The organism is Halopenitus salinus (assembly GCF_055397165.1).
This window is the reverse complement of record NZ_AP043853.1, coordinates 950,001-1,006,937: the sequence shown is the minus strand read 5'-3', so window position 1 is coordinate 1,006,937 and position 56,937 is coordinate 950,001. Positions and strand designations below refer to the sequence as shown.

Sequence of the window (56,937 nt, the reverse complement as noted above, 5' to 3'; positions counted from 1 at the left end):
CGACGTGGTGGACCGTGCGGACGCGTCCGGGACGGTTCGCTCCCACCTCGATGAGATCTACGCGAAGCTGTACGCCGCGGCCGAGGAGAACCTCGACGGCGAGATCCGCGAGGCCGACGATCGTGCGGAGATCCTCGGCACGCTCGGCCGCCACGGCGGCTACGTCGAGACGCCGTGGTGTGGCGAGGAGGCCTGCGAGACGGAGATCAAAGAGCAGATCGCCGCCGAGATCGTGATGGTCCCCTTCGAGGAGGACGACGACCTCCTCGGCGAGGACCACGAGGAGACCTGCGGCGTCTGCGGCGACCCCGCCGAGCGGACCGCGTACTTCGCGAAGTCGTACTGAACCCGCCGGTTCCTCCATGCGGCCGGGTTCCCACGTCGATCGTCACCGATCTCGTTTGTAAACGAACGTCTTCTGACAGGGAACATTTTGAAATATATTGGTCGAATATTCTATGTGTGGTGGTGTTTTGGTCGACGAATCGGATCATAACTTCTGGTTTTTATCGCATGGCATTCAGTCACAGCCCCTTAACAATAATGACCTTATATTCCCTAATGGGTGAGTAAGGCACCCTAACTGTATCAGGGTTAGCCCTTTATTCGTCTGACCGTTTTAGGTTCGTATGACCAAGCCACACAGTGCCACCCGCGAGTTCGTGGACGGCTCGCCGGGTTCGACCGAGGGGGCCGCCGAGGGGTTGGCGGCGCTCGACGACGACCGATCGAACTGCGGGGTTGGCGCCGTCGTCGACCTCGATGGCGAACCGAGCCACGACACCGTCGCCGACGCCGTCCGGCTCCTCGAGAACCTCGAGCACCGCGGGACGACCGGCGCCGAGGAGAACACCGGCGACGGGGCCGGGATCATGGTCCAGCGCCCCGACCCGTTCTTCCACGCGGTCACCGACGCCGACCTGCCCGAGGAGTACGCCGTCGGATCGCTTTTCCTTCCGACCGACGAGCGCGCACGTGATCGACTCCTCGACGTCGTCGAGGAGACCCTCGCCGAGTACGACCTCGAGGTGCTCGAACGGCGGGCCGTTCCCACGGACAACGCCGATCTGGGCGCGACCGCCCTCGAGTCGGAGCCGGACCACTGGCAGGTGTTTCTCGCCCCGAGCGCGGACGCAGACCTCGCGGCCCGGTTCGTCGACGCCGAGGCGGACGCCGACGCCGACCGCGCCCCCGACCTGCTCGGGTTCGACCGCGCGCTCTACGTGGCTCGCAAGGCCATCGAGTCTGCCGTCTCGGGCGCCGAGGGCGCCGGACGGTTCTACGTCGTCTCCCTCGATCGCCGTCGCGTCGTCTACAAGGGCCTGTTGAAGGGCCAACAGCTCGCCGACTACTTCCCGGACCTGGCGGACGACCGGTTCGCCTCGCGGGCGGCGCTCGTTCACGCGCGCTTCTCGACGAACACCCTCGGCGCGTGGCACCTCGCACACCCCTACCGCAACATCGTCCACAACGGCGAGTTCAACACCATTCAGGGCAACATCAACTGGATGCGCGCCCGGGAGACGGACGTCTCCCACCCCGGGTTCGGCGGCGACCTCGAGACGGTCAAACCCGTCATCGACGACCCGAACCAGTCGGATACGGCCTCGGTCGACAACGCCCTCGAACTGCTCGTCCAGACCGGACGCGAGCTTCCCCACGCGCTCCGGATGTTGATCCCCGAGGCGTTCCGCGGCGACCACCTGATGGAGGAGGACCGGGCGGACTGGTACGACTACCACGCCTCCCTCGTCGAACCGTGGGACGGCCCCGCGCTCGTGCTCGGGTTCGACGGCGACCGCGTCGCCGGCGTCCTCGACCGAAACGGGCTGCGACCGTGCCGCTACGAGGTCACGAACGACGACCGGCTGATCGTCGGCAGCGAGGTCGGCGCGCTGCCCACCGACCCCGCCGACGTCGAGCGGCGCGGTCGACTCCAGCCCGGCGAGATCTTCGTCGCCGACCTGGAGTCCGGCCGGGTCGTCCCCGACGAGGAGGTCTTCGCCGAGCTGACCGACGAGCGCTACGGCGAGTGGGTAGAGGAGGAACAGGTCGACCTCGACGCGCTCGTCGACGCCGACGACGGCACGAGCGACGGGATCGACGCCGACGCGCTCGATCTCGCCGATTCCGACTCCGATCCCGACGTCGACGAGGGGTCGATCCTGCGCGCCCACCAGGCCGCCTTCGGCTACACGACGGACTCGATGAACCACCTCGTCGAGCCGATGGCCGAGACCGGCAAGGACCCGGTCGGATCGATGGGCGACGACACGCCCTTGACCGTGCTCTCGGACGTCGACCGGCCGCTTTTCACCTACTTCAAACAGCTGTTCGCACAGGTGTCGAACCCGCCCATCGACTACATCCGCGAGGAGCTCGTCACCTCGCTCGAGACCCGGCTCGGCTTCCAGCGAAACCTCCTCGCGGAGACCTCGGACCACGCCCGGCAGGTCGTCGCCGACTCGCCGATCCTCACCGACGCGGAGACGGCCGCGATCAAGGGTCTCGGGGACGGGCGCGCGGACGATGCGGACGCGGGCGGCGCGGGCGATGGCGCGGCCGTCGACGGTGACGACGCCGACCGGTTCGACTCGCGCGTGCTCGATGCCACCTTCGCTCCCGACACGGATCTGGAGGACGCCGTTTCGCGCCTTCGGAAGGACGCCGCGGACGCGATCGAGAACGGCGCGGACGTGATCGTGCTCTCCGACCGCGCCGTCGGCCCCGAGCGGATCGCGATCCCGAGCCTGCTCGCGACCGGCGCGGTCCACCACCACCTCGTCCGAAACGGGCTCCGCAACCACGCCGGCCTCGTCGTCGAGTCCGGCGAACCCCACGAGGTCCACCACATCGCGACGCTCGTCGGCTACGGCGCGGGCGCGGTCAATCCCTACCTCGCGTACGCCTCCATCGCCGACGTCGTCGCCGGACCCGACGGCGCCGACGAGGCCGAGGCGATCGCCGCCTACCGCGGCGCCCTGGAGGACGGCCTGCTCAAGACGATGGCGAAGATGGGTATCTCCACGATGGAGAGCTACCAGGGCGCCCAGATCTTCGAGGCCGTCGGCCTCGATTCCGACCTCGTCGCCGAGTACTTCGAGGGAACGGAGATCCGCACGGAGGGAATCGGCCTCGACGTGATCGAGGGCGACCTCCGCACGCGCCACGCGATGGGCTTCGGCGCGGACCCGCAACTCGAGACGATCGGCGAGTACGAACACCGCTCGTCGGGCGTCAAACACGGCTGGAACCCCCAGACCGTCGGCACGCTCCAGCAGGCGGTCCGCGCGGGCGACTACGAGCAGTACAAGGAGTTCGCGGAGCTGGTCAACGACCAGACGGAGGTCATCCAGACGCTCCGCGGGCTCCTCGAGTTCGACTCCGATCGCGACCCCGTTCCGGTGGAGGAGGTCGAGCCGGCCTCGGAGATCGTCGAGCGCTTCTCGACGGCGGCGATGTCGCTCGGCAGCATCTCGCCGGAGGCTCACGAGAACAACTCGATCGCGATGAACCGGATCGGCGCGAAGTCGAACACCGGCGAGGGCGGCGAGCCGCCGGAGCGGTTCGGCACCGAACGCGAGTGCAACGTCAAGCAGGTCGCCTCCGGTCGCTTCGGCGTCACCGCCGAATACCTCACCTCCGCCGACGAGCTCCAGATCAAGATGGCACAGGGGTCGAAGCCGGGCGAGGGCGGCCACCTCCCCGGCAAGAAGGTCAACGAGATGATCGCCCACGTCCGCTGTTCGACGCCCGGCGTCGGGCTCATCTCGCCGCCGCCCCAACACGACATCTACTCGATCGAGGACCTCAAACAGCTCATCTACGACCTGAAGTCGGCCAACCCGGACGCCGACGTCAACGTCAAGCTCGTCTCGGAAGCCGGCATCGGTACCATCGCCGCCGGCGTCGCGAAGGCGAACGCGGACGTCGTCCACGTCTCCGGCCACTCCGGCGGCACGGGCGCCTCGCCGAAGACCTCGATCAAGAACGCGGGGCTTCCCTGGGAGCTCGGCCTCGCGGAGACGAACCAGATGCTTCGTGCCACCGGCCTCCGCGACCGGATCCGCGTCTCCACGGACGGCGGGATGCAGACGGGACGCGACGTCGCCGTGGCCGCCCTGCTGGGGGCCGAGGAGTACGTCTTCGGGACGGCCTCGCTCGTCACCTCCGGCTGCGTGATGGCCAGACAGTGCCACGAGAACACCTGTCCGGTCGGCGTCGCCACCCAGCGTGAGGACCTCCGCAAGCGGTTCCCCGGCGAGCCGGACCACGTCGTGAACTACATGACGTTCATCGCGGAGGAGCTTCGCGAGATCATGGCCGAGCTCGGCTTCCGGACGGTCGAGGAGATGATCGGCCGCCCCGGCCTGCTCCGCCAGCGCGAGACCGACCACGAGAAGGCCAAACACCTCGACCTCTCCTCGGTCATCGCCGAGCCCGCCGGCTCCGTGCGCACCAAGGTTCGCGAGCAGTCCCACGGCATCGACGACCGGCTCGACTGGGATCTCATCGACGCCGCCGAGGCGGCGATCGACGACGGCACGCCGGTCGCCATCTCCGAGGACGTCACGAACGTCGACCGGACGGTCGGCGCGACGCTCTCGAACCGGATCGTGGCCGAACACGGCGGCGACGGGCTCGAGGACGACACGATCGCCGTCGACTTCGACGGCTACGCGGGCCAGAGCTTCGGGGCGTTCCTCGCCGCCGGCGTCACCTTCCGGCTGACCGGCGCCGCGAACGACTACGTGGGCAAGGGCCTCTCAGGCGGCCGGATCGTGGTCACCACGCCCGAGGACGCCGGCTACTCGGCCACCGACAACGTCGTCACCGGAAACGTCTGTCTCTACGGCGCCACCGCGGGCGAGATGTACGTAAACGGCGTCGCCGGCGAGCGGTTCGGCGTCCGCAACTCCGGCGTGAAGGCGGTCGTCGAGGGCGTCGGCGACCACGGCTGTGAGTACATGACGGGCGGCGTGGTTGCCGTCCTCGGCGACACCGGGCGGAACTTCGCGGCCGGGATGTCCGGCGGAGTCGCCTACGTCTACGATCCGGACGACCGCTTCGAGGAGCGCGTCAACGACGGCATGGTCTCGCTCTCGGGGGACCTCTCCGAGCGCGACGAGGCGATGCTTCGCCGGCTCGTCGAGAACCACGCGGCCTACACCGAAAGCGAGCGCGCACGCGAGCTGCTCGACGACTGGGAGGCGGCCCTCGCGGACTTCGTGCGGGTCTTCCCCGACGCCTACGCCGAGGTCATAGAGGAGGGTCGCGGCGCCGACGTCCGCGACTCGCGCCCGCCGGCCGCCGTCGCCGACGCGGCGGCTCGCACGGACGCGAACGTCGCCTCGAGCGACGACTGAGGGCTTTCACACGCCGACCGAGGACCCTACACTCCGAACGGGTCGTTCTCGCGCCAGTCCCACCCGGGCAGCCGCGTCTGAAAGCCCGCGGCCAGGGCCGCATCCAGGTCGTCGGCACCCGCGGCGTCCCCGTCGCTTCCGTGTGTGTGGACGTCGGCGAAGTGGAAGGTCGCCTGCGCGAGCAGCGCGAGGGGCTGTCCGCCCGCGATCGTCGCCGCCAGCTCGCGCCCCAGGACCTCGTCGACGACGAACCCCGGATAGTCGCCCTCCACGTCGAGCGCCCTGAGGAGCCCGACGTATCCCGCCACGTTCACGGCGACTTCGCCGTCCGCGAAGACGGCGTCCACCGCCTCGTGGTACCCCTCCATCGAGACCGGATCCACGTCCGTTCCGAACAACTCGCCGAGGGCGTCCCGCGTCTCGTTGATCAGCGGAACGACGACCTCGCCGCGCGCTCTCACCCACTCGCGTTCGGCCGCGACCGTCTCCGGGGTGACGTCCATGTCGATCCGCTCGCGTCCCAGCGGCTTGCCGGTTGTGGCCGCTCGAACACGAGAACGTGTTCGTAACTCCCGACCTCGCTCGACCGATCTCGGACGGCTATCGTCGACCGTTTGCGAAGGGTTTTATAACGAGAAGGTCATACATCGACGCAAGCGGGTTTTCGACGTCTCTTCCCGCGGATCAGCGCTACGGACAGTACTAGCCACTATGCCTCCTTCGTTCACGTCGTCGGCGTTCCGTCCGCCGGATCGCGACCTCGGATACGTTCGATCCGGCGATCGCCGGCCACGGTCGTGGACCGAACGAGGTCCGCTCTACACATGAGTCAAGTCGACACGCAACTCGAGAACATCAGATCGCAGATAGAACGTGAGATCCCGAACGACGTCTCGGTCACCGACGTCAAATACGAGGGTCCGGAACTCGTCGTCTACACCCGCGACCCCAAGCGGTTCGCGGGCGACGGCGACCTCATTCGCCGGCTCGCATCGAAGCTTCGAAAGCGGATAACGGTCAGGCCCGACCCGAGCACGCTCTCCTCGCCCGAGACCGCCCGCTCGCAGATCCGAAAGGTGATCCCCGATGAGGCCGGGATCACCGACCTCGACTTCCACGAGGACACGGGCGAGGTCGTCATCGAGGCCGAAAAGCCCGGCATGGTCATCGGACGACGCGGCTCGACCCTTCGGGAGATCACCCAGGAGATCGGCTGGACGCCGGAGGTCGTCAGGACGCCGCCCATCGAGTCCTCGACGGTCTCGAACGTGCGGAACTTCCTCAAACAGGAACGCGAGGAGCGCCGCGACATCCTCGAGCGCGTCGGCCGCCAGATCCACCGCGAGGAGATGTCCGACGACGAGTGGGTCCGGATCACCACCCTCGGGTGTTGTCGCGAGGTCGGGCGTGCGGCCTTCATCCTCTCGACGCCGGAGACGCGGATCCTCATCGACTGCGGCGACAAGCCCGGTGCGGAGGGCGAGGTGCCCTACCTCCAGATCCCCGAGGCGCTCGGCGCGGGCGCGACGAACATCGACGCCGTCGTGTTGACCCACGCCCACCTCGACCACTCGGCGCTCATCCCGATCCTGTTCAAGTACGGCTACGACGGCCCCATCTACACGACGGAGCCGACCCGGGACCTGATGGGCCTGCTGCAGCTCGACTACCTCGACGTCGCGGCCAAGGAGGGTCGCACGCCCCCCTACGAGTCCTCGCAGGTTCGCGAGGCGATCAAACACACGATCCCGATCGAGTACGGCGACGTCACCGACATCGCGCCCGACGTGAAGGTCACCTTCCACAACGCCGGCCACATCCTGGGCTCCGGTGTGGTCCACTTCCACATCGGCGACGGGCTCTACAACGTCGCCTTCTCGGGGGACATCCACTACGACGACACCCGCCTGTTCAACGGCGCGGTGAACGACTTCCCGCGCGTGGAGACGCTCGTGATGGAGTCGACCTACGGCGGCAGAAACGACTACCAGACGGACCAGGAGGACTCCGAGCGCAAGCTGAAGAAGGTCATAAACGAGTCGTACGACCGGGGCGGAAACATCGTCATCCCGGCGTTCGCGGTCGGCCGCTCCCAGGAGATCATGCTCGTGTTGGAGGAGGCGATGCGCAACGACGAGATCCCGGAGATGCCGGTCCACCTCGACGGGATGATCTGGGAGGCGACGGCGATCCACACCACCTACCCCGAGTACCTCCGCGACGAACTCCGCGATCGGATCTTCCACGAGGACGAGAACCCGTTCCTCGCCGACCAGTTCAACCACATCGACGGCGGCGAGGACGAACGCCAGGAGGTCGCCGACGGCGAACAGTGCATCGTCCTCTCGACGTCGGGGATGATCGAGGGCGGTCCGATCATGTCCTGGCTGCGCCACCTCGGTCCGGATCCGGACTCCACGCTGCTTTTCGTCGGCTACCAGGCGCAAGGGACCCTGGGCCGGCGCATCCAGAACGGCTGGGACGAGATCCCCGTCTCGGACTGGGGCAACGACGGCGGTCGAAACGGCACGCTCTCGTTGAACATGGAGGTCGAGACCGTGGACGGCTTCTCCGGACACGCCGACAGGCAGGGCCTCGAGAACTTCGTGAAGACGATGAACCCCCGCCCCGAGAAGGTGCTCTGTGTCCACGGCGACGAGCGATCGGTACAGGACCTCTCGTCGGCGCTGTATCACGAGTACAACATGCGGACGTTCGCGCCGAAGAACCTCGAGACGTTCCGGTTCAAGTGAACGGCGTTCCCTCCGGAGGGATCGCCCGCCGATCGTGTGATGAAGTCGCACGGACGTCTGACACAGATTTATACGTCTTCCACGACCCAATCCACACATGAGTAACCGCGTCGAGGAACTCGAACGACAGGTCGGCGAGCTCCAGGCGGCCGTCAACGGCCTGACCGAGGAGCTCGTGGAGATGAAAGAACGCGTTCGCGAGCTGGAGGAGGGCGACCGATCGGCGCCCGGAGACGCGGCGGCCGAGGCCGCGGCCGGCACCGACCAGCCGAGCGCGGGCCCGACGCCCGAGGAACCGGTGAGCGAGCGGACGACGAAGAGCGACGACCACGTCGACGTGGTCGAACAGGCCGCCGAGGAGACGGACGCGGGCTCGCCGCAGACGAACGGCGCGTCCGCCGAGGGGTCGGACGGTGCGGGCGAGGAATCACGGGAGACCGCAGACGACGGGGACACGGAGGAAAGCGACATCATCGTCGCGTAGGCTCGCGTCCCCACTCGCGAGCACACCATGCACATCAAGGAAGTCGTTCTGGACGATTTCAAGAGCTTCGGGCGGAAGACGCGGATCCCCTTCTACCGGGACTTCACGGTCATCACGGGCCCGAACGGGTCGGGCAAGTCCAACATCATCGACGGGATCCTCTTCGCGCTCGGGCTCGCCCGGACGCGCGGCATCCGCGCGGAGAAGCTCACCGACCTGATCTACAACCCCGGACACGACGACGACGCCGAGTCGTCCGGCCCCGACGAGGCGGCCGTCACCGTCGTCCTCGACAACTCCGAGGGCACCCTCGATCGCGGCCAGGTCGTCTCGGCGGCCGGCTCCGAGAACGTCGGCGACGTCGAGGAGATCACGGTCAAACGCCGCGTCAAGCGCACCGAGGACAACTACTACTCGTATTACTACCTCAACGGCCGCTCGGTCAACCTCTCCGACATCCAGGACCTGCTCGCGCAGGCGGGCGTCGCGCCGGAGGGGTACAACGTCGTGATGCAGGGCGACGTCACCGAGATCATCAACATGACGCCGTATCAACGCCGCGGCATCATCGACGAGATCGCGGGCGTCGCCGAGTTCGACGAGAAGAAGGAGGCGGCCTTCGAGGAGCTGGAGGCCGTCGAGGACCGCATCGACGAGGCCGACCTCCGGATCGAGGAGAAGCGCGATCGCCTCGATCAGCTCGCCGACGAACGCGAGACCGCACTCGAGTACCAGTCACACCGCGAGGAGCGCGACGAGTATCGCGGCTACCTCAAGGCGGCCGAACTCGAGGAGAAACGCGAGGCGCACGCGTCGGTCACGGCGGAGATCGAGGACACGGAATCGGAACTCGAGGAGCTCCAGGGCGAACTCGACGCCAGACAGGGCCGGGTGACCCGCCTGGAGGCGGAGCTGTCCGAGCTCAACGACGAGATCGAACGGAAGGGCGAGGACGAACAGATCGCGATCAAATCGGAGATCGAGGAGATCAAAGGCGACATCTCGCGGATCGAGGGGAAGATCGAGAACGCGGAGGCGCGCCGCGAGGAGGCGGAGGCGGACAGACGCGACGCGTTCGTCCAGATCGACCGCAAACAGGAGACGATCGACGACCTCGCGGAGGACGAGAAGGCGATCAAGGTCGAGAAGGCCTCGGTCAAATCCGAGATCGCGGAACGGCGATCGGATCTCGCCGACGTCCGCGAGGAGATCGAGGGGATAGACACCCAGTACGACGAGCTCAAGGCGGACCTCGCCGACGAAAAGGAATCGCTCGAGTCGCTAAAGGAGGAGCGAAACGAGCTCCAACGCGAGAAGGATCGGCTGCTCGATCGGGCCAGACGCCGCTCGAACGAGGTGAGCGAGGCGCAGTCGGACCTCGAAGCGGCCCACGAACGGGTGCCCGACCTGAAGGCCCGGATCTCCGAGCTTCAGGGCGAGCTGGACAAAGCCGAGCGGAACCGCGAGTCGATCGAGGAGACGATCGCGGAGCTGTTCTCCGAGAAGGCGGAGCTCAAAGAGCGGCTCGAGGAGGTCGAAGAGAGCCTTCGAGAAAAACAAAGCGAGTACGCGAAACTCGAGGCCGACGCGCGCGACCGCGGCGACTCCTCGTGGCCACGGGCGGTCACCACCGTCAGAAACGCCGGGATCGACGGGGTCCACGGCCCGGTCGGCGAGCTGGCGTCCGTCGAGCCGACCTACGCCGAGGCGTGTGAGACCGCCGCCGGCGGCCGGCTGGCCAACGTCGTCGTCGACGACGACGGGGTCGGCGAGACGTGTATCGAGCACCTCAAGAGCCGTAACGCGGGGCGGGCGACGTTCCTTCCCATCACCGAACTCGACGACCGTGGGCTCCCGCGGCTGCCGACGATGCCCGGCGTCGTCGACTTCGCGCGGAACCTCGTGGAGTACGACGAGCGCTACGAGCCGGTCTTCTCGTACGTCCTCGGGTCGACGCTCGTCGTCGAGGACATGCGGACCGCCCGCGACCTGATGGGCGACTACCGCATGGTGACGCTCGAGGGCGACCTCGTCGAGAAGTCCGGCGCGATGACCGGCGGCTCCGGCGGCGGCTCGCGGTTCTCCTTTAGCACCTCGAGCGGCGGAAAGCTCGAGCGTCTCGGCGAGGAGATCTCGGAGCTCGAGGACGAACGTCGCGATCTCGAGTCGTCGATCGACGAGCTGGACGCGGAGATCGACGACGCCAGAGAGCGCAAGGCCGACGCCGAAGAGCGCGTCCGATCGGTCGAAGCCGACATCGAGCGCGGGGAGACGGACCTCGAGGACCAACGCGATCGGATCGACGAGCTCGAGGACGAACTCGAGGAGCTCCGCGAGGAGCGCGAGACCGTCGACGAGCGAATGGCCGAGCTCGATTCGGAACTCGAGGGGCTCGACGACGAGCAGGCCGAGATCGAGGCACGGATCGAGGAGATCGAATCGGAACTCGAGGACTCCCGGATCCCCGAGCTCACGAGTCGGGCGGACGACATCCGCGAGGAGATCGACGAACTCGAGTCCCGCATGGACGACCTCGACGGCCGGCTCAACGAGATCCAACTCGAGAAGGGATACGCCGAGGAGGCCGTCGAGGAGCTCCACGACCGCATCGAGGAGGCCCAAAACAAGAAGGCGGAGGCCGAGGAGACGATCGCGGACCACGAGGACGTCATCGCCGAGAAACGCGAGCTGCTCGAGGAGAAACACGAGGCGATCGAGGAGCTGGAGGCCGAACTCGTCGACCTCAAGGAGGACCGGACGGACCTGAAGGAGACCCTCTCTGCGGCCGTCGACGAGCGTGACGAAAAGCGTCGACAGGTGGACGACGTCGAGTCGACGCTCGACGATCTCCGCGACCGGGCCGACCGGCTGGAGTGGGAGATCGACGAACTCGAGTCACAGGTCGGCGAGTACGACCCGGAGGACGTGCCCGACCACGAGACGGTCGAAAACCGGATCGACGAGCTGGAGGCGAAGATGGCGGCGCTCGAGCCGGTCAACATGCGCGCGATTGACGAGTACGACGAGGTCGAGGAGGCCCTCGACCGCCTCCAGGAGCGTCGGGACGTGCTCGTCGAGGAGCGCGACGGGATCGAGGCGCGGATCGACGAGTACGAGTCGAGGAAGAAGCGCAGCTTCATGGACGCCTTCGAGTCGATCAACGAGCACTTCGAGGACATCTTCGAGCGGCTCTCGGCGGGGACCGGCGAGCTCGTCCTGGAGAACCCCGAGGACCCCTTCGAGGAGGGGCTCACGATGAAGGCCCAGCCGGCCGACAAGCCGGTCCAGCGGCTCGACGCGATGTCCGGTGGCGAGAAGTCGCTCACGGCGCTGGCGTTCATCTTCGCGATCCAGCGGCACAACCCCGCGCCGTTCTACGCGCTCGACGAGGTCGACGCCTTCCTCGATGCCGTAAACGCCGAGCGGGTCGGCGAGATGGTCCACGAGCTGGCCGGCGAGGCGCAGTTCGTGGTCGTCTCCCACCGCTCCGCCCTCCTCGAGCGCTCCGAGCGGGCGATCGGCGTGACGATGCAGGAGGACAACGTCTCCGCCGTCACCGGGATGCAGTTCGGCGGGGACGGCGAGGACGCGGACGGGGAGGTGCTCGCGGATGACTGACCGCGGGAGCGATGTTTCCCCCGAAGACGGTGGCGACGATCCGGGCGCCCTCGATGACCTCGACGTCGAGCCCCCGAGCGAACCGGACGACGAGGACGCGGTCGAACCGGTCGAACTCCTCGTCCAGCTCGCCGAGGAGGGGGAGATCGAGCCGTGGGACATCGACATCGTCCGGGTCACGGACGCGTTCCTCGAGGAGCTCGACGCCAGGGACCTGCGGACGACGGGGAGGGCGCTGTTCTACGCGAGCGTCCTCCTCCGGATGAAAAGCGACGCGATGTTGTCGGACGACGACGATGACGAGCCCGACGAGCCGGAACTCGAGCCGTGGGAGGCCGCCATGCAGGGCGGCGACGCCGCGGTCGCGCCGGGCGAGGACGGTGAGGGTTCCGGTGCGTCCGGGTTCGATCCGGTCGACCAGCTCGAAGCGGAGATGGACCGCCGCCTGGAGCGGAAGAACACCCGGGGGTCCCCCGAAACGCTCGACGAGCTCGTTCGTGAGCTTCGCGAGGCCGAACGCGGCTCGTGGTGGAAGCGCTCGCGCGAGTACGACACCTCCGGCTCGCCGCGTGGATACGACCGGGGCACCCAGACCGTCGACTACCGCGACGCCGACGAGTTCCGCCGCGACGGGGAGCCGACCGAGGGCGACGTCACCGGCGGCACGCACGACGAGGACATCGAGTCGGTCATCGACGACGTCCGATCGGCCCTGCGAACTCGCTATGAGAAGGGCCGAAACGAGGTGCTGTTCGCCGAGATCGAAACGGCGGGCGGACGTCCGTTCATGACGTTCCTCGCGCTGCTTTTCATGGCACACCGCGGCGGCGTCCGTCTCCAGCAGGACGAGCTCTTCGGCGATCTGTGGGTCCGCGATCCGAACGCGCCGGCGGTCGAGTCGGAAGCCATCGCGGACTAGATCCCCTCGGAAGGTCTTCCCCTTGCCTCGGGACCCCGGAGCGTCTGGCACCTCCGTGTTCCAGACGGGTCTCGTGTTTTCGGATGCGTATTCCCGTCTTCTCGGACGTGCGTCCCCGTCCTCTCAGATGAGCAGTCCCGACTGGAGGAGCGCGATCACGAGCGTCAGATACGGGACCGAGACGATCGTCGTCACGAGCACGCTCGTCGAGATGAGTTCCGGCGCCGTGATCCCCTCCGTGTCCGATCCGGCGAACTCCACGACCAGGATGAGCGGGGTGATCGCCGCCGGCATCGCCGTCTCGAGGACGAACACGCGAGCGACCGTCTGGTTCTCGAAGCCCAGGACGGTGACGATGGCGAGCCCCAAAAGCGGCGCGAGGGCCAGCCGCATCGCGGCCGGGACGGCCGTACTCGCCAACGCGCCCCCGTAGTCGGTCCGCGAGAGCTCGATCCCGAGGATGAGGAGCATGACGGGGATCGAGGAGTCGCCGACGAGCCCGACCGCCTCCATCGTGGCCGATCCTGCGGGCGGGACCACGTCGGCCGCACGAGCCAGGAGCGCGGCGACGACGGCGTAGACGAGCGGGACGAAAAACACCTTCTTCACGCCGGAGAGTCCCGACGATCCGCCGGATCGCGACGCCAAGTACACGCCGACCGTGTACATGAGCACCGACTGGACCGAAAGGAAGAGCACGGCCGTCTGTCTGCCGACGTCCCCGAAGGCGAAGTCCGACACCGGGATCCCGAGGTTCCCGCTGTTCGAGAAGATCGCAACGAGCAACAGCGCGCTCAACAGGGGCTCCTCGGTGCCGAGCGCGCGACCGATCACCTCCCCCACGGCGACCATCGAGAGCGTGAACAGGACGACGCCGCCGGCGATGCGGGCGAGCGTGCCGGCCGAAAGCGCCGTGAGCGCGAGGCTGTGGAAGACGAGCGCCGGCGCGAGCACGTAGACGACCGCCGTGTTGAGCGATCCCGGGTCGACGTCCTTCGTTCGTCCGAGCACGAACCCGACGCCGGCGATCGCGACGATCGGGAGCACCGCCGAGGTGAAGATCCCGACGAGCTCGTTCATCGGCCATCCGCGCTCCCGCCGTCGATGTCTCTCCCGTTTTGAACCTTCGCTCGTCCTCGTCGGTTCGACTCGCTCTCCCTCGCGGTTCGATCCTGGCGTGTCATCGTCTCGGGTTCCCGTCCATGTCGTCGATCTCTCGAGATTCTGCCCTCATCGTCGCTTCGATCATTCCTCTCTGTCCCGCGCCTCGACATACCGGTTCCGGATCCGGTCGAAGTATCCTCGACCCGTGTCGGTCCGCAGCCGCGGCTCGGCGGTGGCGAAGAACTCGTCGAGGGCGTCGTACTCCGCGAAGGCGTCCGGATCGCCCGGACCGGACGCGGTGGGATCATAGCGTCCGGTCGACTCGTAATGGAGCGCCTGTAGACACATGTCGAGCAGGTCGAGCTCCTTGACGAGCGTCGCCTCCGGCGACTCGCGCCGCTCGTACTCCTCCCACTCCTCGAGTACGGGACCGGGCAGTTCGCCCGCGATATCGGCCATCGCTCGCCGTTCCGCGGCCTCCTGGTCCGCCTCGTCAGGGAGGTCGCCCGCCGCCTCGGGATCGGCGCGGGTCGGGACGTCGCCCGTTCGCGCCTCCGCGACGTCGTGGACGACCGCGAGCCGGAGGGCGGCGTCGAGATCGATGCCGGGCAACTCCGACTCGAACGTCTCTCCGATCGCGACGACGAGGTAGGCGACTCCCCACGAGTGGGCCGCGACCGACTCCGGCTCCTCGACGCCGCGAAGCTGCCAGCCGGTCCGGCGCTCGTCCTTCAGCGCCAGCGCCTCCAGCAGCGAATCGATGACGGATCCGGGGATCGAGGCCCCGCCGGTCGGGTCGCTCACGCGGGATCGCGGAGCCGCCATCGGTCCCGGCCCGCGGTCTCGATCACGTCGCGGCGTTCCATCTCCGTGAGCACCTCGTCCATGCGGTTCGGCTGGGCGATCTCCATCTCCATGCGGCTCACGTCGTGGTGGCGCGCGAAGAGCCGGCGGACGTCCTCGCGTGAGAACGTCTCCGCGTCAGCCCGCTCCATGACCCCCGACAGCAGGTCGATCATGTCCTCGATGAAGTTCCACGGGTAGACGACCCACGCCCACTCCTCAAGGCGCTCGCCGACGAAGTCAGGCTCGAACTCGGAGGTCTCGAGCAGCTGGAGGGTCGCCGTCCGAACCTCCCGGGGATTCCGATCGGTGACGTACTCCTCCGCCCGCCGGATCGATCCACCGGTGTCGGCGATGTCGTCGATGACGAGGACGTCCTTCCCCTCGACGCTGCCCTCCGGCATGGGGTATCGGACCTGCGGCTCGTCGGCCTTCCTTCCGGTTCCGACGTAGTGTTCCATCTTGAGGCTCGTGAGGTCGTCGAGCCCGAGGAAATCACAGATACACCGCCCGGCGAACCAGCCCCCCCGCGCCAGCGCGACGACGACGTCCGGCTCGAAGTCGGCGCGCTTCACCCGGTTCGAGACGGTCCGGCACAGCCCGTAGATGTACTCCCAGTTGGTGATGGTACAGTTGAAATCGTCCGGGAGATCGCTCATTTCGCCCGGAGATGGCGCCCGCGCCACCATAAGGATTTTCCGATGGATCCGCCGCGTTCGTGCGTGTTCGCTCCGCGAACGGTGCCGAAACACGATCACGGGAAGCGAGCACCCCCGAGATCGAAAGGGGAGGAAACGAGCGGATCGCTTTTCGTCTCCCCACACGAACCGACCGCGCGTGACCGACGCTGATCCCCTCGCCGGACCGCCGGAGTCGCCCATCGACGCCTTCGACCACGACCGACACATGCGTCGGGCCCTCGAGCTGGCGCGGGAGGCGGCCGACCGCGGCGACGAGCCGTTCGGCTCCGTGCTGGTTCGCGACGACGAGGTCGTCGCCGAGGCGTCCAATCGGGTACACACCGACGACGATCTCCGCCGGCATCCGGAACTCGACTTGGCCTCCCTCGCCGTTCGACGGGACGACCCGGACGAGCGTGCACGCACGGTCATGTACACGAGCACGGAGCCGTGTCCGATGTGTGCGGGCGGGCTTCGACGGGCGGGGCTCGCGCGGATCGTCTACGCGGTCGGAAGCGACGAGGTCGCCGCCTTCACCGGCCGACCGGTCCCCGACGTCCGATCAGCCGAGATCCTCGGGGATCAAACCGAGGTGATCGGTCCGCTCGCGAACGGGGCCGGCCGAGCCGTTCACGAGGAGTACGGGTGGGACGATCGGCGGACACGGGAGTGATCGACGGACACCGAACAGATCGGAGCACACTCGCGAGTGGCCGTCGGGGGTCGTACGACGGGACGTCTCGAAAACGGAGCTACTCGATGTGGCCTTCGCGGCGGAGCTGGTCGGCCGCCGACTCGTCGTAGCGCCACTCGACGTTCGCCTTCTCGTCCTGGAAGCTCCAGGGCTCCGCCAGCACGACGTCGTCCCGGTTGATCCAGTTTCGGTACTTCATTCGACCCGGGATCCGCCCCATCCGTTCGACGCCGTCCGCACACCGAAGCGTCACGCGGCTGTGTCCCAGCATCTCGGTCACGACCGCGAACACCTGATCGTCGTTGGGCATTCGGAGGTTCCGACGCCCGCTTTCCTCAGTCACACGCTGTATAGGCCGTCCCGACTGATAAGGTGTCGGATCCGGACGTCACGATCGCCGGAACTCATCGAGGGAATCGTGGGAGTGATCGGTAAAGCGATCGCGAAGTAACGATCTCGGAGTGTCGATCACGGAGAACGACCGTCGAGTGAACCGCGACGAGAAACGAGCATAGCGGGAAGTGGATTTGAACCACCGATCTCCGGGTTATGAGCCCGGCGGAATCTCCTGGCTATCCCATCCCGCTATCGGATCGAACACCGGTCCAACGGTTAAGGGTTGTGATTCGGCTGCCGTATGCGGGTTCACGCCGTGAAACGGCCGTCGGGGCGCTTATAAGCGGATGGGCCGGAAGCGGGCCGGACGACCCGGAGATGCGCGGATCGAACGGGCGGAGAACCGATCGTCACCGGTCCGTCGTCACCCGCCAGGTGAACAGGCTCTCCGCGACGTAGTTGACGAGCACCGACGTCCCGATCGCGATGGGCATCGTCACCACCGGCCAGACGTCGATCCCGGCCAGGTGGATCGCGACGTCGAGGTCCGTGAGCGTCCAGACGACCACGAACTGGACGGCGAGCCCGCCCGACCGGACGACGTTCGAGCGGACGAGCCGCCGGAGCTTGGCGCGGCGTCCCGCGGCGCCGTGGGCCTCGAACGTCCAGGCGTCGTTGATCAGAAACATCACGATGATCGCACACTCCGTGCCGACGACCTTCGCCCACTGCGGCTCGAGGACGGCCCCCAGCGTGAGGGCGGTGCTGATCGGCAGGTCGACGAGCGCGCCGAGCGCGCCCACGGAGAGGAACCTGCCGAACCGCGCGCCGCGTGCCAGCTCGCCGAGCGCGTCCCGGAGCGTCCTCATGGGGTCTCGTCCCTCATTCGATCAGGGTCTCCCAGTCCACACGTTCCAGTTTCACGCGCTCCCGTTTCACGCCCGCCTCGTCGACGGTCACGTCGGATCACGTCCGGGGCTCTCGTGTAGCCGTTCCGGAAGCGACGGTCCCGGATCGGAGGCGATCATCCGGTGGAGACGGCTTCCGGCGGCGATCCGCTCGCGATGTCTCGCCGTCAGGAGCCCCCGGAACATGCCGAGCGTGTCGCGGACCGGATCGACGGTCGATCCCGGCCTGTCCTCCCAGCGGATCGGCACCTCGAGCACGCGTGCGCCGTGTGCGCCGGCGAGCGCGACGAGTTCGATGTCCCAGGCGAACCCCGACTCGTAGACGTCGCCGCGCAGCCGACGCCAGGCGTCCGCGGTGATGGCCTTCGCGCCGCACTGGTAGTCGTAAAGCGGCGTCTCGAGCAGGCGCCGGGCCAGCCACGCGAACGCGTCGCCGAGCGCGCGCCGGAACACGGTCTGGTGGGATCCGACCGCGGAGTCCGGATGCCGCCGCGAGCCGACGGCCAGGTCCGCGGTTCCGTCCCGGACGGGCTCGATCACCCGCACGGCGGAGTCGACGGGCGTCGCCCCGTCGGCGTCGAGGAACGCGAGGACGTCCGTCGAGAGCGCCTCGAACCCGGCGGTGATGGCGGCCCCCTTCCCGCGTCGGCGCTCAGAGACGGAGACGACCGTCGCCGCCTCCGCTCCGTCGGTCGCATCGCGGAGCCGGTTTGTGACGCCGTGTTCGGGATCGTCGAGCTCGACCCGGATCGTCTCGGGGGAGAGGCCGCCGTCGATCGCCGCCACGTACGCCGACAGCCGGTCGACGTCCGGTCGAAAGGCGGGTATCACGACCCCGAGACTGCCGTCCATACCCATCGATACCGGGTCACCGATAGAAAAGCCGTGCGGCTCGCGGTCGCGTCGGTGGCTCGGCCCGAGCGGTTCGGGATCCGGGCGTGCGCCCCCGCGCTCTCGACCCGAAGACGTTTCAGCGTTCGCGCCGCTTCCGGTCCACATGGAGTACCTCCTCGTCGTCCGGTGGCTCCTCGCGTTCGCCGTCCTGGGGGGGATCGCGTATCCGCTCACGGCGCGGATCTTCCGGGGCTTTCCGGCCGGCGGGATCGGATTTTCGCCGGTCGTCGCGCTTGCCGTTTCGACGACGGTCGCGCTCTGGGTCGGCCGAGTGGCATACGGCGACTGGACCGCGTGGCTCGGCGTCGGCGCCCTCCTCCTCGTCTCGGCCGCCGCGCTTCCCGTCGGCGTCGACCGGAAGGCGCTCGTCGATCGTCGGATCGACGTCGGCGACCTTCGCGGGGTCGTCGACCTCGAGTGGATCACGGAGCGGACGACGGACCCGTCCGCGGCGACGTCATCGGCGGTCGTCTTCCTCGCGGCGTTCCTGTTCGTGGTCGCGATACGGGCCGCCGACCCGGCCGTCGTGCCCGTCGGCGGCGAGAAGTTCCTCGACTACGGGCTCCTCCGGTCGATCCTTCGCGCGGAGACGCTTCCGCCGACGGACGTCTGGTTCGCGGGCGAGCCGCTCACCTACTACTACGGCGGCCATCTCGCGGTCGCGCTCGTCGCCACCCTCACGGGCACGCCGCCCGCGTACGCGTACAACCTCGGTTTGGCGGGTGCCTACGCCTGTCTCGTCGCTGGCGCCTTCGATCTCGCCCGCGCGATCGCGGCGGATCGCGGACTCGCCGAACGCGGCGCCGCCCGTGCCGGCGCCCTCGCGGCCGTCCTCGTCGGGCTCGCGAGCAACCTCGTTCCGGCCATCGGGATCGCCTTGCGGACCCTTCCCGATCCGGCCGCTCGAACGCTCGCCGGCCTCGTCACGACCGGGGGGCCGGAGGCGGCAGAAACCCTGCTCGCCGATACAGCGCGGTTCCACTACTGGACGGCGAGCCGGGTGATCGACGGGACGATAAACGAGTTCCCGCTCTTCGCGTTCCTCAACGGCGACCTCCACGCACACATGCTCGGGGCGCCCTTCCTCCTGTTCGGGACGGCGGTCGCCTACGCCTACTGGCGAACGCCCCAGTCGTCGATCGCGCGGCGACGCGGCCTCCTCGTCGGCGTCGTGGTCCCGTTCCTCGGGACCCTCGCCGTGATCCACACCTGGGACCTCCCGACGCTGCTCGGGGTCTGCTGGCTCGCGCTCGCGTTCGCGCCGGCCTCGCCGGTGACGCTTCTTCCGGGAGGCGATCGTCTCCGCTCCGTGCTCCGCTCGCGTCTCGATTCGGGGCCGCTTCGCACCGAGATCGAACGTACGAGCGGCGCGCTCGCGGTCACGGTCGTCCTCGGCGCCCTCGGGTTCGTCCTCGCGGCGCCGTTTCTCCTGTCCGCCGGCGGCCAGCAGACGCCCGCCCTCGTGGATCCGGCCGATCGCTCCGCGCTCGGCGCGCTCGTTCGCGTCCACGGCGTCTTCCTCGCGGGGTTCCTCCTCTACCTGCTGGGGCGGTTCCCCTCCGGTCGGCTCCCCCTCGTCGGCGGGGTTCTCGCGCTCGCGGTGGCCGGCGTCCTCGTCGGAGTCCCCGCGGTCGCGCTCGTGGGACCGATCCTGGTGCTCGGCTGGGTCGCCTCGCGGACCGGTCGGGACGTGGGCTTCGAGACGACCCTGGTGCTCGCGGGTGCAGGGCTCGTCGGACTCGTCGAGTTCGTCCACCTCTCCGAGCTGGCCGGTCCGGGGAGGCTCAACACCGTCTTCAAGATCTACTTCAACGTGTGGGTCCTCTGGGGAGTCGCGCTCGGGGTGGTCCTCGCCCTCGCGTACGCGAGAGGATTCTCGGTGCCGGCCACCCGGTCGAAATCGGTCGCGCTCCTCGGCGGGGTCCGCGCCCGTCTGCCCGACCAACGCGCGGCGTCGCGCGTCGTCGTGGTGGTGCTCGTCGTGTCCGTCCTCCCGTACGCCGCGTTCGCGCTCGGCGGGCACTTCGCGGCCAACGACGCCGGTACCCTCGATGCGACCGCCCACCTCGAGGAGAACCGATCGGCCGAGGCGGCCGGGATCCGGTGGCTTGACGCGCACGCGACCCGCGAGGACGTCCTGCTCGCCGCGCCGGGGGCGACCCGGTCCCCGGAGGGGCTCGCGGAGCATCCCGGCGAACCGGGGCCCTACACCTGGGAGGCGAACCCGGCCTCCTCGTTCACCGGCATCCCGACGGTCGCGGGATGGGACCACCAGGTCGGCTATCGCGGGACCGAGGCCTACTACGGCCGCGTCGCGGACGTCGACCGCGCCTACGCCGGATCCGACGCCGAGCGCGTGGCCGTCCTCCGCGAGTACGACGTCCGGTACGTCTGGGTCGGACCGGGCGAGCGTGCCCGCTACGGCGAGGACGTTTCGATCGGCGATCTCCGGGGCGTCGAGATCGCCTTCGAGACCGACGGCGTCCGAATCTATCGCGTCGATCACGACCGACTGGCGGCGTGACCGCGGGGGCGACCGATTCCGTTCGGCTCGCGAGGGTCCGACCTGTCTGTCGCTCGTGCGAGTTCGAGCCGCCGATCGGCTCGCGGGAGTTCGAACGGTTCAACTCGGGGGGGGCCGATGGGCCGGTATGGGAACGCCGCTCGAGAGCAGGGAGGACCAGGTCGCCGAGGTTCTCGATCGACTGTCGGAGGAGTATCCGGACTCGAGCATCTCGTTGCGCTACTCGAACCGCCTCGAGCTGCTCATCGCCGTGATCCTCTCCGCACAGTGTACGGACGAGCGGGTCAACGCCGTCTGTGCGGACCTCTTCGAGAAGTACGAGGACGCCGCCGACTACGCCGAGGCCGACCAGGAGGAGCTGGCCGAGGACATCTCCTCCATCACCTACTACAACAACAAGGCCAGCTACATCCGGTCCGCGTGCCGGGACATCATCGAGGAGCACGACGGTGAGGTCCCCGACACGATGTCGGAGCTCACGGAGCTGGCCGGCGTCGGGCGCAAGACCGCGAACGTGGTGTTACAACACGGCCACGACGTCGTCGAGGGGATCGTCGTCGACACGCACGTCCAGCGGATCTCCCGGCGGCTCGGGATCACGGAGGAGGAGACGCCGGAGCGGATCGAGGAGGACCTGATGGAGATCGTTCCTCGCGGCCGGTGGCAGGCGTTCACCCACCTGTTCATCGATCACGGACGCGCCCGGTGTACCGCGCGAAACCCCGACTGCTCGGACTGCGTGCTGGAGGACGTCTGTCCGTCCTCGAAGCTCGACTCCGAGGTGGACCTCGCGAGCGGCGAGGTGTGGTCGTGATCGCGGACGTAGCGTCCCTCCATCCTTAGAGGAGATGGAGGGTCACGAGCCGGTAGAGCCCGGTGAGCCACGCGCAGATCCAGAGGATCGTGTACCCGAAGACGCCGACGCGAAGCCGCGTCCGCCAGTGTCCCATGTTCTCGTGGAGGTCGTCGAGGTCGACGTCCCGGTCGGGATCCGCATACAGGTCCGCGTCGCGTTTCGCCTCGTAGATCCTGTAGATCCCCGTCAACGCGAAGGTCAACAGCGCGTACGCCTGAATCCCGAAGAACGCGTGGATCACGGCGGCGCCCGTGAGCTGATCGAACAGCCGCGGGATCATCCAGGTCACCATCGGCACCGTGGTCAACACGAGTCCGGTCACGACGAACCGCAGGTGGTAGACGAGGAGGTCCCAGGTGACGACGTCCGCGTCGATCATCACCCACGCCCCGTAGAGGAAAAACGGGAGGCTCGCGGTCACACAGACCGCGACCGCGATCGCCACGTACGCGGACTCGACCATGGTCGGACGTTCGCCGCGCACACCGCTAAAGGGTCCCGATCGCCCGTTCCGTTCCCACGATCCGGGAACGCCGGCGGTTTCGGGCCCGATCGGATGTCGACGGGACGAAAGTCTAACACCCGCGGCGGTACTACTCCCGACAATGACCGATTCCGCCGGCACGTCCGAGGACGGTCGGTCCCCCGCTTCCGCCTCCGCTGACGGTCGATCCGCGTCCGACGATCGATCCGGGGATCGAGAACCTTCGACGGCGTCCGGGGCGTCATCCGAGCCCTCCGGGGAGTCGTCCCGAACGTCCACCGAACCAGGGCCGTCCGACTCCGAGGACGGAGACGACCCCGATCTCGAGGCTCTGAGACGGGAGGTCGACGAGAAGTACGACTTCGATGAGTTCGGTCCCGCCGACATGGCACGGATGAACGCCGAGGAGTGGGACGCCGCCTTCGATCCCGATACGTGGATCACCGGCGAGCGCCTCCTCGAGCGCCTGGAGGCCGAGATCAAGGATCGGATCGCGAAACGCGAGATCTTCGGAACGGTGGAGCGCGTGACGGACGCGGGCGCGGACGAGGACGGTGACGGAGAGGGGGACGAGGATGGCGACGACGAGCGGATCGTCGTCTACTCCGACGAGGGGTACGCGGTCGTTCGTTCCAACGGCGACGTTCGCGGACAGGGAACGGTCCTCCGCGACGTGGAGCCGCTCGTCGCGCTCTGCTCGATGGAGTCCTTCGAGGTCGCGGAGCCACCGTCGAACTGGTCGCTTCCGAATCCCGAGGACGTCTCCGGCGGGTCGAGCGAGCTCGGCAACCAGATGATGCAGGTCGTCGCGGGCGTCCAGCTCGTCGCCGCCGTCCTGCTCTTCGGCGCGTGGCTGCTCTCGGATCTGGACACGCTCGTTGCGCCCGCGATGGGACTCGTCTTCCTGTTCGGGGCGCTGTTTCTGTTCTCGACGGTCGCGAACGCCCGGCTCTCCGACCGGTTTCGGTCGGCGGAGTACCGCGACCGGCTCCGGGCGCTCGAGGAGGCGAAACGACGCCCGGGCCTCCCCGAGATCGTCTCCGAAAACGAGCAGTCCGGGTCGTCGAATGCGGATCGATCGGACGCCGAGTGAGGGCCGGCCGGCCGACGAGCGCGAAACGTTCGGACGTCGAATATCGGTCGTTCGGCTGCCGAGTTCGACCCCGCCGATCGGGGCCGATGAACCGTCTCGCTCGCGATCTCGTGGGGACTCGATCGCTCCCGTCGATCGACTATAGTCGGTGGGTTTAAGCGCGCGCCGATCTGACTTCGATCCGTATGAAACGGCGGGAGTTTATGCGCACGGCCGGCGGCTCGGCGGCCGCGGCCACGGCCGCAACCGCGGCGACCGGCTCGGCCGCCGCCCAGGAGGACGGCGGGGGAGGGGGCGCCGAGGTACGGCCCGTGTGGCCCTCGGCGGTCGAGAGCGGGAACCTCGGTACCTACCTCGACGCTCGCGGCCAGGACGAGGTGACGATCTCGGTGGGGGCCGGCGACGGCTTGGCGTTCGGCCCGACGAAGGTGTGGGTCGACCCCGGAACGACCGTGATCTGGGAGTGGACGGGCAACGGCGGCGACCACAACGTACACGCCGTCGAGGGTCCCGCGTCGTTCGAGAGCCAGATCACGGGCGAGGGTGGATTCACCTTCGAGTACGAGACGTCCGAGGAGGACGCCGGCATCACCCACTACCAGTGTGACCCCCACGCTCAGGTCGGCATGCACGCCGGCCTGGCCGTCGGCGAGGACATCGAAACCGAGGAGGTCGGCGGCGCCAACACCGGGTGGCCCGAGAGCGTCCACGACATCGGCGTTCCGCTGCACGCCCACTGGGTCGGACTCGTTTCCGGCGTCGCGATCACGTTGACCCTCGCGTTCACGTTCTACGTGCTCAAATACGGCGAGTCCGCACACTCCGGACATGGAGGGGGCCGATGAGCTCGAACGGGTCCTCCTACGGCGACATCCACCGGTACGAGCCGGCACGCGAGAGCACCGCCGCCGCGATCGCGATCGTCCTCTTGACGATCATCGAAGTCGTCTTCGTGTTCCTGTTCGTCTACGGTCTCATGTTCGGATGGGCGACCACCGAGTTCGGCAACATGTTCCTCGGCGGGCTGCTCGCGTTGGTCTTCATCGACCTCGCGTTCGTCCTCGCGTTGTACCGCAAGGAGTTCCTCCCCGACGTGATGGTCGTCAAGAAGCGACGTCGCAAGTGGGAGGACCTCTACGTCCGCGAGGAGGACGTCGAGGGCGAGTCGCTCGCGGACCCGGAGGACGCATGGGAGACGGTCAAACGCGCGGTCTACCCCTACTACAAGCGGTAACGAACGACCAATGAGCCTCGAAAAAAAGGACGAATTCGACCACGACGCCTGGCTCGAACGCAAGGACCTCACGGTCATCGAGTCGACGTTCCTGACGGCGCTTATCTGGATGGACAAGCGGCTTCGGATCGTCGATTATCTGGAGCTGCTCGAGACGCTTTATTACCGCGTCAACCTCCAGATGCCGAAGAGCCACACCGAACAGTACGATCTGGACAACAAGTTCTGGTACTGGTATCCCCTGTACTCGCTTGGGTCCCTCTCGATAATCGCCTACCTCGTCGCCGCGGTCTCCGGCGCGTTGTTGGGGTTCTACTACTCGCCGTCGACGGCGGGTGCGGCCGCGACCGGCGACCCGACCGCCGCGTGGCTGTCGATCGACGCGATCATGAAGGACCTGCAGTTCGGGCTCATGCTCCGGTCGATCCACCGCTGGGCCGCCCAGTTCATGGTCGCCGCGGTCTTCCTCCACATGCTCCGGGTCTACTTCACCGGCGCCTACAAGGAGCCGCGCGAGGTCAACTGGGTCCTCGGCGTCGTCCTCATCATGTTGACCCTGCTGTTCGGGTATACCGGCTACCTGCTCCCCTGGAAGCAGCTGTCCTTCTGGGCCGGCCAGATCGGCGTCGAGATGGCGCTTGCGACGCCCATCATCGGCGAGTGGGCCGCACAGCTACTGTTCGGCGGGTTCACCCTCGGACAGGCAACGCTCGTTCGGATGTACATCCTGCACGTCTTCCTGTTGCCGTTCATCGTGACCGCGCTCATCGCGCTTCACGTCGGCATCGTCTGGGTGCAGGGCATCGCGGAACCGCACTGAACCAATGACCGAAGACACCTCATCGACCGACCGAGACGACCGCGACGACCGCGACGACCGCGACGATCGCGGACCGGCGATGGCTGACGGCGGCGCCACGGAGGGCGGCGAGCCTCGAACGGACGGCGGTCCGCCGGCGACCGTCCCGCCGGACGACGAAACGCCGACCTGGAGCGAGCGCAAGGAGCGCAGCCAGGGACTCTCGCGGCTCACCTACGAGTACTTCGAGCGCTCGCGCCGCGAGGACCAGGACCTCAGACAGGAGTCGACCTACGTCGAACGCGACGTGCTCGGCTTTCCGGCCTGGCCCCACGAGACGATCCGGAACCTGGCGATCACGAGCTTCTTCGTCGGGATCATCATCCTCGTCTCCGCGACGATGCCGGCCCACTTCGGGGAGCCCGCCAACCCGAGTTCGACGCCGTCGATCATCCTGCCCGACTGGTACCTCTACTGGTCGTTCGGGCTGTTGAAGCTCAACCCGATCAACCCCGAGCTGTCGGTGCTGGGCGGCCGCAAGGTGATGTCCCACGAGTTCTTCGGCATCGTCGCCCACGGGATCATCATCGGCGTCGTCGCGCTCGTTCCCTTCCTCAACAAGGGGAACGCTCGCCGCCCCGTCGAGCAGCCGTTCTGGTCGGCCGTCGGCGTCACCGGCGCCGTGTTGTCGGTGACGCTCGCCGCGCTCGCGATCCAGAACTTCTTCCCCGTCGAGCTCGAGCTCCTGTTCACGCTCTGTTTCGTCCTGCCGGCGCTCTCGGGCGTGATCACCTACGCGGTGCTCAAGACGATGCGGGAGGGGTACATGTACGACCTCAACAAGCGGTACTACCGGCTTCGACCGCCGAAGTGACGGCCTCCGGGTTCGAACCCCGATCCGTCGCCTCGCCTTGCCTCGATCCGTCCGTCGACTCGAGATCCGATCCGCCTCGACCCGATCCGCCTCGATTCACCCCGTTTCCCGTATCCGAACCACATGGTCACCGATCGTTCCGCCGACGACGATCCACGAGACGACGAGGAGCCCGTCCGCGGGACGGACGCGACGGGCGATCCGGTCCCGAAATCCGAACGCTCCGAGCCCGATCTCGAACCCACCGGCCCCAACGTGGGACCGGGCGGGAGGGAGATCGTCGTCCCGCTGCGGCTCTACAAGACGATCACCGTCTTTTCGACGCTCATCGCGGTCGTCACCTTCGTGTTCGGCTTCGTGTTGATCGACGCGGCGACGCTGCAGGTGAGCCTCCTGCGTTCGGCGATCGCCGGGGTGCTCGGTGCCGTCGGCCTCTCCCTCTCCGAGGGCGTTCTCACCGCCGTGCTCGCGCTCTCGGGCGTGTGCTCCATCCTCCTCGGCTCCGCCATCTACGTGCTCGGCACGCGGTTTCGCGCCCAGGGAATGGGAAAGCCTCAAGAGGACTCCGACGAAGATTAGATCGATGGCCGACGAGTTCATGAAGGGTCTGTCCCTGTCGATGGTCGGAGCCCTCGGGTGGTTCATCTTCGCCGGGTGGTACCGCACACCGGAGTACTACGCCATCCAGCAGCTGACCGTCCAGGCGCCCGAACCGAACAACGTCTATCAGGCGATCGGGATCTTCGCCAGCGACGCGTTCCTGTGGCTCATGATCCTCGGGCCGGTGACCTACTGGATCCTGATCCCGATCTTCCGGGAGCTCCGCCGCAGCATGACCGAAGAAGCCTCGAGCTGAACGCGTTCTCCGGTCCGAATCGCCCGAAACGTAGCACGTTCGTTCTTCCCTTTCCCCTTTCCGTCCGTTCTCCGCTACGGCCAACAGCCACAGCCGCGTGCTCGCGGCCCATCGCTCGTCTCGGTTCCATCTCTCCGGCTCGGTTTCGTCCCGCGACGCGTTCGTCGATCGGTCCGTGATGGGGACGTCGCGCCCGCAGTCCGTCCCGGGAGGGTCGCGGGGGCGTCCGCCTCTCGGTGCGTGGCGTCGACGTCGACGGACGGGCTCGCTGGCGACACCGGCCACGGCGGTTCGCCGGTGTGTTCGACCTCGATCCGAGGACACAGAGAATGTGAGGACGGGACGTGAGGACGGACGGGACGTGAGAACGGACGGGACACGATACGGAATCGTCGCCACGGACTCGGCCCCACGAAAAGAAGATCGAAACGGGGCGCCCGCGAACGCCCGCCCCGGTGGCCCCTACGCGAACAGGCCCGACCAGAACGTCGCGTTGAGCGCGTGCAGCACGTAGTAGATCGCGTAGATCAACACGAGCGAGGAGGCCGCGATCGTGCTCTTCGGCTTTTCGATCTCCATCTCGTTTCGCGCCTCGACGTTTCGCGCCTCGTGCTCGAAGAGGTCCGCCACGAGGATGGTCACGGCGATCACGGAGATGATCGCGCCGCCGGTGGGGTTGATGAGCGTGAACAGGAAGCTGACGAGCACCAGTCCGAAGTTGGTGAACACGTGCGGGAGATACTGGTCCACGCTGTCCGAGTCCGCGGCTTGCTCGACGTGTTTCGTGTGCGCGCGGTGGCGCGTCGCGACGTTCGCCACCGCCAGCGTCAGGATGGCGAACGGGATCGCCGGGCCGACGACCGACAGCCAGCCGAGCGGGACGAGGAACTGCAGTGGGTCCATATTGGTACCTGGGACTACGACTCTTTAGAGTTTTTCCAATCCCGCCTCGGAGTCCGCGGGAGCGGGTACCACGATCCGGACTTGGTCGTCGACGACGATCGAGACGGGCTCGTCGGTTTCGACCCTGCGACGCTCCTCGTCGTCGATCACGAGCGAGACCGGCTCCTCGTCGCGTTCCACGGAGAGCGTCACCGGACTCCGGAGCACCCACGTGTCGGTTCGCGTCGAGAACGGCGCGATCGGAACGACGACCAGCCCGGTGCCGGGCGACGACACCGGCCCGCCGGCGCGCCGTGCGTAGCCCGTGCTCCCGATCGGCGTCGCCACCGTGACGGCGTCCGCCCGGAACGTCCCGTGGTCCTCGCCGTCACTTCGAACCCCGTATTCGGAGATCCGCGCCGGCTCGCTCGTCACGAGGGTGACGTCGAACAGCGCGCTGTCGACGGGCTCTCCGTCCACGGACACCGCGAGGAGCGGGTGTTCGACGGTCGAGAGTCCGGCGTGCCCCTCACCGTCGGCGATCCGATCGAGGGCGTCCGCGATCCCCTCGATGTCGACCGCGTATCGCGATCCTCCGTCCGGGAATCCGACCGACTGCGGGTCGTGTTGGCCGTCGGACGGGTCCTCGTCGAGTTCGACGGCGACGATCGGCGCTTCGGGCGCCTTGCGGGCCGCCTCCACGAGCCCGCGTTCGCCGACCGCGAGCACGACGTCCGCTCGCTCCGGGTCGACGCGCTCTATCGCGATCGCCGCGGGCGCGTCCCCACGAGACGCGCCCGCCTCGGAGGCGATCGCCTCGAGATCGACGGCCGCGACGGCGCGGTCCCCGCCGACGATCGCCACCCGCGTTCGCGATCCTGCCATGGGCGTTCTGGTGCGGGCTGGCTCAAAAACCTCCCGACACGACGAGGAAGCGTACCGCGATCGTCGGGCGACCGCGGACCTGCGCGGTAGTGATCGAACGGTCGGGTGAGCGTTCGCACGGTCGGCGGGGTGATCGCACAGTCGAGCGATGGTGATCGCCTTTATGCTCCGCGACGACGCGTGACACAACGACGATGCGCTACTACGAGGACATCGACGTCGGCTCGAAACAGGACCTCGGCAGCTACACGGTCCCGAAAGCCGAGATGACGGACTTTGCGGAACGGTACGATCCACAGCCGATCCACCTCGACGAGGAGCTGGCTGCGGAGACGATCCACGGCGGACTGATCGCAAGCGGCTGGTACACGGCGAGCGTCTGTATGCGACTCCTCGTCGACGGCTTCCTCGAGGACAGCTCCGCGGTCGGCGCCTTCGGCGTCGACGAGCTTCGGTGGCGGACGCCGGTCCGCGCCGGCGATACGATCGACGCCGAACACCGGATCCTCGATGCGACGGAGTCGACGACCCGTGACGACCGCGGATACATCGAGGGCGAGTTGACGGCGCACAACCAGGACGGCGAGGAGGTCATCGAGTGGCGCGCGACGAGCATCTTCCTGCGACGTCCGTGAGTGTCCTGCGTCGCCTGAAGCACCGTTCGAGGAAACCCTACCTACCCGTGAGGAGTCGATTCAAGGCCGTCGCCCGGTGGGTCCCGTGGGCCTCTCCGATGAGACGGAACTCGCCGTCGTACTCGGGCGTCCTTACACGTCCGCAGGCGGCCACTGAGAGAGACGTGGCCGGTCGTTCTCCCACGCTATCACCTCGAGAATCGACGCCACGAGCGAGAGCCGTTGCTCGAGCACGTTCACCGGATGGTTGTCGTGGAACACGGCCGGTTTTCGGGCGACCGTCTCGTCACGATGGTCGAGTTGGAAATGACACTTCCCGAGGTCGGGATGCGTTTCGTCCTGGTGCCACCCGAACGAGTAACACCCTTCCCCGTCGATCCACTGTATCTCGTAGTGATCGTACCCGGTGTCATTCGGGAAGTCGAATTTGACGCGGAGTTCGACCGTCCCCGAGGGATGTGGATCGCCCAGTAGGTGTTCGGGAGCGATCGTCGCACGGACTTCGTGTCGGCGGATGGCACTCGGGGCGTACCGGACGTCGCGGCATCCGCCCTGGTTGCCCAGCCACCTCCGAATCTCGCCGTGAGCCGTGTGCTGGTCGAGCAAACACCGGTGGGCGAGAAAGAGGAACAGCGACGCCATCGATCACTGTGCCATTCCGGTCGGCCGGGGACCGGATTCGACATCGGTGACGCTTTCGAGATCGTCGTACAGGGAGAGCGCGTGGTCGACGAGCCGGATCGTCTCCCGGGAGCGCTCCCACCGGCGGATGACTGTATTTCGCTCGCGAACCTCGTCGCTCGAGAGATCCACGTCCGTCACCGAGTCCTCCAGTTCACTCGGGGAGTCCACGTCGTAGGTGTCTTGCCACGCTTCGATCTGTTCTCGGATCTCCGCGACCTCGCTCCGTAGTTCGTCCTTGGTGTGCTCGGCCGTGAGTTCTTCCACGCGGTCGAGATAGCGACGTCGATAGTCGGGACCGTACCGGTACCGCGTCTCGCTCCCGCTGTCGTCCTCGATGCGTTTGATCCGTCCGTACTCGACGAGTCGCTCGAGTTCGTCCTTCGTGGTGTCCCACGACGCGACGTCGGCTTCGTTTTTGATCCAATTGACCGACCGGGACCGAGTAAGCGAGAGCGCGATCTTTCGGACGCGTTCTCTAGTCCCGATCCCCTCTGTCCACGAGTCCATGATGTGTCCCGTGGTGAAATACGAGATGGGTTCTATTATAATTTGGGCTAGACCAGAATATAATGGATCATTTATATGTAGCCGGGCCTTGTTTCCGGGCATCCAAGGCGGTCCGCGGACGTTTCGTCCGGGGACGTTCCCGGCTCACAGAGGAACAAGGAGGAAGCCCACGGCTGAAGCCGTGGGAGGTATCCGACGTCGTCAGTACGTGTAGGCGTAGACGTGGTTCAAAAGGAGGTAGGTCACCACCCCGAGCACGAGCGAGAGGAGCCATGACCCTGCCGCGATCCGACCGACTCGAGCGTGTGGCGTCTCGGTCCGCAGCTCCCGTTCGGTGTGGGTGAGCCCGAGGACGATCGCGTAGATGACGATGGGGACCGCCAGTATCGAGAGGATGATGTGGATCGCCAGCATCGCGAGGTAGACGATCGTGACGAGTTCGGGCCCGTCGAAGCGCTTCGTTCCGCCGCCGGCCACGCGGGGGACGTAGATCCCGAGGAAGGAGACGATCAACACGAACGAGGCGACCATCGCCCTGCGGTGTCCCTCGACGTCCCCGTTTCGGATCCGGTACCAGCCGACCGACAGCGTCACGATCGTGATCGAGTTGACGACGGCGATCGCGTGGGTGAGGAGGTCGATCGTCGACCGCGAGAGGTCCGGGAACAGCGACTCGACGGCGGGGACGAGAAAGACCCCGAGAACCACGGCGTACCCGACGACCGAACACAGCGCGGTGAGGGCCTTCGGGTGCTCCTTCGCTCGACGCCGGAGGCTGAGCGGGACTGCCATGTCGATCGATCGACGCGGCGCGGTAATGCGTCTTTGGGTCGCGGATCGGGATTCGATCGGTCCCTCGGACACCTCGGACGATCCCGGTCGCTTTGACACCTCAGATTATCCCGGTCGCCGTGGCCACCTCGATCGCGGCCTCCTCCGTGACGCCGCCCGAGAGGATCGTGTACCGGTCCCGGATCTCGTGGGCGGTGGTCACCGCCTCGATGAACTCCGCGTCAGTCACCCCCAGTTCCTCCGCGGTCGTCGGGGCGTCGATGCTCGCGAGCGCGTCGCGGATCGAGCGCCACTCGCCCTCCTCGCCGCCGTGGAGGTACTCCGTGAGTATCGACGCCACGCCGGCCTGGTGGCCGTGGAGCGCCTTCCCGGGCGCGACGCGGTCGAGCTGGTGGGAGATGAGGTGTTCGGCGCCCGAGGCCGGACGCGAGGAGCCGGCGATGGACATGGCGACGCCCGAGGAGACGAGCGCCTTCGCGACGATCCACGACGACTCCTCGAGGCCCGGCTTGATCGAGTCGGCGTTGGCGACGAGCAGCTCCGCCGTCATCTCCGAGAGCGCGCCGGCGTACTCGGAGTACTCGACGTTGCGGAGCCGCCGTGCGAGCCGCCAGTCCTTGACGGCGGTGTAGTTCGAGATGATGTCCGCACAGCCCGCGGTCGTGAGCTCCCAGGGCGCGTCCGCGAGCAGCTCCGTGTCCGCGATCACCGCGAGCGGCGGGTCGGCGGCCACGGAGTGGCGAGTGTCGCCCTCGGGGATCGACGAGCGTCCGGAGACGATACCGTCGTGGGAGGCCGCCGTCGGCACCGAGACGAAGCCGATGCCGAGGTGCTCCGCGGCCATCTTGGCCGTGTCGATCGGCTTGCCGCCGCCGAGGGCGAGCAGGAACGTCGGGTCGACCTCCTCCGCCACCTCGATCACGTTCTCGACCGCCTCGAAGGAGGCCTCCTCGACCACGGTCGTCGCCGGGTCGTCGAACTGCGCGCGAACGCGGTCGCCGGCCAACTCGTTCGGCGTGGGGCTCGTCACCACGAGCGGCCGCCCGGGGAGATACAGGTCGTCGACGGCGGCCCCCAGATCCTCGAGGACTCCGTGGCCGAGCAGCACGCTCCGGGGCAGCTTGATCCACGTCGACTTCTCGAACATGGACGGACCTCACCGGCGAGACAAAAAGGTGTTACCGCTTCGATGCGGCGTGTCTCCGACGGTTCATCCGACGACGCCGGCGAAAAACGACCCCGCGTCATAGAGGAAGTAGACGCCGAACCCGGCCAAGACGGCCGCGGAGCCGACCGCGACGATCGGCGCCAGCCGCTCGATCCGGCGCTCGGCGAACACGATCGACGCCGGAAAGCCCGTGATCCACGCGCCGATCCCCGCGAAGAAGCCGACGACGAGCGCGGGCGATCCGGTCGCAACGACGAACGTGCCGGACAGGTCCCCGCCGACGACCGGGACCCACGAGAGGACGTCGAGGGTTCCCGGCCGGAGCAGTCCGACGCCGACGGTGAGCCAAAAGAGGACCTGGTAGGGGTTGCTCAACGCGAGCACGAACGCCTTCCGGAACCCCTTGCCGCCCGTCCGCTCCGCGATCGCTCCCTCGCCGGCGTCGTTGCCGTCGGTCTCGCCCCCGCTCTCGGAGGAGTTGCTTCCGGGGCGACTGCCGCCGGGTCGAAACGACGCGCGCACGCCGTTCGCGGCCCCGTAGGCGAAATACAGCATCAAGACCCCGCCCACGCCCACCATCGTCGCCCGCAACGTCGGCAGCGACTCGACGACCGAGACGACGCCGAGGTACGCGAGGACGAAGAAGACCGCGTCGGCGCTGGCGGCCCCGAGGCCAGCCTTGAAGCCCGCGTTCCAGCCACGCCAGGCGGCTTCCTCCGCGATGATCGCGTTCATCGGTCCCGGCGGCGCGGCCAGCGCCAGCCCGAAGACCACGCCGGCGAGGAGGGTGATCGGCCCGTTCACGCTCCGTGTGAGCACGGCTGCCGTGAAAAACTCGACGATGGCGGCGTCCCGATGATCATGGATCCGCCGTGGGAACCCCTCGGTGATCGATCCGGCGTCCGCGTCGGGAACCGTGTCGACGGACCGCGAACCGTCACCCCTTATTGGTCCGCCCGCGTTCCTCCGACGATGACCGTCCCCTGCGTCGCCGTCGAGCGGGAGCGTGGCGAGGAGGTCCGCCGCCGGCTGGCCGAGGCGGGGGCGCTCGCCGGCGAGTACGAGATCGCCGTCGAGGACGGTCGGATCTACCTGCCGGTCACTGCCCGCGAGGACGTTCCGCCGTCGCTTCGTGGTTCCGTCGTCGATCGCGACCCCGATCGGCGCGAGACCCCGACCACGCCCGCGGACCTCCTGGACTTCGAGCCCTCGATCGAGCGGCTCGGCGAGGTCGTGATCCTCGACGAGGACGATCCGGAGCGCGCCGCCGGGATCGCACGCGCCGTGATGGACTCCGACGTTCCCTGCGAGACGGTCGTGAACCGGGCCTCCCCGATCGAGGGCGAGCTTCGCGTCCGTCGCTGGGACGTCCTCGCCGGCGACGGCACCGAGACGGTCCACCGCGAGTACGGCCACGAGTTCGCGCTCGACATCGCCGAGGTGTACTTCTCGCCGCGGCTCGCGACCGAGCGCCACCGCGTGGCGGAACAGGTCGAGGCGGACGAACGCGCCTTCGACATGTTCGCGGGCGTCGGCCCCTACGCGGTCCCGATGGCCGCACGCGGCGCCGAAGTGGTCGCCTGCGATCTGAACGAACGCGCGATCGCGTACCTCCGCGAGAACGCGGAGCGAAACGGCGTCGAGGACCGTATCACCCCGATCCACGGCGACGTTCGCGAGATCGCGGCCGACTGGACCGGCTGGGCCGACCGGATCGTGATGAACCTGCCTCACTCCGCTGACGAGTTCCTCGAGACTGCGGTCGCGCTCGCCGGCGACGACTGTCTGATCCACTACTACGACATCCAACACGAGGACGACCCCTTCGGCCCCGGCCGCGCGGCGATCAACGAGGCCGCCGGCGACGACTACGACGTGACCGTCGAGACCGAACACGTCGTTCGATCCTACGCGCCCCACGAGTACAACGTTTGTCTGGACGTTCGGCTGACGCGTCGGTGAGGTGTAACTGGGTGACGAGGGAGCGGTCCCACCGCCCGTGTGACGTGGTGGCCCGCGGCGTCGTATCGGGGTTTCGGAAGGCTTATTTTACTCATCCGGGTAGACGAAACCGGACGCGCCGGAGTAGCTCAGCTGGCAGAGCGATTCCTTCGTAAGGAATAGGTCGAGGGTTCAAATCCCTCCTCCGGCTTTCCTGCCGAACGTAGTGAGGCTGACAGCCGAGAGAGGAATTTGGATCAGGGAGGAGCTTTGCTCCGACCGTGGTCCACGATCTCTTCCCTGGATCCTCTCGGAACGTCGGCCGTGATCGACGCGAGAAGCGGAAATCACCCCTCGAACTGGCGTGAATCCTCCTGCCGCACGTCGACGAAGTGATGGCGGGTCGCGTCCCCGATGTCGCCGGCGAACGTGCTTCCCCCGTCGTCGCCGTAGACCTCCTCGGCTGCACGGAGGTCGTGATCCCCGAGGCGATCCACCACGCCGTCCGGGACCGTCGCGTCGGTGTCGGCCGGCTCGTCGCCGACGTCAACGATCACGAGCCGGTCGGCGAAACTCCGCGCCGGAAACGCGTCGGCGATCGCCTCGTGTTCTCGAAGCTCGCTCGATAGCTGGCGAAGTTCGGCCTTTCGCTCGCTCATTGGGCGTCCTATGTCTTCGGTTCCCAAATGGGCGCGTGCGAACGTATTCGCCGCCGAACGTCGCCTCGCGGGTACCCGATCGATGGGGACGTTTCACGTCCCGGTCGATGCACGGTTCCACCCTCCCGATCCCCACCCCGAATCGCTTCGTCCCAAACCCCATTTGTTCACGGCGGGAACTCCCGCGGGATGGCGACGGACATCGATCTGCGAGACGACGGGGAATCGGACCGCCGTGAGAGCCTCTTCGATGCGATCGACGGGGCCGATCCCGGCGACACGCTCGCGATCACGGCCGACGGGGACGTCGACGTCCACCTGGTCCGCTATCAGATCGAGCGTGACCGCAGGCTGGCCTGGGAGCACGCGGATCCCGATACGGAGCCTCGCGAACTCGACGTGACCGTCGGGGAGCCGCTCGCGGATGACGCGCTCGCGACGATCGACGTCCGCGATCTGACGCCCCAGCGGCGACACGAGGTCCTCCTCGATCTCTTCGAGGAGTTGCCCGCGGGCGAGGAATTCGTGCTGGTCAACGACCACGACCCGAAGCCGCTGTACCACGAGCTTCGATCGATGCATGGCGACGTGATCGACTGGGAGTACGCGAGCCGTGACGCGGGTGAGTGGCGCGTCGAGATACGCAGGAACGCCGACTCCAAGGGCGTCGGCTCTGAGGACGTCGGCTCCGAGGAGGCCAACAGAGGGGCCGCCACCGACGACGTCATCACCCGGTACGACGTCCGCGAGATCCCCAAACAGGAACGCCATCCCACGATCCACCACCGCTACGGCATGATCCCCGAGGGAGGAATCATGGAGATCGTCGCTGCCCACGAACCGCGTCCCCTCCATCGGGAGTTCGAACGGCAGTACGGCGACTCGTTCTCTTGGGAGGTCGTGGAGTCCGAACCCGGACGCTGTCGCGTCCAGATCACGAAGTCCCCCGGTGTCGGTGGCCACGACGTCGACGGCCGAACCGGCGATGACCGCCACGGCGGCGACCGTGACGAACATCGCGGCGACGACGATGGAGACGATCGCGACGGCGACGCGACCCAGACGACGACCTCACCAACCGACGAGGAGGCGCTCGACGTGATCAAAGAGTTCGACGTCAGGGATCTCCCCCCGGCGCAACGCCACGAGCAGATCTTCGACGCCTACGACGAGTTGGAGACGGGAACGGGGTTCGTGCTGGTCAACGACCACGACCCCAAGCCGCTGTACCACCAGTTCGAGGCCGAAGCCGGCCCGGCGTTCCGGTGGGAGTACCGCAAGCGTGACGCCGGCGAGTTCAGGGTGCTGATCGCGAAGGCCGCGACGGACGAGCCCGACGACGCCGCGAGCAGCGAGCCGGAAGCGCCGTTTTGACGCATCGTCCGACCGTATACTTGCGTCTTCAGGCGCAGGAGGAGATCAAAGACGACGGCGCCACCCCGACCGGACCGGATTCGGTCGGATCGGAACTCCGTCGTGTGCAGGCGCTCACACCTCGTGGAGGTCGACGTATCGGTGGAGAAGGAGCCACACGCCGACCGCGAGCGCGGCGCCGAGCGCGTTCACGGCCATGTCCACGACCGCGAACGTGCGGTCGGGCAGGGGTCGCTGGACCACTTCGATCGCGATCCCGTAGCCCCACGTCGCGAGGAACGTGGTGACGTTTTGGGTCGCGATCGACGCCGATCGGCCGTAGAGCGCGTACCCGATCGAGCCGCCGAGGCCCGTGTACGCCATGAGGTGAAGCCACGTCGAGTACGGGAGCATGCCGAACGGCCCCATCTCGATCGCACCGGATCCAGGCGGGGCGAACACGGAGTAGTACCCGATCACGCTCGCGACGATCACGACGCCGGCGAGGCGGAGTCGGTCCGGAAGCAAGGGGATCCGCAGTCGACTCACGGGACGTCCACCATACAGGGGGTCGTTCGGTCGAGGCACAAAACGGTTCGTGATCGACGGGCGAGTGGGTGAGCGAGGGAGACCCCACCGCCTCAAGTGTTCTTGACGACGGAAGGCCGGCTCGAGCGATCCTCCAGCGGTGGCGATACGCCTCCACCCACGAAACGTTTGCGGGGATCAACGACGCGGAGGGCCCACCGTAGCCCGGATCTTTGGCGACACGCTTTTTTCATTGCTTGTCGAACGCTGTTGGCAACGATCACTCCGCATCGGAGCTGGGAGGACAGCCCCTACGTTGCCCAGCTGCGGGGCTCACTCGAGTAGGATTCCGATCGAATCCGCATCGATCGTGCGACCGTGTCCATCGCGGGCTCACGTCCCGTTCACCGCGATCATTCCCTTGACCACCTCGGGATCCGCGGCCCGCTCGAACGCACGTCCGGTGTCCACGAGGGGCAGCTCGAAGTCGACGAGCGATTCGACCTCGACCGCTCCCGACGCCAGCAGCTCGATGGCCTCCGCATACGTGTTTCGGAAGCGGAACGAGCCGCTGATGTCCAGCTCGTTGTCGATGAGACCGAAGACGTCCGTCGGTAGTTCCGGATCCTGCGGGAGGCCGACGAAGACCACCTGGCCGCCCTTGCGGACGCTCTCGACCGTCCGGTCGATCACCGCCTCCGCGCCCGAACACTCCAGGACGACGTCGACGCCACCGTCGGTGAGCTCGTCGACGGCATCGACCAGCGATCGCTCGTCCGTTCGGATCGCGTGTGCTGCTCCCCGTTCGGTCGCCAGTTCGAGCTTTCGCTCGACGATGTCGGCGACGATCACGTCCTCGGCCCCCGCGGCGTACGCGGCGTCCATGCACAACAGCCCGATCGGGCCGCATCCGGTCACGAGGACGGTGTCACCCGAGCCGACGTTTCCCCGACGGTTCGCGTGGATCGCCACGCTCAGCGGCTCGCAGAGCGCCCCGGCACGCGTCGAGACGGACTCCGGGAGCGAATACGTCCGTTGGGCGGGCCACGCGACGTACTCGACCAGCGCGCCGTCGTCGGGCGGCGAGGCCATGAACCGCACGTCCTCACAGAGGTTGTACTCGTCGATATCACAGTATCGACACGATCCGCATGGAACGCCCGGTTCCAGGGCCACTCGATCGCCGACCGACGATCCGGTGACGTCCGCGCCCGTCTCGACGATCGTGCCGGCGGATTCGTGCCCCATGATCGTGGGCACGTCCAGCTCGTTGTCCCCGTTGTGGCCATGTTCGTAGTAGTGCATGTCGGACCCACAGATTCCGACGTGTTCGATTCGGACCACCACCGCATCGGCCGCCGGCGTCGGTCCGTCCCGCGTTTCGATCCGTACCGTCCGTTCGTCCTCGAGTACCGCGGCTTGCATCGTTCATCCATCGGGAACCGCTCCCATAATGAATCCGATCATGGGATTTGGTGACGGGGATCCACTCAGTCGGGTGTTCGGGTCACCGAGTACAGTCGTCGTTCGGTTCCTGCCCCCACCGTGTCGAGTGCATTCCGGTCAGTATTGCTCGACGTCGATGACCGTCTTCGTCTCCTCGTGCGTGAGGTCGCCACGAACCCCGGTGATGACTCCGAGGTGCTCTGTGATCGACTCGATCGGGTCTGTCGGCCCGAGAGATCATCCACGTGCTCGAGGGGTGAGCTGTCTCACGCGTCGGCATCAAGGTGACGCCGTTGGTCATCCAGGAATTGGACGACCGTCTCGACGTCCTGCTCCGGGGTAGTCCCTTGTTCGAAGACCCCCTTAAACGCATCCGCGAACCCCTCCGAGGTGAGTCGTTCAAGCACGGTATCGATACGACCCACGAGTTTTTCGAGATCGCCGCGATGGAGGTGGGTCGCGATTCGATCGAAATCCACTCCTGCGGCGAGCGCCACCAAATCCCGGGAATCCGCCTTGCGGCCGCTGTGGAGTTTCACGGCAAACAACAGTTCTCGCTCCGGGATCCTGGCCGTTATCGGTCGAACGGTTCGCAGCTCCTCCGCGACGGAGTGCTGTACCAGATAGCGATACGACCACTCGGCCGCCGTCTGTCGACAACCCAACACGTCGACCATGGCATCAAATCGAACCGGGTTGCCGATGTCCTTCTCAAACCGGACGGTACGGCCCTCGTAGAGATCGTTTCGTTCGACGTCGGCAATTTTCTCGTAGCCCCGGTCAGCGAGGAGTTCAGCGTAGTCGTCGATCGCTTGCGCCGGAATGACGACGTCGACGTCCGTGGTGAAGCGCTGATTGAACGCCGCTATCGCCCATCCGCCGACCAGGACGTACGGCAATTCGGCGTCATTGACTGTCTCCAGGGTGTCCAGCAGCTCGTCTTCGCGTTCGCCGAGGCTCATGCATCGAGACGCGGATCCTCGTGGGACGCGTCGATATCGCGGTCGTACTCATCGCCGATCATCTCCAACGCCGGCTCGTAGTTCACCCGATACTCCATCATGTGCTCGATCGTCTCGTCCAACGGCACGGCCGGATTGCCGTCGACCCACTCGCGAGTGAGGTCCCCCGATTTGGGAATTAAGACGTACGAGACCGGCGCGTCGTGGTCGGGGACGTCTCGTCGTTCCTCGATGGTACTCGGTATCCCGAACTCGTCGAAAAACGCCGTCCACCGTTCGACGTCCTGATCGGCGACCTGGATGAAGATCGGGTAGTCGTCGTGGCCGCGGGCGATCTGATAGCCGCCGTGGGTCCAGACGTAGACGCCGTCGATTTTCGTGTACGCAAAGGGCATCCCGGCGAAGTGCGGAATGACGTAGCCGTCGTCGATCGAGGGGGGAACGGCGCGAGAGATGGCCGCGACGAGATCGTAGTAGCGATCCCTGACAGCGTACTTCTCGATGTAGACGCCGTCCTCACGCCGGATGAAGCCTGCGTCCTCCAACCGCTCGATCCAGTCGTAGACCCACGAGTAGGAGCCGTCGATCTTCTGGGCGATTCGACGGATCGAGTCGCCCGGCCGGGCCGCAACCATGATCTTCGCCGCGGTCTCGTCGACGTACTCCATCATCGCTAGTTATCGGTATCACATCTAACTGTAATAGTCTTGTCCCCCGTATTTCCTATTGAGTTATCTCTATACAGATATACAATTCTTGGCTCCGGTAGTCCGATCCGGCGCAGCATTCGAGCAGAGAGAGATTAACCAACAGAGGATACGAATGATCGCTATTCGTTGGTTAAGTTTTTCTGCGCCCGCGGAGGGGTGGAGGCACACTCCCGTCTCCACCGACCCATGACCCACCGATATCTAACGACAGTTCTCGACGAGGCAGAGCGAGTCGCAGAGCACCATGACCAAGTTGCCCAATCTTCAGACAATCTGAATCACGAGTATCTCCGGTACGCCGTCCTTCGGCTGCTCGAAGGCAAGGCTGACGAGACATCGGTGAAGGTACCGCAGGTCGACAGCGTGACCGTCGGCTACGGGGAGGACAACGCGATGTACGAGAGCTGGGACGACGACGACGTCGAGTGGTGGGAGACGGTTCCGCCGCAGGCGGAATGTACTCGCTTCCGTGAGTCATCGTCGACGTGATGGCAGCACTCGGGGCGTGGCGTGTCTGGACTGGGAGTGCTGCCGCCTGTGGCTCCTCCGATCATCGCGAACGGCGGGAAGTCCACTACCTGTGGCTGGAGGGACATCCGGTCGAAACTCTACTTGCGGATCGTCTCTAGGGTCCCGAGGCTGCGGTTGCTCCAGACGGCGGCCGCGCCGGCGACGTACGCGATCGGATGGTCGTCACGGAGCACTCGACCCAGCACGACGATCTCGAGCCGCGATCCACCCACCGCTCCGTACGAGGTGCGCTTGAGCGTGGTTCGACGTTCCGATCCGTGTGGGATTCGTCGGAGACGAATGGCTCCCAAGGCCGAAACCCATCGCAATGATGGTTCAGATGTGGTCGCCACCGTAATCGAGTTCGATCTCGAAGTCGTGAAGGACTAGGGGACGACTTTAGCGGTGGTTGTTGAGGACTTCACTCGGTACGAGGTGTGTTCTCGTCGAAGAATCTTGGCCACTCGCAGTTGAGTTAAGTCACAAAACGGTTCATGAACGCCGGGTGAGTGAAGGGGACTCCACCGCGTCGACTGTTCGGGGCGCCGAGTACAGTCGCCGTCTTGGTTCTTCCCCATCACCCCACTGTGTCGAGTGTTTCTGTCGGGAGCGATCCGGTCTCTGGAACGAACAGTCCCTCCCACCCACCCCACCATGTCGAGTGTTCTCAGCGATTTCGGGCTCGGATCGAACGAGCGACCGTTCGGGGGAGCGTCACGTTCTCAAAGTCGTCCACAGCGTCGATGACGAGATCGAGATCGACGCTGAACTGGTACTCGTAGTATTGCCCGCCGGAGCGTCCCTCGTTTCGACCGTGTCGGTCGAGAATGCCGAGCATCGCTAGGTCGGCGAGGTGATCATGCATTCGACGTCGAACGAGAGGATCGACGTCGGAATGTCTCGCGATCGCCCGATATCGCGGGAAAATTTCGCGTACTCTGGTTGGAGTCTCTTCCTCCAATGCGAGCTGAAGCGTCGCTACCAGCGCAAGATGACCGTGTTTCGTCAGCTCACGCATGCCCTGTTCGATCTGACTCTGCTCCAGTTTGTTACGAGCTTCATACACGTCGGATTCGGCGATCCGAGATTGATCGCCAGCCCGAGCGATCTCTCCGGCCTTATACAGGAGGTCCAGTGCTTGCCGAGCACTCCCCGTGTCCTGTGCGGCCGTCGCGGCACACAGCGATATTACGCCGGAGCCCGTCGCGTCATCGTAGAGCGCCTCCTCAGCACGTCGATGGAGTATCTCCTCCAGCTCGACGGCGTTGTATGGCGAAAAGTGGATCTCCTCCTCGCAGAGCGTATCCTTGACTTTCGGAGAGAGGGATTCTCGAAATCCGAAATCGTTGCTGATCCCGATGACTCCCGGCTTCACGTCGGTTAGATAGCCGTTCGATCGTGCTCTCGGGATCTCATAGAGAATCTCGTCATCGGTTCCGATGTGATCGATCTCGTCCAAGACGAGCAGAACGGTTCCGCCCACCGTATCGAGTTCCTCATACAGCAGGTCGAACACGCGTTGTTGTGGATAGCCGGTCGTACTGATCTGGTCGTCGACGGAGCGGAGCGTGTTCACGAGATTGACCGCCACTTGATACGACGACGATAGGTTTGTACAGTTCAGCCAGAATACGGAGAGATCGACATCGTCGTACCGCATCGTGTCCTGTTGCAATTCATCGAGTAGATACCGAGACACGGCAGTTTTCCCGACACCAGTTTTTCCGTAGAGAAACACGTTTCGTGGTTGTGCACCGTTGACCACCGGCTGCAACGCGGTCTTGTAGGCGTCCAAAACCGCTTCTCGTCCGGCGATCGAATCCGGTTGGTAGTCCTCCCGGAGCATATCCTCGTCACGAAATATCTCCGTGTCCCGCGTGAACGTCGCCATCTGATGCTTTCCCGTACTCTGGACCGGCTAATAAAACCACCGCGTCGAATGCGTCGGGTGAAATGAATATCGCAAGACGAAATCAGCGTTTCACACGACATCATACAGGGTGTGGGACCAGCGTTCGAAGGCCCTATCGGGATGTTCACCCCCCTTCGGTTCCGAAACACTCGACACGGTGGGGTGGGTGTGATAGTGCGTTCGCTCCGATGATCGCGACGATCGTCAAACCGGATCGAATATCTCGAGAGAACACTCGACACGGTGGGGTGGGTGTGATAGTGCGTTCGCTCCGATGATCGCGACGATCGTCAAACCGGATCGAATATCTCGAGAGAACACTCGACACGGTGGGGTGGGGGAGGTGGGGAATCATAATTGTTCTATCCGATTGGGAGTCTCTAGGACTACAGAGAGATTTCCATCCGCAAAGTGTTCGTTAAGGTCATTTGTACGGGTCTTCGCTCTAGCTGTCCGAACGCTGTTCCGCTGCTGTCGCTCTGGGCTGTCCACCTGCCGCTCCGTCTTACGCTAAACCGTGGGCTGTCTACACGCCGATCTGTTGGGCGGGCCCTCCTGAACGTCGATCGGCATAGCTCGGTCCTACATCCCTGTTCGAGCGATCGCGATCCGTACAGATCGAACCACATCTGTCCGAACGGTATCCCGAAATGGTCGCACTCTGGGCTGTCCACCTGTCGATCCGTATGGGACGGCCTTGGGTGTCCGAACGCCGATCTGTTTGCGATCGTGGCTACCTAACCGTCGATCGGCCAATGGGAGCCTGCTGAATGTCGATCGGCTTCGGTGCCCTAAACTCTAGGCTCTAGACACTCGATCACCCATTCGGGGGCGCGTTCGCGAGTGGACGTGTCCGAACACGCTGTCCATCCGCTCTGGGTCACGAACTGGGTGGGTATGTCTCGATCGCTTCGACCTCGAGAGTCGCCCATCGCTTCGTTCACGAGCACGCCGGTCTACACGTATCGACGTCGACGTCCGACCGATTCCGAGTCGATCCTCGGTCTCCTTCTCGTACGGCTCACCACGAGCATTTCGCGTCGAGCCTCTGGGCGCCTCGTCACAGTCGTGACGTCGCCTCGGACGTGACGTCGCCTCGGCGTCTCGTGTCGATCGCTCACGCTCCATCTCGAAGTCGTCGACGTCGCTCTCCCTCTCTCGGCTGCACGCCCATCTCGATCCAACTACACACCGGTGCAGTCTGTCGGTTTTGCCGATAGACAATCCGCACGAAACACCAGTTCGATCATCAACACGGTGGGGCCGACCCCCGTGTGCTCGCTCGCTTGACGAGGGATCAGTAGCCATGCGCTCGTGACTGCCCACACGGGCTCTCGACGCCGCGATCCGCCTCCACATCGGCGACGGCTGTGGGTTTCACGATGACGACGTGCAAATACGCGATCGTTCTCACCGTCTCGAGTCGTCGAATACCGGCCTCGGAGCATTCCCTGTTCGATGATCGGGTCCTATGCGCCCGTGCTCGCTCTCCGATCGTCGTCGACGAAGCCCCACACCAAAACGACCGATCCCCCACAAACGGCCGTACAGCAGTAATTGCGGATGAATCTCCCTCTGTAGTAATCTGTCACCCACGGTCACCTTGCGATCGAGTTCGTGGGGCCGTCGTCGGGAGAATGGTGCTCGACTCTTTCGATATGGTCGCTTGTCGGTGTCGTTCGACATCCGTTCACGACCGATGGGTCGAACGACACTCGCCGTCCCGGACGTTCGGACCGGGTGACGTGTGAATCGTGGCCGAGACCGTCGTCGGTACTCCTCGGTGGTTCAAAACTCGAGGACGTCGTCAGCAGCCGGTTCGGACGCCTCGAGGAGCGTATCGCGGGCGTATTCGAACGTGTAGACGTCGGTGAGCCCGGCGGTGTCGAGCCGGTAGTCGCGTGGCGGCATGTTCTCGCTGTAGGTTCGCTCCACGCGTGGCTCGTCGTCGGCCGGATCGTGAAGCGCCTTCAGGAGCCGGTGGGCGTCGCTGCGCGCCTTCACCAGCCACCACGACGTCGTGGGGTCGCACGCCGCCATCTTGTCGAAGTCCGCGGGGATCGCCTCGGCCCGATCGTTGTTGATTCGCTCGGCCTCCAGCGTCGCGACGATCTCCGCTTCCTCGTCGAGCACCGCGACGTCGAGGCGACCGTCATCGATCCCGTGATACCGGGCGACGCGCGCCCCGGGTGCCTCCGGGCCGACGAACTCCTGTTCGAACAGCCGGGCGCCGACCTCGACCATCGCGACGTGGAGGCTCGACTCGGAGAGGTCGCCCGTTCCGTCGCCGTAGGCGATGCCCTCCCGATGGCCGATCCCGATCGCGTCTCTGCCCGCCGGCGTGACCGTGTAGAGCTTGTGTGGGCGGCGACAGTCGACCCGCAACAGGTCGTCGTCGAGCAGCTCCTGGACCTCGTCCGTCTCGATGCCCACGTACGCCTCGAGCAACGTCATGGAGTCCCAGACGATGTCGTACTCGAGTATCGGGTCGAACCGCTGTTGGTGGGCCATGTACACCGCCGTGAGCAGCCGGAGTTGCGCGTCGCTGTAGGCGCTTGCGGCCCGCTCCCCGCTCGTCAACTGGAGGTCGAGCGAACAGACCGGGATGTCGTCGCGGTCGACGTCCGCGATCGCGTTGTGACACTCGATCGCGCGTCGCATCCCCTCGGGCGTCGACGCGTATCGCGTCTCACACGTCGAACACACGAGCGGATACGGCGGCTCGTCGATGTAGGAGAGTTCGTCCGGGAATCGCTCGGTGTGTGGAATGGTCGCCGTGGCGGCCGCGAGGGCGGCGACCGATCCCGTCATCGGCCCATCGAGCGAGGTCGGATCCGCGCTCCCACTGGCCGGCTGGCCGACCGGAACGCCGTGGTGGTCTCTCGCCCGCTCCTTCGCGTTCTGGAACGCTCTGGTGTATCCACCTTCGGGTGCGGCGCTCGAGTCCGTTCCGTCCGGATAGCCCGGCGGGAGCGGCGGCGAGGCCACGACGAACGGTCGCGGCTTCCGTTCGGCGAACGGCGCGGCCGGCTGGACGAACCACTCCCCGAGGTCGAGCATCCCGATCCGTGTGGTCACGTCCTCGACCGGCATGTCGCTCGTGGCGAACCGTTCGGCGAGCCGGTCATCCACGGCGATGTTCCCGGTGATGACCGTCCCGACGTCGTTGAGTAACTCATCGTAGACGCGGGGGTGGGAGGTTCGAAGCTGGCCGGGGAACTGCATCGCAAGCGTGAGCGACAGGTCGAACCCACGACCCTGGGAGAGCAGCGTGTCGAGGATGCCGGTCGCGGCGAGATCCGCGGCCTCCTCGATGTAGCAGTTGACGAGCGGCAGGCTCGTCCCCTTCGCCGCCTCCGCGCGTCGTCGCTGGAGTGCACGCCAGAGCTGTGACAACACCACCATGGACAGCAGCGTTCGCGAGCGGTCGAGGTAGCCGCTCATGTCGAGAACGATGACGCAGTCCTCATCGAGCGCCGCGCGCAAGTCGAAGGTCGAATCCTCGTCGGCGTGTCCCTCGAACAGCGGTGCCAGCCGCCGATCGTTGGTCAAAACCCCGAGACGCCGAACCACCGCACCCATGATGCTGTCGAACGTCTTGTGGGCGTTGGCGGCCGTGCTGGCCAGCTTCTGGTAGAGCGCGCCGTCCGAGACCGGCGGTGGCGTCCCCGTCTCGTGAAACCGTGCCGCGGCCGCCAGCAGGTCCTGCTGGTCGATGGAGTCCGTCCCGTGGACCGGATCGAACAGCGCGCGCACGAGCTGTTCGATCACTCCGACGGCGGCCTCAGCGCTGTAGAACTGCTCGTGTCCCATCGTCGCCGCGAGGAGGTCGATGTAGTGTTCCGTGACCGTGTTGACCGCCCACTCGCGGTCGAGGCCGTCAGACACCATCGGCTCGATGGTGAGGAACGGCAATCCGGGCAGCGTCTCCGAACAGTCGAAGTAGTAGACGTCGTCGAGTCCGCCGTAGCGGGCGACATGCATATCCGCGTAGTCTCTCGGACCGCCGTCACCCTTCGAGTCGATGTAGATCGTCGCGCCGTCCGTCGCCGCGTGGTTCTCGAGATGCATGCCCTGTCCGAGGACCGTTTTCCCGGCGCCGGTCGTTCCGAAGAGCCCGACGTGCAGTGACTGCATGCTCGGCGGCAGCGTCAGGTCCGCCTCGAGGGTGACCCGGTCTGCGGTCTTCGGCCGACCGATGGTCATCCCCTCGGTGTCGAGATACCGTTTGAGCACCCTCCCCGGCGGGAGTTCGATCCCGGTTCGATCCTGCGGTACTGGGGCAAGTGCGCTGCTCGTCGCCGGACTCACCCCGGATCCGTTCACTCCGATGAACGCCCCGGCCGCGTATCGGTCGGCGACGATCGCCGGGCTCGCGTTTCGTCGCCACGGCAGGATGTGTGCCCGGCGTTTCGGCGAGGTGTGACACGTGCGGTCACAGACTCGCTCGAAGAGGTCGGCTGCCTCGCTCGTGCCGTAGTCGTACTGCGTAGATTCGATCCGGTAATACTCGCCTCGCATGCCGGCAAATCCGGATGCGAGTTCGTGGAGCGTTTCGTGTGGTTGCCTGCCGTCGCTTCCGAACGCGACCGCGCGGGCGTTCACCGTGAACGATTCGCGGGTTTCGGCCGTCTCGATCCCCTCCACGCGCCGGGCGTTTTCGGCAGCCATGGTCGTGTCGTCACGTCGTCTCGGTTCCGGTCGGGTGACGGGCGACGCGTTTCCCGTTCGCCGGACGCTTCTCGACGACGTCTTCGTGTCGGTCTCCGTCTCCGTGACGGCGTCCGCGCCGAAGAGGAGCGGGACGATCACGGTCTGTGCAAACGCGTTGCGTCGGAGGTCGCTGTGGAGCTCCAGATCGATGATCCGATCGTCCCGTTCGGCGGTCCAGTCGGGTTTCGGCGTGACCAGTATCTGGACGATCGCGGGCGCGCTGGTCGTTGCCAGCCCGTGGAGGACGTTCGTCAGCGGCCAGTCGCCGTCGAACGACGCAACCGACGGAAGCGGATACTGCCAGTCGTCCGGCCGTGATCCGACCCCCTCCCACTCCAACCCGGCCACGTCCCACTCCGCCGATCGCTTCACTTCGTCGATGTCGTCTCCGTCTTCGCCGAGATCGTCTCCGTCTTCGTTTCGTTCATCGTCTTCATCAGTTTCGTCGATCCCAAGCAGCTTCGGATTCGGGACGTCGAGAATGTCGTCAAGCGAGAGGTCGAATTCAATTAGATCGACCGATGTCGGGAGTATTTCTCGTAACCCGCGTTTGAGTCTGCTGAGGGCGTCCTCGTCGTCGACGCCAACGTACCAGTCGATTCGACGCTCGCCCGTCAGTCCGGCCCTTCCGTTCGCGACGAAGAGCCATTCGTAGGTCGGTTTCGTCGCCGATTCGAGAAATCCGCCTTCCTCGATGTGATGTAGCCGGCGAAGTGTCCGAATCAACTGCTCCGGCTGGAGGGGTTCATTGCTCGCGTGGACGTATACGTACGTCCGTTCCGTCGTGAAGTTTTCTCCCGTCGACATGTGTTGTTGAGTATCGAGACGATTCGTCTGCCGATCAGCGATCGTTCCGATCTCGTGATCGAACGCTGAAAGTTCGACTCATTAAGTGTGTCGAACGTCGATCATATGTTGTGTTTTACAAGCATTTATAGTTGATATATTTCGTTGACAGATAGTGTGATCGACGATCGGTTGGTGGCTGTCTCGTTGCGTGTCTCGATACTCTGGGGGACGTCCGCTCTCAGAAAGCCCTCGACCGCTCGACGCCCCGCGACCGAGCTGCGCTCCTCGTGCCTGCGGTGCTTGCGCGGTCGGGGGACATCGAGTCGACCTCGCCCTTTCGAAGTCCACCAGGACGCCGGCTGGGTGGCCGGGCGTCCAGTCGGTTGGACGGGTGGTTCGTGACGGCACGCCCCGCTCGCCGCGTGCCGCCCGGCGCACCGAGGCGCTCCCAGGGTCGCGCCTCGCTTCGCTCGCGACCGACCATTCCGGGCGTGCGGGCGCTCTCCGCACAGCGAGCGCCCGTTCCGGGCTAAAGTGCATGTGCCCTCGACGCCAGCGGGTAACCGCAGGGGGCTGCGCTGCGCGGCTGCTCGCCCCCTACGCTTACTCCGCTGGACGCTCGCGCCGGGCGGGTCGACGCGCGCGGCTGGTTGTGGCCCGTCGTATCGGGCGCTCTCGCTCGCGCCCGCCAAAGGCGTGCGCGAAGGCGCGAGCGAGAGCGCAGATGACTCCTGTCGGTAACGGTCGTGAAAAACCCGCGGTAAGAGCGCGGGTGGTGGCGCGTCGTGAGCGCCTTTGGAGCTGTAACTCCAATGTCTAAGAAGAACGTCTTTGGTAATGAGGTTTCGGTTGATGAAGAGGCACTCGAGAACGAGAAAGAGCCGGAGGTCGACGAGGACGGGTTCGAAGTCGTCGACGAAACGCCGGAGCTGCGGGCGACGGTGCAGATGGAGGTGCAAGCGAAAGTGGACGCGAACCACCCGGACGGGATGGTCGACACGAGCCAGGAGCGGATTCACGGTGTGACCTTGAAACAGGAGGAGTGCATTCGGGCGCGGGAGGACGAGTTGGCGCGCATCAGTGCCCGGGCAGCATTCGGGACCCAGGAGGGTCGCGAGGAGCGAACACGGAGAGCGGCGGCGCGGGGAAGTGCGGCCCGACAGATGGACTTCAAACGTCGACGTGCGAGCGTGGACCCGTTAGCTGACCCGGATCGACCGGACCCTCGGGAGGAACTCTCCCAGGACGAGTTGGCGTTCGTGAACAGGCAAGCACGAAGATTGGCGAAGCAGCTCGGTGGGTGGACGCGAGCGGCGATCAGTCGGCGGGTGGCCGAAGAGTTGGTGCGTGGAACGAGTCGGATGGCTGCAGTCATCAGGGTGTTCGAAGAACTCCAGATGGGGTCGGGACGGATCGTGCCGATCGAGAAGCTCGAGGACGTCGATCGACGAGAGGTGGCAGTTGAGGGGCGCATCGAGACGTTGTGGGAGCCGTCGAATCGGAAGATCGCGCAGGTCGGACTCATCAGTGACGACAGTGGAACGACTCGAGTGACCGTGTGGAAGGCGTCCAAGCAACCGTGGATGCGCGAGGGCGAACGGGTGCGCATCTACGGGGCGGCCCGAAACTGGTACGAGGGGCGCGTCTCACTCGCGTTGACCGGGTGGAGTACCGTCCATTTCCCCGAGCGCGGTCGGTGGTGGGAGTAGCCAGGTCGTCGCGACCCCCTTTTTGCTAATGCCGGGCGCCGACTCAAACCCCACCTCCCCACCCACCGCTCCGTGCTCGCTACGCTGCGCGCGCAGCCACAACCTTGAGAGCGGTTGATCGGGTTTGCATACGCAACCCCACTTAACAGCTGTTTCACAGAGGAACAAGGAGGAAGCCCACGGCTTCAGCCGTGGGAGGAATCCGACCAGAGCTCCCACCATCCATTCGCCGTCGATGTGCAGGCTCTGCACATTCAGCGAAACAGTTTTCCGTCTATATGCAAAACTTGCACACAAGATGAGCGCAAGCGACGATCCGCGACGGGTCCATTTCCAGTCGCCGGAGTATCTCGTCGAGCGACTGGACGCGATCGCGGAGCTCTTCGACACGGATCGAACGGATCTGCTCGTCGAGGCGATTCGCGAGTACATCGAGGATACGGCCGACAGTGAAACGTTCCAGGAGCTGGTCGCGACGAAGTACTACGACGGTCAGCTCGAGTTCGAGACGGTCAAGCAGTTGGTCGGCGCCGAGACGGCCCAGCGGCTCCGCCTCCTCAAAGCCGACCTCGAGGACGAGCCACTCGATCTGGCTGCCCCTGACGACGTCGACGTCTACGATGGCGACGCGACCGCAGTCGAGCCTGCAGCCGACGACGAGCGATGAGCGGCCGACGACTGCGAACGGTCGTCGCCGATACCAGCGCGCTCGTCAGTCTCGCCGTGCCTCGTGCGGATGCAACCGTCGGTACCGATGTCCCAGACCCGTTTCAGTATCTGCTCACCTCGTGTGACGTATTCGTACCACCAGAAGTGGTCGCTGAACTCCGTGACATCACGCAGTATCAGGATATCCACGCCGCGGCTGCCAACAACGTCCTCGCGGCCCGTGCCCACTACACGGTCGAGGACCCCTACGAACGCGACGACACGCCAGATTCGCGGCCAACGTTCGGTCTCGATGATGGCGAAACGGATGGCATTGTCCTCGCAAACGCGCTCGACGTCGACGGGTTTCTCACTGACGAGTTCGGCGGAACGAACTTCCCGCTGATTCACGCCGTGCTGCAGGGCCCGCGGATCGTCCCGACGCCGCGGCTCATCGTCGACTACGCCCGGAACGGGCATCTGAGCCACGAGGAGGCTCGAACGCTGATCACGACGATCAGTCCGCATCGGAGCCGGGAGAATAGTCCCTACGTCACGCAATTGCTCCAGCGCCTCGAGACGTAAGCATGGCCGCTGAGCAGGTACAACACGTTAGGAGTACGGATCGACTTGCCACCCAGTAGCAGGACTGGCGAATCGGAGTACAGCATTAAGTGATGACGACGACCAGCCCAATGATCACCAGTAGCGCCGCGACCACGCTCTTCGCGGCCAGAAACGTGTTCTCCATCGCCTTCTCGTGAAGCGGCATGTCGGCGTATTCCTCGCGGAACGCCTCGAAATTCTGTTCGTCGTAGAAATACGTCGTCTTCAGCGCGAACCGTTCCGTCACCACACAGCCCGTACAGACCGGCTCGCCTTCCAGATGCTCCGTTTTGGTGTGGCTAGCGCAGGGGATCGCCGCGCAGTTCGGCCAGCAGGTGGACGCCTCGTCGACGTCGCTCCGCGAGAGTATTTTTTCTCCCCCAGAGGGGTGCGGGGGCACGCAGTGAGCTCTCGTGTTGACTTATGACTGTAGACAGTCCCATCGACGACGTCGAGTCGCAGTATCTCCCGAGCCAGTCAGAAGTGGCACCACCGTGGGCGCATCTGGACGTGGAGTTACCAACCGATCGAAGTCCGACGTCGATCGTCGCGTTGGTGGAGTGTGCGCTCGTCGAGATGACGCACGAACCGGTCGGTGCAGAGGTGATTTCGTGGCACGTGTGGGGTGTGAAACGGACGCAGTACATCGCCGTCGACGGCGTCGGTGATACGTTCACGAAACGGCACTTCGACGAGCGACTCGGGTGGAGTGCAACGACCATCAAGCGTGAGACCGTTCGCGATGAGCTGATCGCCCACATCACTCGGGCCTCACACCGAGATCGAGCTACCACTCACCATCACGACTCGTCTGTAGGTGGCCTCGACAGATTCCGTGTTGCACCAGTGCACGTTCTGTGGAAGTCTCCGACCACAGATTAACCAACACGATCGGTATTTTTCGAATTGTTGGTTAAGAATTCCTCTTCCTCACACAGATGCAAGGAGGAAGCCCACGGCTTTAGCCGTGGGAGGAATCCGACTGTGCGTCAGCCTCACCATGATTCATAAATAGTATGAAGGCCTAGGTGTGACTGGAACGATGGCACGCATAACCGGGTCCTATCCCGAGGATTTGGACCTCCTCATTGAAGGCGCCGTCGAGGCGGGAGTGTTCGGCGGGAAGAGCGATGCACTCCGTGAGTTCGTTCGCGAATACTTCGAGGACAACGAAACTGAGCGTATTGCGGCCGCAGTTGCGCTCTACGAACGCGAACGAGTCACGCTCGGTGACGCTGCCCGACTTGCTGATGTGGACCGCTGGACGATGCGCGAGATCCTTCGAGACCACGGGGTCGAGCTCCGATTCGGACTCGCTGATGAGGACGACGCAGCCTACGAGTCCAAGACCGCACGTGAGCTCGAATTCAGCGATGAGGTTTCGGACGATGAGGAGTCGCGTACGAAATGATCGGCGACGACGTTCCACCAAACCCGAGCGTGTTGAACACGACTGTCCTCTCAAATTTCGCGTACATCGATCAGGTGCAATTGCTCGCAGAGATCTCTCGTATCGGTACCGTTCCCGCGGTTCGAGAGGAACTTTTCGATGGCGTTGACGACCATCTCTATCTCCAGACAGCACTTGATTGCCTGGACACCGAGATCCCGGTCGCGACGATCTCCAACACCGTTGCAAATCGTGAAGCGATCGTCAGCAACCATCTGGATCCTGGTGAAGCACAGGCGTTCGCACTCGCGGATGCACGGGACGGTCGATTGTTGACGGACGACGGAGATGCCCGGTCCTTTGCAAAGGATCAAGGAGTCCCCGTCATTGGCTCGGTTGGTGTGTTGTTAGCGGCGATCGACGCTGGAAAGATCGATGAGGCAACCGCTGACGAGTGGCTTTCGACGTGGATCGACGAGATCGGCTACTACGTTCCGTATCGAACGATTTCGGCATATCGCTGAGCCATATTCGGAATCGACCGAGACTGACGCCGCCTAGTTTTTCGCGCCCTGATGGGTGCGGCGCTTGAATACGTCGCAGCCACCCATGACTCGAACACTGCTGGAGCAACTCGATCCCCCGAACCGCATTCTGAAACGCGCCCAGTACGAGGCGTTCGCGTTCTCGCTAATCGACGGCGACGTCCGGGTTCGCAACGAGAGCCACGCGAACCCGTCCGAGCACGAGTACCGCGTCACGATCGTCGACGGCGTTCCGACTCGCTGTGGCTGCCCCGCGGACGCCATGTATGATGGACCGTGCAAGCATCGAGTTGCGATCGCGATACGTCCGCGTATCCTTGAGGTCGCAACGCGGATGCAGCTCGTCGCCGACGGTGGCGTCGTACCCACTCGGGGCGATGGTACATCCGATCATGCGGACGAGGTGGACACGGACCAGTGTACCTGTACGGACGTCGACAACGACTTTCCCTGCTGGGAGTGTTTTCGAACCGGCCGCAAGGACCTCCCTAAGTAAGTCCCGACCTCCGGGAGCCAGACGACTCCTTGAGTCCCCTCATCGATCCTGCGACAGCCCACCGTCCCGCCCGGAATTTTTCGACCCCCTGAGAGGGTGCGAGGTGCGTACATCGTGCCTCGAGATCGACAATGGCAACGAGACAGATCTACGAGACCGGGCTCGACGCGGACGTATCGACAGACACTGCGGCGACGTGTCCGGAGTGTTCCGGGCGGGTGCGACCGAACACGATCGAAACGGTGTGTGAGGACTGCGGGCTCGTCGTCGACGACCAGCGGATCGATTACGGACCTGAGTGGCGCTCCTTCGAGAAGACGGAGCGCGATCGGACGGGCGCCCCGCTCACGATGGCGCGCCACGATCGCGGATTGTCCACCGAGATCGGGCGCCGAATCGATGGCTACGGGAACCCGATTTCGGCGCGAAAACGTGGCCACCTGCACCGGCTTCGACGGCAACATCGGCGGGGACGCTGGCGCACGAAGTCCGAACGCAACCTCGCGCACGGGTTGGGCGAGATTCGTCGGATCGTCGGCGGGCTCGATCTCACCACGCCGATCCAGGATCGGGCGTGCCGGCTCTTCCGTCGTGCACAACGTGAGAATCTCCTTCCGGGACGGTCGATCGAGGCGATGGCCGCGGGAAGCGTGTACGGCGCGGCCCGGTGTAACGGGTGGCCGATGATGCTCGTCGACGTCCAGCGATACGCTCGCTGTGGGGCCTCGGGAGTGCGGAACGCGTACTACGTGTTGAATGCCGAACTCGGGCTCCCAACCGAACCGATGCGGCCCCAGGAATTCGTCTCCCGGTTCGCGTCTGAACTCAACGTCCCGGATCGCGTTCGGTACCGAGCACGTCGGCTTGCGGAACTGGCCGGACGCGACGACGTCGTGAACGGGGCACAGCCGTCGGGGTTCGCGGCCGCGTGTCTCTACGAAGCAGCTCCGACCGGTCACCTGACACAGGTCGAACTCGCCGACGTCGCCGATACGACGCCCGTGACGATCCGGACACACTCGCGGACGCTCTCGGAGCGCTATCGGGGGGTCGCATAGGCCGCGTCGAGTGCGTTCGGCGTTCGTTTCGCGATGATGAGTGAAGTGGGTCGTGTTCCATGAATCACACGGATGGCGATGACTCGGCTGAGGATGGGGGGCGTTTGACCGCCCCACAAGACACCCAAGCCGATGCTACCCAGCAAGAGACGCTTGGGACGTATGCGTCTTGAAACCATAGGGCTACGACCGGCCTGAAATCCCGTGGTGGGATTCCCGCGTTGACGAGACACGTCGTGTCTCGTTCGCACGCCAGAACGCTTCGCGTCCTGGGGACGTCTTTAGCTGAATTGAGGCGCTAAGCCCCCTTCCTCAGCGAGCGCCGACCGAATGGGAGGCGCGAGCAGGGAGGGGATACAGCGCCGCACAGTTCTCATACACGATTCAGTGACAGGCTCATAGACCCACGCAATAGCAATGGTTTTGCAGTAGGATAGCATAGTATTGATCGAACCTAATGGAGTACGACCTCGACTCGGGAGCGCACTCGACGTATTCCCTGCACTACCACCTGATACTCACCACGAAGTATCGGCGCGGAGTGCTAACCGAGGAGCGAACCCAATTCATTCACGAGGTCATCAGCGGGTTCACGGACAACTACGGTGTCGAACTGACAAACCTCGACGGCGAGGACGACCACGTACACATCCTCTTCCGAGCGAAACCAACCACAGACCTCGTGAAGTTCATCAACACGGTCAAGGGCGCGACCGCCCGCCGTATCCGCAACGAGTACGCAGATGAACTGAAGACCGAACTGTGGGGCGACTCGTTCTGGAACGACTCGTACTGCCTCATCTCGACGGGGCAGGTGTCGCTGGATGTGCTGAAACAGTACGTCGAGAACCAACGCGAGTAGAATGTACTACGCCTACAAGTACCGTCTCAAGCCGTCCGACACCCACCGTGAGGAGTTGGACCACCACCGAGACATTTGTAGGCAACTGTACAACCACACGCTCTACCGTCTCAATGAGTACCAAGACGAACACGGTGAACTACCGTCCATGACCACGCTACGGTCGGAGCTCCCCGACCTCAAGAAGTGGTGGGACGGCCTCTCGGACGTGTACTCGAAGGTTCTCCAAACCGTCGTGGAACGCCTGTTCGACAACCTCAAAGGACTCTCCGCACTCAAGGAGAACGGCTACGGCGTCGGTCAGCTCAAGTGGAAGCCGCCACGGGAGTTCCGCAGTTTCACGTACAGTCAGTCTGGCTTCAAGCTCGACAAGAAGGGCGGTCAGACTGTCCTGTCACTCTCGAAACTCGCGGATATACCGATACGGCTCCACCGCGCCATCCCCGACAACGCGAAGCTCAAGCAAGTCACGGTCAAGAAAGAGCCGACGGGCGAGTGGTTCGCCACCTTCGGCGTCCAAATGGACCGTGAGCCGCCAGAATTGCCTGAGAATCCCGAAAGGTGCGTCGGCATCGACGTGGGTATCCTGAAGTACACCCACGACACCGATGGCACGGCGGTCGGGTCGCTCGACCTCTCCGACGAACGCGAACGTTTGGAGCGCGACCAACGGAAGCTCTCGCGGAAGCAACACGGGTCGAACAACTACGAGAAGCAACGGCGGCGCGTTGCGGAGTGTCACGCCGACCTCCGACGGAAACGCCGCGACTTCTTCCACAAGCTCTCGAACTACTACGCTCGGGAGTACGACCTCGTAGCAGTCGAAGACCTGAACGTAAAGGGGATGATGGAATCGCCGTCGAACAGCCGCAACACGGCGTCTGCCGCGTGGCGGACGTTCCTCTCGTTGCTCGAATACAAGTGCGAGCGTGAAGGAACGCACTTCGTGGCGGTCGAACCAAAAGGGACGACCAAGGAGTGCGCGTCGTGTGGTGTCTCGACGGAGAAGCCGTTGTGGGTCCGTGAACACTCCTGTCCCGCCTGCGGGTTTGAGGCGGACAGGGACGCTAACGCGGCGTGGAACATTCTTTCTCGCGGCCTTGAAGATGTAGGAGTGGGATATTCCGAATCAACGCCTGTGGAGACTGCGCTCCCTGTGGATACGTCCGTATCTGCAAAGCGCGTCGTGGAAGCAGGAAGCCCTACCCTCAAGGAGCGAACGGCGTCA

General features: G+C 65.6%; 51 protein-coding genes, 2 tRNA genes and 2 pseudogenes (2 of these 55 running past the window's edge). 31 read left to right on the top strand and 24 right to left on the bottom strand.

The genetic code is table 11. The features are described 5' to 3' along the window. Both proS and gltB read left to right on the top strand, forming a co-directional pair. Positions 1-346 carry the 3' end of a proline--tRNA ligase gene (gene proS, locus ACZ5YD_RS06825; RefSeq protein WP_379738697.1) on the top strand. Its footprint begins 1,130 nt before the window's first position, so the window shows 346 of its 1,476 coding nt (coding positions 1,131-1,476); its start codon lies off the left edge, out of view; its stop codon occupies positions 344-346. Between the two features lie 283 nt (positions 347-629). Continuing rightward, positions 630-5,366: a glutamate synthase large subunit gene (gene gltB / locus ACZ5YD_RS06820; protein ID WP_379738695.1), complete on the top strand. Its 4,737-nt coding sequence runs from the start codon at positions 630-632 to the stop codon at positions 5,364-5,366. A gap of 26 nt (positions 5,367-5,392) precedes the next feature. Here gltB and ACZ5YD_RS06815 read toward each other — a convergent pair whose 3' ends face one another. After that, on the bottom strand, positions 5,393-5,869 hold the full coding sequence (locus ACZ5YD_RS06815) for a hypothetical protein (protein ID WP_379738693.1): 477 nt from the start codon (positions 5,867-5,869) through the stop codon (positions 5,393-5,395). A 321-nt stretch (positions 5,870-6,190) separates the two neighbouring features. Between ACZ5YD_RS06815 and ACZ5YD_RS06810 the strand changes: the two genes are divergently transcribed. The 4 genes from ACZ5YD_RS06810 to ACZ5YD_RS06795 all read left to right on the top strand — a co-directional run bounded on the left by ACZ5YD_RS06810 (position 6,191) and on the right by ACZ5YD_RS06795 (position 13,140). Continuing rightward, positions 6,191-8,119 (top strand): beta-CASP ribonuclease aCPSF1, encoded by a 1,929-nt coding sequence (locus ACZ5YD_RS06810; RefSeq protein WP_379738691.1) that lies wholly within the window; start codon positions 6,191-6,193, stop codon positions 8,117-8,119. 97 nt (positions 8,120-8,216) lie between these two features. Further along, positions 8,217-8,603: a DUF7518 family protein gene (locus tag ACZ5YD_RS06805; protein WP_379738689.1), complete on the top strand. Its 387-nt coding sequence runs from the start codon at positions 8,217-8,219 to the stop codon at positions 8,601-8,603. Between the two features lie 27 nt (positions 8,604-8,630). Further along, the gene (gene smc, locus ACZ5YD_RS06800; protein WP_379738687.1) at positions 8,631-12,221 is read left to right on the top strand and encodes a chromosome segregation protein SMC; all 3,591 of its coding nucleotides are present in this window, start codon (positions 8,631-8,633) and stop codon (positions 12,219-12,221) included. Then, the gene (locus ACZ5YD_RS06795) at positions 12,214-13,140 is read left to right on the top strand and encodes a segregation/condensation protein A (protein ID WP_379738685.1); all 927 of its coding nucleotides are present in this window, start codon (positions 12,214-12,216) and stop codon (positions 13,138-13,140) included. Before smc ends, ACZ5YD_RS06795 begins: the two co-directional genes overlap by 8 nt. 123 nt (positions 13,141-13,263) lie before the next feature. Here the strand turns inward: ACZ5YD_RS06795 and ACZ5YD_RS06790 are convergent, their stop codons facing one another. The 3 genes from ACZ5YD_RS06790 to ACZ5YD_RS06780 all read right to left on the bottom strand — a co-directional run bounded on the left by ACZ5YD_RS06790 (position 13,264) and on the right by ACZ5YD_RS06780 (position 15,746). Beyond that, positions 13,264-14,220 carry an AEC family transporter gene (locus tag ACZ5YD_RS06790; protein ID WP_379738683.1) on the bottom strand — a complete coding sequence of 319 codons (957 nt, stop codon included), beginning with the start codon at positions 14,218-14,220 and terminating at the stop codon, positions 13,264-13,266. 165 nt (positions 14,221-14,385) lie between these two features. After that, positions 14,386-15,069: an HD domain-containing protein gene (locus tag ACZ5YD_RS06785; RefSeq protein WP_379738681.1), complete on the bottom strand. Its 684-nt coding sequence runs from the start codon at positions 15,067-15,069 to the stop codon at positions 14,386-14,388. Beyond that, entirely contained in the window at positions 15,045-15,746 is a 702-nt protein-coding gene (locus ACZ5YD_RS06780) for a phosphoribosyltransferase (RefSeq protein WP_379738679.1), read from the bottom strand. Before ACZ5YD_RS06780 ends, ACZ5YD_RS06785 begins: the two co-directional genes overlap by 25 nt. Positions 15,747-15,993: 247 nt before the next feature. On the opposite strand from ACZ5YD_RS06780, the gene ACZ5YD_RS06775 reads away from it, so the two are divergent. Next, on the top strand, positions 15,994-16,440 hold the full coding sequence (locus ACZ5YD_RS06775; RefSeq protein ID WP_464384469.1) for a nucleoside deaminase: 447 nt from the start codon (positions 15,994-15,996) through the stop codon (positions 16,438-16,440). Between the two features lie 79 nt (positions 16,441-16,519). Here ACZ5YD_RS06775 and eif1A read toward each other — a convergent pair whose 3' ends face one another. The 4 genes from eif1A to ACZ5YD_RS06755 form a co-directional block, all read right to left on the bottom strand. Beyond that, positions 16,520-16,804, bottom strand: coding sequence for a translation initiation factor eIF-1A (eif1A, locus tag ACZ5YD_RS06770; protein ID WP_379738675.1), 285 nt, complete (start codon positions 16,802-16,804; stop codon positions 16,520-16,522). A 169-nt stretch (positions 16,805-16,973) separates the two neighbouring features. Then, a tRNA-Met gene (locus tag ACZ5YD_RS06765) sits at positions 16,974-17,048 on the bottom strand. Between the two features lie 159 nt (positions 17,049-17,207). Next, positions 17,208-17,666: a GtrA family protein gene (locus ACZ5YD_RS06760; protein ID WP_379738673.1), complete on the bottom strand. Its 459-nt coding sequence runs from the start codon at positions 17,664-17,666 to the stop codon at positions 17,208-17,210. Positions 17,667-17,753: 87 nt separating this feature from the next. Continuing rightward, a complete protein-coding gene (locus tag ACZ5YD_RS06755; RefSeq protein WP_379738671.1) occupies positions 17,754-18,557 on the bottom strand; it encodes a glycosyltransferase in 804 nt (267 codons plus the stop codon). 145 nt (positions 18,558-18,702) lie between these two features. On the opposite strand from ACZ5YD_RS06755, the gene ACZ5YD_RS06750 reads away from it, so the two are divergent. Then, on the top strand, positions 18,703-21,123 hold the full coding sequence (locus tag ACZ5YD_RS06750; protein ID WP_379738669.1) for a DUF2298 domain-containing protein: 2,421 nt from the start codon (positions 18,703-18,705) through the stop codon (positions 21,121-21,123). 127 nt (positions 21,124-21,250) lie between these two features. After that, positions 21,251-21,937, top strand: coding sequence for an endonuclease III (gene nth, locus ACZ5YD_RS06745; protein WP_379738667.1), 687 nt, complete (start codon positions 21,251-21,253; stop codon positions 21,935-21,937). A 25-nt stretch (positions 21,938-21,962) separates the two neighbouring features. Here nth and ACZ5YD_RS06740 read toward each other — a convergent pair whose 3' ends face one another. Beyond that, entirely contained in the window at positions 21,963-22,442 is a 480-nt protein-coding gene (locus ACZ5YD_RS06740) for a DUF7321 family protein (RefSeq protein ID WP_379738666.1), read from the bottom strand. A 142-nt stretch (positions 22,443-22,584) separates the two neighbouring features. Here ACZ5YD_RS06740 and ACZ5YD_RS06735 point away from each other — a divergent pair, with 142 nt between their 5' ends. From ACZ5YD_RS06735 to ACZ5YD_RS06705, 7 genes are all read left to right on the top strand, one after another. Further along, entirely contained in the window at positions 22,585-23,556 is a 972-nt protein-coding gene (locus tag ACZ5YD_RS06735) for a DUF7319 domain-containing protein (RefSeq protein WP_379738664.1), read from the top strand. Between the two features lie 185 nt (positions 23,557-23,741). Continuing rightward, positions 23,742-24,401 carry a plastocyanin/azurin family copper-binding protein gene (locus ACZ5YD_RS06730; protein WP_379738662.1) on the top strand — a complete coding sequence of 220 codons (660 nt, stop codon included), beginning with the start codon at positions 23,742-23,744 and terminating at the stop codon, positions 24,399-24,401. After that, positions 24,398-24,790: a DUF7318 family protein gene (locus ACZ5YD_RS06725; RefSeq protein WP_379738660.1), complete on the top strand. Its 393-nt coding sequence runs from the start codon at positions 24,398-24,400 to the stop codon at positions 24,788-24,790. Before ACZ5YD_RS06730 ends, ACZ5YD_RS06725 begins: the two co-directional genes overlap by 4 nt. Positions 24,791-24,800: 10 nt before the next feature. Further along, positions 24,801-25,610, top strand: a complete 810-nt coding sequence (locus tag ACZ5YD_RS06720) for a cytochrome b (protein ID WP_379738658.1) — start codon at positions 24,801-24,803, stop codon at positions 25,608-25,610. Positions 25,611-25,689: 79 nt separating this feature from the next. After that, positions 25,690-26,463: a cytochrome b family protein gene (locus ACZ5YD_RS06715; protein ID WP_379739219.1), complete on the top strand. Its 774-nt coding sequence runs from the start codon at positions 25,690-25,692 to the stop codon at positions 26,461-26,463. Positions 26,464-26,586: 123 nt separating this feature from the next. Then, positions 26,587-27,042: a DUF7315 family membrane protein gene (locus tag ACZ5YD_RS06710; protein ID WP_379738656.1), complete on the top strand. Its 456-nt coding sequence runs from the start codon at positions 26,587-26,589 to the stop codon at positions 27,040-27,042. Between the two features lie 4 nt (positions 27,043-27,046). Further along, complete coding sequence (locus tag ACZ5YD_RS06705) at positions 27,047-27,319, top strand: DUF7314 family protein (RefSeq protein WP_379738654.1); 273 nt, start codon at positions 27,047-27,049, stop codon at positions 27,317-27,319. Between the two features lie 462 nt (positions 27,320-27,781). Here ACZ5YD_RS06705 and ACZ5YD_RS06700 read toward each other — a convergent pair whose 3' ends face one another. After that, entirely contained in the window at positions 27,782-28,222 is a 441-nt protein-coding gene (locus ACZ5YD_RS06700; RefSeq protein ID WP_379738652.1) for a DUF7313 family protein, read from the bottom strand. Positions 28,223-28,246: 24 nt separating this feature from the next. Then, complete coding sequence (locus ACZ5YD_RS06695; protein ID WP_379738650.1) at positions 28,247-29,086, bottom strand: NAD(+)/NADH kinase; 840 nt, start codon at positions 29,084-29,086, stop codon at positions 28,247-28,249. A 194-nt stretch (positions 29,087-29,280) separates the two neighbouring features. On the opposite strand from ACZ5YD_RS06695, the gene ACZ5YD_RS06690 reads away from it, so the two are divergent. Beyond that, positions 29,281-29,721 carry a MaoC family dehydratase gene (locus ACZ5YD_RS06690; RefSeq protein WP_379738648.1) on the top strand — a complete coding sequence of 147 codons (441 nt, stop codon included), beginning with the start codon at positions 29,281-29,283 and terminating at the stop codon, positions 29,719-29,721. A gap of 132 nt (positions 29,722-29,853) precedes the next feature. On the opposite strand, the gene ACZ5YD_RS06685 is transcribed toward ACZ5YD_RS06690, so the two are convergent. From ACZ5YD_RS06685 to ACZ5YD_RS06665, 5 genes are all read right to left on the bottom strand, one after another. Further along, the gene (locus ACZ5YD_RS06685; protein WP_379738647.1) at positions 29,854-30,363 is read right to left on the bottom strand and encodes a hypothetical protein; all 510 of its coding nucleotides are present in this window, start codon (positions 30,361-30,363) and stop codon (positions 29,854-29,856) included. Between the two features lie 3 nt (positions 30,364-30,366). Then, a complete protein-coding gene (locus ACZ5YD_RS06680; protein WP_379738645.1) occupies positions 30,367-30,912 on the bottom strand; it encodes a DUF7342 family protein in 546 nt (181 codons plus the stop codon). Between the two features lie 201 nt (positions 30,913-31,113). Beyond that, a complete protein-coding gene (locus ACZ5YD_RS06675; protein ID WP_379738643.1) occupies positions 31,114-31,704 on the bottom strand; it encodes a DUF420 domain-containing protein in 591 nt (196 codons plus the stop codon). 100 nt (positions 31,705-31,804) lie between these two features. Continuing rightward, on the bottom strand, positions 31,805-32,851 hold the full coding sequence (locus ACZ5YD_RS06670; protein ID WP_379738641.1) for an NAD(P)-dependent glycerol-1-phosphate dehydrogenase: 1,047 nt from the start codon (positions 32,849-32,851) through the stop codon (positions 31,805-31,807). A 63-nt stretch (positions 32,852-32,914) separates the two neighbouring features. Further along, a complete protein-coding gene (locus tag ACZ5YD_RS06665) occupies positions 32,915-33,676 on the bottom strand; it encodes a LysE family translocator (RefSeq protein WP_379738639.1) in 762 nt (253 codons plus the stop codon). A gap of 168 nt (positions 33,677-33,844) precedes the next feature. Here ACZ5YD_RS06665 and ACZ5YD_RS06660 point away from each other — a divergent pair, with 168 nt between their 5' ends. Beyond that, the gene (locus ACZ5YD_RS06660; RefSeq protein ID WP_379738637.1) at positions 33,845-34,834 is read left to right on the top strand and encodes a class I SAM-dependent methyltransferase; all 990 of its coding nucleotides are present in this window, start codon (positions 33,845-33,847) and stop codon (positions 34,832-34,834) included. Between the two features lie 117 nt (positions 34,835-34,951). Beyond that, positions 34,952-35,024: transfer RNA gene (locus ACZ5YD_RS06655), tRNA-Thr, on the top strand. A 136-nt stretch (positions 35,025-35,160) separates the two neighbouring features. Here ACZ5YD_RS06655 and ACZ5YD_RS06650 read toward each other — a convergent pair. Beyond that, positions 35,161-35,472, bottom strand: coding sequence for a bL17 family ribosomal protein (locus ACZ5YD_RS06650; protein WP_379738635.1), 312 nt, complete (start codon positions 35,470-35,472; stop codon positions 35,161-35,163). Positions 35,473-35,661: 189 nt separating this feature from the next. On the opposite strand from ACZ5YD_RS06650, the gene ACZ5YD_RS06645 reads away from it, so the two are divergent. After that, the gene (locus ACZ5YD_RS06645; RefSeq protein WP_379738633.1) at positions 35,662-36,846 is read left to right on the top strand and encodes a DUF2249 domain-containing protein; all 1,185 of its coding nucleotides are present in this window, start codon (positions 35,662-35,664) and stop codon (positions 36,844-36,846) included. 114 nt (positions 36,847-36,960) lie between these two features. Here the strand turns inward: ACZ5YD_RS06645 and ACZ5YD_RS06640 are convergent, their stop codons facing one another. The 4 genes from ACZ5YD_RS06640 to ACZ5YD_RS06625 all read right to left on the bottom strand — a co-directional run bounded on the left by ACZ5YD_RS06640 (position 36,961) and on the right by ACZ5YD_RS06625 (position 40,429). After that, positions 36,961-37,374 carry a VanZ family protein gene (locus ACZ5YD_RS06640; protein WP_379738631.1) on the bottom strand — a complete coding sequence of 138 codons (414 nt, stop codon included), beginning with the start codon at positions 37,372-37,374 and terminating at the stop codon, positions 36,961-36,963. 372 nt (positions 37,375-37,746) lie between these two features. Further along, entirely contained in the window at positions 37,747-38,778 is a 1,032-nt protein-coding gene (locus ACZ5YD_RS06635; protein WP_379738629.1) for an NAD(P)-dependent alcohol dehydrogenase, read from the bottom strand. 287 nt (positions 38,779-39,065) lie between these two features. Further along, on the bottom strand, positions 39,066-39,761 hold the full coding sequence (locus tag ACZ5YD_RS06630) for a hypothetical protein (protein ID WP_379738627.1): 696 nt from the start codon (positions 39,759-39,761) through the stop codon (positions 39,066-39,068). Then, a complete protein-coding gene (locus ACZ5YD_RS06625) occupies positions 39,758-40,429 on the bottom strand; it encodes a helix-turn-helix domain-containing protein (protein WP_379738625.1) in 672 nt (223 codons plus the stop codon). Before ACZ5YD_RS06625 ends, ACZ5YD_RS06630 begins: the two co-directional genes overlap by 4 nt. Positions 40,430-40,657: 228 nt before the next feature. Between ACZ5YD_RS06625 and ACZ5YD_RS06620 the strand changes: the two are divergent. Next, positions 40,658-41,238, top strand: a pseudogene (locus tag ACZ5YD_RS06620) (hypothetical protein); the annotation flags it as partial. Between the two features lie 410 nt (positions 41,239-41,648). Here the strand turns inward: ACZ5YD_RS06620 and ACZ5YD_RS06615 are convergent. Together ACZ5YD_RS06615 and ACZ5YD_RS06610 are read right to left on the bottom strand one after the other, a co-directional pair. Continuing rightward, complete coding sequence (locus ACZ5YD_RS06615; RefSeq protein ID WP_379738623.1) at positions 41,649-42,872, bottom strand: orc1/cdc6 family replication initiation protein; 1,224 nt, start codon at positions 42,870-42,872, stop codon at positions 41,649-41,651. Between the two features lie 1,809 nt (positions 42,873-44,681). Then, positions 44,682-48,413, bottom strand: coding sequence for a type IV secretory system conjugative DNA transfer family protein (locus ACZ5YD_RS06610; RefSeq protein ID WP_379738621.1), 3,732 nt, complete (start codon positions 48,411-48,413; stop codon positions 44,682-44,684). 794 nt (positions 48,414-49,207) lie between these two features. Between ACZ5YD_RS06610 and ACZ5YD_RS06605 the strand changes: the two genes are divergently transcribed. The 3 genes from ACZ5YD_RS06605 to ACZ5YD_RS06595 all read left to right on the top strand — a co-directional run bounded on the left by ACZ5YD_RS06605 (position 49,208) and on the right by ACZ5YD_RS06595 (position 51,337). Beyond that, positions 49,208-50,104: an SOSS complex subunit B family protein gene (locus ACZ5YD_RS06605; RefSeq protein WP_379741911.1), complete on the top strand. Its 897-nt coding sequence runs from the start codon at positions 49,208-49,210 to the stop codon at positions 50,102-50,104. Positions 50,105-50,402: 298 nt separating this feature from the next. Continuing rightward, on the top strand, positions 50,403-50,771 hold the full coding sequence (locus ACZ5YD_RS06600; protein ID WP_379741908.1) for a hypothetical protein: 369 nt from the start codon (positions 50,403-50,405) through the stop codon (positions 50,769-50,771). Continuing rightward, entirely contained in the window at positions 50,768-51,337 is a 570-nt protein-coding gene (locus tag ACZ5YD_RS06595; protein WP_379741905.1) for a hypothetical protein, read from the top strand. The genes ACZ5YD_RS06600 and ACZ5YD_RS06595 overlap by 4 nt, the downstream gene beginning before the upstream one ends. 85 nt (positions 51,338-51,422) lie before the next feature. Here ACZ5YD_RS06595 and ACZ5YD_RS06590 read toward each other — a convergent pair. Beyond that, a pseudogene (locus ACZ5YD_RS06590) lies at positions 51,423-51,716 on the bottom strand (restriction endonuclease); the annotation flags it as partial. A 65-nt stretch (positions 51,717-51,781) separates the two neighbouring features. On the opposite strand from ACZ5YD_RS06590, the gene ACZ5YD_RS06585 reads away from it, so the two are divergent. The 7 genes from ACZ5YD_RS06585 to ACZ5YD_RS06555 all read left to right on the top strand — a co-directional run. Beyond that, complete coding sequence (locus ACZ5YD_RS06585) at positions 51,782-52,240, top strand: hypothetical protein (protein ID WP_379741902.1); 459 nt, start codon at positions 51,782-51,784, stop codon at positions 52,238-52,240. Between the two features lie 160 nt (positions 52,241-52,400). Continuing rightward, positions 52,401-52,769, top strand: coding sequence for a DUF7317 family protein (locus ACZ5YD_RS06580; RefSeq protein WP_379741917.1), 369 nt, complete (start codon positions 52,401-52,403; stop codon positions 52,767-52,769). Further along, positions 52,766-53,272 (top strand): PIN domain-containing protein, encoded by a 507-nt coding sequence (locus ACZ5YD_RS06575; protein ID WP_379741900.1) that lies wholly within the window; start codon positions 52,766-52,768, stop codon positions 53,270-53,272. Before ACZ5YD_RS06580 ends, ACZ5YD_RS06575 begins: the two co-directional genes overlap by 4 nt. Before the next feature lie 85 nt (positions 53,273-53,357). Beyond that, on the top strand, positions 53,358-53,789 hold the full coding sequence (locus ACZ5YD_RS06570; RefSeq protein WP_379741897.1) for an SWIM zinc finger family protein: 432 nt from the start codon (positions 53,358-53,360) through the stop codon (positions 53,787-53,789). Positions 53,790-53,920: 131 nt separating this feature from the next. Next, entirely contained in the window at positions 53,921-54,847 is a 927-nt protein-coding gene (locus ACZ5YD_RS06565) for a transcription initiation factor IIB (RefSeq protein ID WP_379741894.1), read from the top strand. Between the two features lie 457 nt (positions 54,848-55,304). Next, positions 55,305-55,709: an IS200/IS605-like element ISHmu6 family transposase gene (gene tnpA, locus ACZ5YD_RS06560; RefSeq protein ID WP_006652001.1), complete on the top strand. Its 405-nt coding sequence runs from the start codon at positions 55,305-55,307 to the stop codon at positions 55,707-55,709. Position 55,710: 1 nt separating this feature from the next. Beyond that, on the top strand, positions 55,711-56,937 hold the 5' portion of the coding sequence (locus tag ACZ5YD_RS06555; protein WP_379741890.1) for an RNA-guided endonuclease InsQ/TnpB family protein. The gene runs 15 nt beyond the window's last position; 1,227 of the gene's 1,242 nt are visible here — the first part of the coding sequence; it begins with the start codon at positions 55,711-55,713; its stop codon lies off the right edge, out of view.

Bases quoted from the DNA above. Each gene is read 5' to 3' on its own strand.
- gltB (WP_379738695.1), top strand. From the start codon at position 630: ATGACCAAGCCACACAGTGCCACCCGCGAGTTCGTGGACGGCTCGCCG.
- ACZ5YD_RS06575 (WP_379741900.1), top strand. From the start codon at position 52,766: ATGATCGGCGACGACGTTCCACCAAACCCGAGCGTGTTGAACACGACT.
- ACZ5YD_RS06750 (WP_379738669.1), top strand. From the start codon at position 18,703: ATGGAGTACCTCCTCGTCGTCCGGTGGCTCCTCGCGTTCGCCGTCCTG.
- ACZ5YD_RS06645 (WP_379738633.1), top strand. From the start codon at position 35,662: ATGGCGACGGACATCGATCTGCGAGACGACGGGGAATCGGACCGCCGT.
- ACZ5YD_RS06760 (WP_379738673.1), bottom strand. From the start codon at position 17,666: ATGAGGACGCTCCGGGACGCGCTCGGCGAGCTGGCACGCGGCGCGCGG.
- ACZ5YD_RS06710 (WP_379738656.1), top strand. From the start codon at position 26,587: ATGGTCACCGATCGTTCCGCCGACGACGATCCACGAGACGACGAGGAG.
- ACZ5YD_RS06565 (WP_379741894.1), top strand. From the start codon at position 53,921: ATGGCAACGAGACAGATCTACGAGACCGGGCTCGACGCGGACGTATCG.
- ACZ5YD_RS06740 (WP_379738666.1), bottom strand. From the start codon at position 22,442: ATGGTCGAGTCCGCGTACGTGGCGATCGCGGTCGCGGTCTGTGTGACC.
- ACZ5YD_RS06775 (WP_464384469.1), top strand. From the start codon at position 15,994: ATGCGTCGGGCCCTCGAGCTGGCGCGGGAGGCGGCCGACCGCGGCGAC.
- ACZ5YD_RS06790 (WP_379738683.1), bottom strand. From the start codon at position 14,220: ATGAACGAGCTCGTCGGGATCTTCACCTCGGCGGTGCTCCCGATCGTC.
- ACZ5YD_RS06805 (WP_379738689.1), top strand. From the start codon at position 8,217: ATGAGTAACCGCGTCGAGGAACTCGAACGACAGGTCGGCGAGCTCCAG.
- ACZ5YD_RS06675 (WP_379738643.1), bottom strand. From the start codon at position 31,704: ATGGCAGTCCCGCTCAGCCTCCGGCGTCGAGCGAAGGAGCACCCGAAG.
- nth (WP_379738667.1), top strand. From the start codon at position 21,251: ATGGGAACGCCGCTCGAGAGCAGGGAGGACCAGGTCGCCGAGGTTCTC.
- ACZ5YD_RS06700 (WP_379738652.1), bottom strand. From the start codon at position 28,222: ATGGACCCACTGCAGTTCCTCGTCCCGCTCGGCTGGCTGTCGGTCGTC.
- ACZ5YD_RS06605 (WP_379741911.1), top strand. From the start codon at position 49,208: ATGTCTAAGAAGAACGTCTTTGGTAATGAGGTTTCGGTTGATGAAGAG.
- ACZ5YD_RS06670 (WP_379738641.1), bottom strand. From the start codon at position 32,851: ATGTTCGAGAAGTCGACGTGGATCAAGCTGCCCCGGAGCGTGCTGCTC.
- ACZ5YD_RS06610 (WP_379738621.1), bottom strand. From the start codon at position 48,413: ATGTCGACGGGAGAAAACTTCACGACGGAACGGACGTACGTATACGTC.
- ACZ5YD_RS06810 (WP_379738691.1), top strand. From the start codon at position 6,191: ATGAGTCAAGTCGACACGCAACTCGAGAACATCAGATCGCAGATAGAA.
- ACZ5YD_RS06780 (WP_379738679.1), bottom strand. From the start codon at position 15,746: ATGAGCGATCTCCCGGACGATTTCAACTGTACCATCACCAACTGGGAG.
- ACZ5YD_RS06785 (WP_379738681.1), bottom strand. From the start codon at position 15,069: ATGGCGGCTCCGCGATCCCGCGTGAGCGACCCGACCGGCGGGGCCTCG.
- ACZ5YD_RS06720 (WP_379738658.1), top strand. From the start codon at position 24,801: ATGAGCCTCGAAAAAAAGGACGAATTCGACCACGACGCCTGGCTCGAA.
- ACZ5YD_RS06755 (WP_379738671.1), bottom strand. From the start codon at position 18,557: ATGGACGGCAGTCTCGGGGTCGTGATACCCGCCTTTCGACCGGACGTC.
- ACZ5YD_RS06635 (WP_379738629.1), bottom strand. From the start codon at position 38,778: ATGCAAGCCGCGGTACTCGAGGACGAACGGACGGTACGGATCGAAACG.
- ACZ5YD_RS06730 (WP_379738662.1), top strand. From the start codon at position 23,742: ATGAAACGGCGGGAGTTTATGCGCACGGCCGGCGGCTCGGCGGCCGCG.
- ACZ5YD_RS06630 (WP_379738627.1), bottom strand. From the start codon at position 39,761: ATGAGCCTCGGCGAACGCGAAGACGAGCTGCTGGACACCCTGGAGACA.
- ACZ5YD_RS06650 (WP_379738635.1), bottom strand. From the start codon at position 35,472: ATGAGCGAGCGAAAGGCCGAACTTCGCCAGCTATCGAGCGAGCTTCGA.
- ACZ5YD_RS06580 (WP_379741917.1), top strand. From the start codon at position 52,401: ATGGCACGCATAACCGGGTCCTATCCCGAGGATTTGGACCTCCTCATT.
- ACZ5YD_RS06715 (WP_379739219.1), top strand. From the start codon at position 25,690: ATGGCTGACGGCGGCGCCACGGAGGGCGGCGAGCCTCGAACGGACGGC.
- ACZ5YD_RS06615 (WP_379738623.1), bottom strand. From the start codon at position 42,872: ATGGCGACGTTCACGCGGGACACGGAGATATTTCGTGACGAGGATATG.
- ACZ5YD_RS06695 (WP_379738650.1), bottom strand. From the start codon at position 29,086: ATGGCAGGATCGCGAACGCGGGTGGCGATCGTCGGCGGGGACCGCGCC.
- ACZ5YD_RS06795 (WP_379738685.1), top strand. From the start codon at position 12,214: ATGACTGACCGCGGGAGCGATGTTTCCCCCGAAGACGGTGGCGACGAT.
- ACZ5YD_RS06570 (WP_379741897.1), top strand. From the start codon at position 53,358: ATGACTCGAACACTGCTGGAGCAACTCGATCCCCCGAACCGCATTCTG.
- ACZ5YD_RS06595 (WP_379741905.1), top strand. From the start codon at position 50,768: ATGAGCGGCCGACGACTGCGAACGGTCGTCGCCGATACCAGCGCGCTC.
- ACZ5YD_RS06680 (WP_379738645.1), bottom strand. From the start codon at position 30,912: ATGGACTCGTGGACAGAGGGGATCGGGACTAGAGAACGCGTCCGAAAG.
- smc (WP_379738687.1), top strand. From the start codon at position 8,631: ATGCACATCAAGGAAGTCGTTCTGGACGATTTCAAGAGCTTCGGGCGG.
- ACZ5YD_RS06600 (WP_379741908.1), top strand. From the start codon at position 50,403: ATGAGCGCAAGCGACGATCCGCGACGGGTCCATTTCCAGTCGCCGGAG.
- ACZ5YD_RS06705 (WP_379738654.1), top strand. From the start codon at position 27,047: ATGGCCGACGAGTTCATGAAGGGTCTGTCCCTGTCGATGGTCGGAGCC.
- ACZ5YD_RS06735 (WP_379738664.1), top strand. From the start codon at position 22,585: ATGACCGATTCCGCCGGCACGTCCGAGGACGGTCGGTCCCCCGCTTCC.
- ACZ5YD_RS06660 (WP_379738637.1), top strand. From the start codon at position 33,845: ATGACCGTCCCCTGCGTCGCCGTCGAGCGGGAGCGTGGCGAGGAGGTC.
- tnpA (WP_006652001.1), top strand. From the start codon at position 55,305: ATGGAGTACGACCTCGACTCGGGAGCGCACTCGACGTATTCCCTGCAC.
- ACZ5YD_RS06625 (WP_379738625.1), bottom strand. From the start codon at position 40,429: ATGGAGTACGTCGACGAGACCGCGGCGAAGATCATGGTTGCGGCCCGG.
- ACZ5YD_RS06690 (WP_379738648.1), top strand. From the start codon at position 29,281: ATGCGCTACTACGAGGACATCGACGTCGGCTCGAAACAGGACCTCGGC.
- ACZ5YD_RS06725 (WP_379738660.1), top strand. From the start codon at position 24,398: ATGAGCTCGAACGGGTCCTCCTACGGCGACATCCACCGGTACGAGCCG.
- ACZ5YD_RS06815 (WP_379738693.1), bottom strand. From the start codon at position 5,869: ATGGACGTCACCCCGGAGACGGTCGCGGCCGAACGCGAGTGGGTGAGA.
- ACZ5YD_RS06685 (WP_379738647.1), bottom strand. From the start codon at position 30,363: ATGGCGTCGCTGTTCCTCTTTCTCGCCCACCGGTGTTTGCTCGACCAG.
- ACZ5YD_RS06585 (WP_379741902.1), top strand. From the start codon at position 51,782: ATGACTGTAGACAGTCCCATCGACGACGTCGAGTCGCAGTATCTCCCG.